General features: G+C 41.7%; 57 protein-coding genes and 1 riboswitch (2 of these 58 cut by a window edge). Of the genes, 31 read left to right on the top strand and 26 right to left on the bottom strand.

What is annotated here, in order from left to right; translation table 11 throughout:
• Positions 1-1299, bottom strand: partial view of a histidine--tRNA ligase gene (hisS, locus tag VR862_RS12125; protein ID WP_324721241.1) — the 5' portion only. Its footprint begins 72 nt before the window's first position; 1299 of the gene's 1371 nt are visible here — the first part of the coding sequence; its start codon is at positions 1297-1299; its stop codon lies beyond the left edge, outside the window.
• A gap of 127 nt (positions 1300-1426) precedes the next feature.
• Between hisS and VR862_RS12120 the strand changes: the two genes are divergently transcribed.
• Positions 1427-2665, top strand: a complete 1239-nt coding sequence (locus VR862_RS12120; protein ID WP_324721240.1) for an ABC transporter permease — start codon at positions 1427-1429, stop codon at positions 2663-2665.
• 128 nt (positions 2666-2793) lie between these two features.
• Here the strand turns inward: VR862_RS12120 and VR862_RS12115 are convergent, their stop codons facing one another.
• The 4 genes from VR862_RS12115 to rpsF form a co-directional block, all read right to left on the bottom strand.
• On the bottom strand, positions 2794-3270 hold the full coding sequence (locus VR862_RS12115; protein WP_324721239.1) for a DUF6495 family protein: 477 nt from the start codon (positions 3268-3270) through the stop codon (positions 2794-2796).
• A gap of 170 nt (positions 3271-3440) precedes the next feature.
• The gene (gene rplI, locus VR862_RS12110; protein ID WP_324721238.1) at positions 3441-3890 is read right to left on the bottom strand and encodes a 50S ribosomal protein L9; all 450 of its coding nucleotides are present in this window, start codon (positions 3888-3890) and stop codon (positions 3441-3443) included.
• Positions 3891-3902: 12 nt separating this feature from the next.
• Positions 3903-4199 carry a 30S ribosomal protein S18 gene (rpsR, locus tag VR862_RS12105; protein ID WP_037324607.1) on the bottom strand — a complete coding sequence of 99 codons (297 nt, stop codon included), beginning with the start codon at positions 4197-4199 and terminating at the stop codon, positions 3903-3905.
• Between the two features lie 3 nt (positions 4200-4202).
• The gene (rpsF, locus tag VR862_RS12100; RefSeq protein ID WP_324721237.1) at positions 4203-4541 is read right to left on the bottom strand and encodes a 30S ribosomal protein S6; all 339 of its coding nucleotides are present in this window, start codon (positions 4539-4541) and stop codon (positions 4203-4205) included.
• A 164-nt stretch (positions 4542-4705) separates the two neighbouring features.
• Here rpsF and VR862_RS12095 point away from each other — a divergent pair, with 164 nt between their 5' ends.
• Positions 4706-5416, top strand: coding sequence for a LytR/AlgR family response regulator transcription factor (locus tag VR862_RS12095; RefSeq protein ID WP_324721236.1), 711 nt, complete (start codon positions 4706-4708; stop codon positions 5414-5416).
• Here the strand turns inward: VR862_RS12095 and priA are convergent.
• The 4 genes from priA to nadC form a co-directional block, all read right to left on the bottom strand.
• Positions 5410-7857 (bottom strand): replication restart helicase PriA, encoded by a 2448-nt coding sequence (gene priA / locus VR862_RS12090; protein WP_324721235.1) that lies wholly within the window; start codon positions 7855-7857, stop codon positions 5410-5412. The two genes, VR862_RS12095 and priA, sit on opposite strands and share 7 nt — an antisense overlap.
• Before the next feature lie 96 nt (positions 7858-7953).
• The gene (locus VR862_RS12085) at positions 7954-8517 is read right to left on the bottom strand and encodes a chalcone isomerase family protein (protein ID WP_324721234.1); all 564 of its coding nucleotides are present in this window, start codon (positions 8515-8517) and stop codon (positions 7954-7956) included.
• Between the two features lie 26 nt (positions 8518-8543).
• Positions 8544-9464 carry a YihY/virulence factor BrkB family protein gene (locus tag VR862_RS12080; RefSeq protein WP_324721233.1) on the bottom strand — a complete coding sequence of 307 codons (921 nt, stop codon included), beginning with the start codon at positions 9462-9464 and terminating at the stop codon, positions 8544-8546.
• 4 nt (positions 9465-9468) lie between these two features.
• Complete coding sequence (gene nadC / locus VR862_RS12075; RefSeq protein WP_324721232.1) at positions 9469-10326, bottom strand: carboxylating nicotinate-nucleotide diphosphorylase; 858 nt, start codon at positions 10324-10326, stop codon at positions 9469-9471.
• A 50-nt stretch (positions 10327-10376) separates the two neighbouring features.
• On the opposite strand from nadC, the gene rlmH reads away from it, so the two are divergent.
• From rlmH to VR862_RS12055, 4 genes are read left to right on the top strand one after another with little or no spacing between them, the layout of a single operon-like run.
• On the top strand, positions 10377-10850 hold the full coding sequence (gene rlmH / locus VR862_RS12070; protein ID WP_324721231.1) for a 23S rRNA (pseudouridine(1915)-N(3))-methyltransferase RlmH: 474 nt from the start codon (positions 10377-10379) through the stop codon (positions 10848-10850).
• A 6-nt stretch (positions 10851-10856) separates the two neighbouring features.
• Positions 10857-11438, top strand: a complete 582-nt coding sequence (locus VR862_RS12065; protein ID WP_324721230.1) for a non-canonical purine NTP diphosphatase — start codon at positions 10857-10859, stop codon at positions 11436-11438.
• A gap of 56 nt (positions 11439-11494) precedes the next feature.
• Positions 11495-13321 carry a DEAD/DEAH box helicase gene (locus VR862_RS12060; protein WP_324721229.1) on the top strand — a complete coding sequence of 609 codons (1827 nt, stop codon included), beginning with the start codon at positions 11495-11497 and terminating at the stop codon, positions 13319-13321.
• Between the two features lie 59 nt (positions 13322-13380).
• Positions 13381-14136 carry a carboxypeptidase-like regulatory domain-containing protein gene (locus VR862_RS12055; RefSeq protein ID WP_324721228.1) on the top strand — a complete coding sequence of 252 codons (756 nt, stop codon included), beginning with the start codon at positions 13381-13383 and terminating at the stop codon, positions 14134-14136.
• 369 nt (positions 14137-14505) lie between these two features.
• Here VR862_RS12055 and VR862_RS12050 read toward each other — a convergent pair whose 3' ends face one another.
• Both VR862_RS12050 and VR862_RS12045 read right to left on the bottom strand, forming a co-directional pair.
• Positions 14506-15036, bottom strand: a complete 531-nt coding sequence (locus tag VR862_RS12050; protein WP_324721227.1) for an SRPBCC family protein — start codon at positions 15034-15036, stop codon at positions 14506-14508.
• A 35-nt stretch (positions 15037-15071) separates the two neighbouring features.
• Entirely contained in the window at positions 15072-15728 is a 657-nt protein-coding gene (locus tag VR862_RS12045) for a TrmH family RNA methyltransferase (protein WP_324721226.1), read from the bottom strand.
• Positions 15729-15847: 119 nt separating this feature from the next.
• Between VR862_RS12045 and VR862_RS12040 the strand changes: the two genes are divergently transcribed.
• Positions 15848-16540 carry an SIR2 family NAD-dependent protein deacylase gene (locus tag VR862_RS12040; protein ID WP_324721225.1) on the top strand — a complete coding sequence of 231 codons (693 nt, stop codon included), beginning with the start codon at positions 15848-15850 and terminating at the stop codon, positions 16538-16540.
• A 67-nt stretch (positions 16541-16607) separates the two neighbouring features.
• Complete coding sequence (gene purB, locus VR862_RS12035; RefSeq protein ID WP_324721224.1) at positions 16608-17945, top strand: adenylosuccinate lyase; 1338 nt, start codon at positions 16608-16610, stop codon at positions 17943-17945.
• Between the two features lie 225 nt (positions 17946-18170).
• Here the strand turns inward: purB and VR862_RS12030 are convergent, their stop codons facing one another.
• Genes VR862_RS12030 through VR862_RS12015 form a run of 4 tightly spaced genes read right to left on the bottom strand, consistent with a single transcriptional unit; the run spans position 18171 to position 20198 of the window.
• Positions 18171-18704 carry a GFO_1091 family lipoprotein gene (locus tag VR862_RS12030; protein ID WP_324721223.1) on the bottom strand — a complete coding sequence of 178 codons (534 nt, stop codon included), beginning with the start codon at positions 18702-18704 and terminating at the stop codon, positions 18171-18173.
• Between the two features lies 1 nt (position 18705).
• Positions 18706-19230 (bottom strand): GFO_1090 family protein, encoded by a 525-nt coding sequence (locus tag VR862_RS12025; protein ID WP_324721222.1) that lies wholly within the window; start codon positions 19228-19230, stop codon positions 18706-18708.
• A 19-nt stretch (positions 19231-19249) separates the two neighbouring features.
• Entirely contained in the window at positions 19250-19702 is a 453-nt protein-coding gene (locus VR862_RS12020) for a PG0215 family putative anti-sigma factor (RefSeq protein WP_324721221.1), read from the bottom strand.
• A complete protein-coding gene (locus VR862_RS12015; RefSeq protein ID WP_324721220.1) occupies positions 19683-20198 on the bottom strand; it encodes a GFO_1088 family ECF-type sigma factor in 516 nt (171 codons plus the stop codon). Before VR862_RS12015 ends, VR862_RS12020 begins: the two co-directional genes overlap by 20 nt.
• Before the next feature lie 131 nt (positions 20199-20329).
• Here VR862_RS12015 and VR862_RS12010 point away from each other — a divergent pair, with 131 nt between their 5' ends.
• Together VR862_RS12010 and VR862_RS12005 are read left to right on the top strand one after the other, a co-directional pair.
• The gene (locus tag VR862_RS12010) at positions 20330-21757 is read left to right on the top strand and encodes a GFO_1087 family putative carboxy terminal peptidase (RefSeq protein ID WP_324721219.1); all 1428 of its coding nucleotides are present in this window, start codon (positions 20330-20332) and stop codon (positions 21755-21757) included.
• A gap of 93 nt (positions 21758-21850) precedes the next feature.
• A complete protein-coding gene (locus VR862_RS12005; RefSeq protein ID WP_324721218.1) occupies positions 21851-23365 on the top strand; it encodes a GFO_1087 family putative carboxy terminal peptidase in 1515 nt (504 codons plus the stop codon).
• 72 nt (positions 23366-23437) lie between these two features.
• Here VR862_RS12005 and VR862_RS12000 read toward each other — a convergent pair whose 3' ends face one another.
• Together VR862_RS12000 and VR862_RS11995 are read right to left on the bottom strand one after the other, a co-directional pair.
• On the bottom strand, positions 23438-24505 hold the full coding sequence (locus VR862_RS12000) for a YncE family protein (protein WP_324721217.1): 1068 nt from the start codon (positions 24503-24505) through the stop codon (positions 23438-23440).
• A 3-nt stretch (positions 24506-24508) separates the two neighbouring features.
• On the bottom strand, positions 24509-26341 hold the full coding sequence (locus tag VR862_RS11995) for a TonB-dependent receptor plug domain-containing protein (RefSeq protein ID WP_324721216.1): 1833 nt from the start codon (positions 26339-26341) through the stop codon (positions 24509-24511).
• 30 nt (positions 26342-26371) lie between these two features.
• Positions 26372-26686: riboswitch (cobalamin riboswitch) on the bottom strand.
• 82 nt (positions 26687-26768) lie between these two features.
• Between VR862_RS11995 and VR862_RS11990 the strand changes: the two genes are divergently transcribed.
• From VR862_RS11990 to tnpA, 8 genes are all read left to right on the top strand, one after another.
• Positions 26769-27914: an ABC transporter substrate-binding protein gene (locus tag VR862_RS11990; protein WP_324721215.1), complete on the top strand. Its 1146-nt coding sequence runs from the start codon at positions 26769-26771 to the stop codon at positions 27912-27914.
• Positions 27915-28946: an iron chelate uptake ABC transporter family permease subunit gene (locus VR862_RS11985; RefSeq protein WP_324721214.1), complete on the top strand. Its 1032-nt coding sequence runs from the start codon at positions 27915-27917 to the stop codon at positions 28944-28946. It begins immediately after the preceding gene.
• A gap of 11 nt (positions 28947-28957) precedes the next feature.
• Complete coding sequence (locus VR862_RS11980; RefSeq protein WP_324721319.1) at positions 28958-29752, top strand: ABC transporter ATP-binding protein; 795 nt, start codon at positions 28958-28960, stop codon at positions 29750-29752.
• 30 nt (positions 29753-29782) lie between these two features.
• A complete protein-coding gene (locus VR862_RS11975) occupies positions 29783-31183 on the top strand; it encodes a DNA recombination protein RmuC (RefSeq protein WP_324721213.1) in 1401 nt (466 codons plus the stop codon).
• Positions 31184-31187: 4 nt separating this feature from the next.
• Positions 31188-32327, top strand: coding sequence for a serine hydrolase domain-containing protein (locus VR862_RS11970; protein ID WP_324721212.1), 1140 nt, complete (start codon positions 31188-31190; stop codon positions 32325-32327).
• A gap of 1 nt (position 32328) precedes the next feature.
• A complete protein-coding gene (locus VR862_RS11965; protein ID WP_324721211.1) occupies positions 32329-32874 on the top strand; it encodes an acyl-CoA thioesterase in 546 nt (181 codons plus the stop codon).
• Positions 32875-33831: a bile acid:sodium symporter family protein gene (locus tag VR862_RS11960; RefSeq protein ID WP_324721210.1), complete on the top strand. Its 957-nt coding sequence runs from the start codon at positions 32875-32877 to the stop codon at positions 33829-33831.
• Positions 33832-34117: 286 nt separating this feature from the next.
• Complete coding sequence (gene tnpA, locus VR862_RS11955) at positions 34118-34549, top strand: IS200/IS605 family transposase (protein WP_324721209.1); 432 nt, start codon at positions 34118-34120, stop codon at positions 34547-34549.
• A gap of 98 nt (positions 34550-34647) precedes the next feature.
• On the opposite strand, the gene VR862_RS11950 is transcribed toward tnpA, so the two are convergent.
• From VR862_RS11950 to rpmH, 3 genes are all read right to left on the bottom strand, one after another.
• Positions 34648-35040 carry a DUF423 domain-containing protein gene (locus tag VR862_RS11950; protein WP_324721208.1) on the bottom strand — a complete coding sequence of 131 codons (393 nt, stop codon included), beginning with the start codon at positions 35038-35040 and terminating at the stop codon, positions 34648-34650.
• Between the two features lie 64 nt (positions 35041-35104).
• The gene (carB, locus tag VR862_RS11945; protein WP_324721207.1) at positions 35105-37957 is read right to left on the bottom strand and encodes a carbamoyl-phosphate synthase large subunit; all 2853 of its coding nucleotides are present in this window, start codon (positions 37955-37957) and stop codon (positions 35105-35107) included.
• Between the two features lie 109 nt (positions 37958-38066).
• On the bottom strand, positions 38067-38225 hold the full coding sequence (rpmH, locus tag VR862_RS11940) for a 50S ribosomal protein L34 (RefSeq protein WP_083961569.1): 159 nt from the start codon (positions 38223-38225) through the stop codon (positions 38067-38069).
• Between the two features lie 164 nt (positions 38226-38389).
• On the opposite strand from rpmH, the gene VR862_RS11935 reads away from it, so the two are divergent.
• On the top strand, positions 38390-38905 hold the full coding sequence (locus tag VR862_RS11935) for a tetratricopeptide repeat protein (RefSeq protein WP_324721206.1): 516 nt from the start codon (positions 38390-38392) through the stop codon (positions 38903-38905).
• 356 nt (positions 38906-39261) lie between these two features.
• A complete protein-coding gene (locus tag VR862_RS11930; RefSeq protein WP_324721205.1) occupies positions 39262-39756 on the top strand; it encodes a TlpA family protein disulfide reductase in 495 nt (164 codons plus the stop codon).
• A 135-nt stretch (positions 39757-39891) separates the two neighbouring features.
• Here VR862_RS11930 and VR862_RS11925 read toward each other — a convergent pair whose 3' ends face one another.
• Both VR862_RS11925 and VR862_RS11920 read right to left on the bottom strand, forming a co-directional pair.
• Positions 39892-40818 carry a lytic transglycosylase domain-containing protein gene (locus tag VR862_RS11925; RefSeq protein WP_324721204.1) on the bottom strand — a complete coding sequence of 309 codons (927 nt, stop codon included), beginning with the start codon at positions 40816-40818 and terminating at the stop codon, positions 39892-39894.
• A 1-nt stretch (position 40819) separates the two neighbouring features.
• Entirely contained in the window at positions 40820-41524 is a 705-nt protein-coding gene (locus VR862_RS11920) for an alpha/beta fold hydrolase (RefSeq protein WP_324721203.1), read from the bottom strand.
• A 197-nt stretch (positions 41525-41721) separates the two neighbouring features.
• Between VR862_RS11920 and VR862_RS11915 the strand changes: the two genes are divergently transcribed.
• The gene (locus VR862_RS11915; protein ID WP_324721202.1) at positions 41722-42021 is read left to right on the top strand and encodes a GNAT family N-acetyltransferase; all 300 of its coding nucleotides are present in this window, start codon (positions 41722-41724) and stop codon (positions 42019-42021) included.
• Here the strand turns inward: VR862_RS11915 and mtaB are convergent.
• Complete coding sequence (mtaB, locus tag VR862_RS11910; RefSeq protein WP_324721201.1) at positions 42018-43352, bottom strand: tRNA (N(6)-L-threonylcarbamoyladenosine(37)-C(2))-methylthiotransferase MtaB; 1335 nt, start codon at positions 43350-43352, stop codon at positions 42018-42020. The genes VR862_RS11915 and mtaB overlap by 4 nt on opposite strands.
• 196 nt (positions 43353-43548) lie before the next feature.
• On the opposite strand from mtaB, the gene VR862_RS11905 reads away from it, so the two are divergent.
• Positions 43549-43851 (top strand): hypothetical protein, encoded by a 303-nt coding sequence (locus tag VR862_RS11905; protein ID WP_324721200.1) that lies wholly within the window; start codon positions 43549-43551, stop codon positions 43849-43851.
• Positions 43852-43998: 147 nt separating this feature from the next.
• Here the strand turns inward: VR862_RS11905 and VR862_RS11900 are convergent, their stop codons facing one another.
• Both VR862_RS11900 and VR862_RS11895 read right to left on the bottom strand, forming a co-directional pair.
• Entirely contained in the window at positions 43999-45171 is a 1173-nt protein-coding gene (locus tag VR862_RS11900) for a GlmU family protein (protein WP_324721199.1), read from the bottom strand.
• 122 nt (positions 45172-45293) lie between these two features.
• Positions 45294-45545 (bottom strand): type B 50S ribosomal protein L31, encoded by a 252-nt coding sequence (locus VR862_RS11895; protein WP_093113969.1) that lies wholly within the window; start codon positions 45543-45545, stop codon positions 45294-45296.
• Positions 45546-45718: 173 nt separating this feature from the next.
• On the opposite strand from VR862_RS11895, the gene VR862_RS11890 reads away from it, so the two are divergent.
• The 7 genes from VR862_RS11890 (at position 45719) to VR862_RS11860 (ending at position 52777) form a co-directional block, all read left to right on the top strand.
• The gene (locus VR862_RS11890; protein WP_324721198.1) at positions 45719-46249 is read left to right on the top strand and encodes a DUF4199 domain-containing protein; all 531 of its coding nucleotides are present in this window, start codon (positions 45719-45721) and stop codon (positions 46247-46249) included.
• 10 nt (positions 46250-46259) lie between these two features.
• Positions 46260-47219: a glycosyltransferase family 2 protein gene (locus VR862_RS11885; protein WP_324721197.1), complete on the top strand. Its 960-nt coding sequence runs from the start codon at positions 46260-46262 to the stop codon at positions 47217-47219.
• A 51-nt stretch (positions 47220-47270) separates the two neighbouring features.
• The gene (locus VR862_RS11880; protein WP_324721196.1) at positions 47271-49001 is read left to right on the top strand and encodes a phospho-sugar mutase; all 1731 of its coding nucleotides are present in this window, start codon (positions 47271-47273) and stop codon (positions 48999-49001) included.
• 10 nt (positions 49002-49011) lie between these two features.
• Positions 49012-50835 carry an ABC transporter ATP-binding protein gene (locus VR862_RS11875; protein WP_324721195.1) on the top strand — a complete coding sequence of 608 codons (1824 nt, stop codon included), beginning with the start codon at positions 49012-49014 and terminating at the stop codon, positions 50833-50835.
• 445 nt (positions 50836-51280) lie between these two features.
• Positions 51281-51802, top strand: coding sequence for an RNA polymerase sigma factor (locus VR862_RS11870; RefSeq protein ID WP_416384500.1), 522 nt, complete (start codon positions 51281-51283; stop codon positions 51800-51802).
• 32 nt (positions 51803-51834) lie between these two features.
• Complete coding sequence (locus tag VR862_RS11865) at positions 51835-52344, top strand: hypothetical protein (RefSeq protein ID WP_324721193.1); 510 nt, start codon at positions 51835-51837, stop codon at positions 52342-52344.
• Position 52345: 1 nt separating this feature from the next.
• The gene (locus VR862_RS11860; RefSeq protein WP_324721192.1) at positions 52346-52777 is read left to right on the top strand and encodes a hypothetical protein; all 432 of its coding nucleotides are present in this window, start codon (positions 52346-52348) and stop codon (positions 52775-52777) included.
• A 60-nt stretch (positions 52778-52837) separates the two neighbouring features.
• Here VR862_RS11860 and VR862_RS11855 read toward each other — a convergent pair whose 3' ends face one another.
• Positions 52838-53878, bottom strand: a complete 1041-nt coding sequence (locus tag VR862_RS11855) for a WD40/YVTN/BNR-like repeat-containing protein (protein WP_324721191.1) — start codon at positions 53876-53878, stop codon at positions 52838-52840.
• Between the two features lie 76 nt (positions 53879-53954).
• Between VR862_RS11855 and VR862_RS11850 the strand changes: the two genes are divergently transcribed.
• Positions 53955-55172, top strand: a complete 1218-nt coding sequence (locus VR862_RS11850) for an RsmB/NOP family class I SAM-dependent RNA methyltransferase (RefSeq protein ID WP_324721190.1) — start codon at positions 53955-53957, stop codon at positions 55170-55172.
• Between the two features lie 474 nt (positions 55173-55646).
• Positions 55647-57671, top strand: the 5' portion of a protein-coding gene (purL, locus tag VR862_RS11845; RefSeq protein WP_324721189.1) for a phosphoribosylformylglycinamidine synthase. It continues 1650 nt past the right edge of the window; 2025 of the gene's 3675 nt are visible here — the first part of the coding sequence; its start codon is at positions 55647-55649; the stop codon falls past the right edge of the window.

Genomic DNA, 57671 nt, shown 5'->3' with positions numbered 1-57671 from the left:
AAATTTACCGGCCTCCATCTCTTCACCTCCTGCAAGAACCACAAAAGGAATCTCTCTTTTGTTGGCATGGTTCATTTGTTTCTTCATTTTAGCCTCTTCAGGATAGAGTTCGGCAGCAATCCCTGCATTGCGGAGTTGTTTAATTGCTTTTAGGCAGTAGAGGCTTTCCTTCTGACCGAAGTTGATGAACAGAGCTTTGACATTCCTGGCAACGGTTTCGGGAAAAAGGTCCAGTTCCTCAAGTACCAGATAGATCCTGTCCAACCCAAAAGAAATACCTACGCCACTCACGCCGCTCATTCCGAAAATGCCGGTAAGATCATCATATCTTCCACCTCCTCCAATGGAGCCCATAGCAACACCAGCGGGAGCCGACACTTCAAATATTGCCCCCGTATAATAATTGAGTCCGCGGGCAAGGGTTACATCGAGATCGAGACTAGCTGTACCAAGCTGTAAATCATTAATCGCAGTATTAATAAACTCCAGTTCCTCTATTCCTTTTTTGCCAACTTCCGAAGTCTCTAAAATGTCTTTTAGGACCTGGATCTTTTCTGAAAAAGTCCCTTTAAGATCAAATACCCGCTGAATCTTTTGAAGAGCTTCTGAAGAAATGCCTTTCTCCTGCATTTCCTTTTTCACTCCTTCCTCACCTATCTTATCTAGCTTATCAAGAGCTACAGTGAAATCAATAAGCTTATCTGATTCTCCAATGACTTCTGCAAAACCGGAAAGCACTTTCCTGTTATTGATCTTAATGGTCACCCCATTAAGGCCAAGGCTGGTAAAAACTGCATCGTACAGCTGCACGAATTCCACCTCCTGCCACAGGCTATCACTGCCTACCACATCGGCATCACATTGAAAGAACTCTCTAAAACGCCCTTTTTGAGGCCTGTCTGCCCGCCATACCGGCTGGATCTGGTAACGTTTAAACGGAAAATCAATTTCATTTCTATGCTGCACTACATACCTGGCGAAAGGCACTGTGAGGTCATAACGCAAGGCTTTTTCACTTATAGAGGGAGTGATCTTAAGGCTGTCTTTTTCATTATAAGCTTCTTCATTCGCCTTCTTCAAAAAATCACCGGAATTAAGGATCTTAAAGATAAGCCTGTCGCCCTCTTCCCCATATTTTCCCATGAGGGTATCACTGTTCTCAAAACTTGGAGTTTCTATAGGCTGAAATCCAAACTTTTCAAATTGTTCTCTGATACTTTGTATTATAAAATTCCTTTTTGCTACTTCGGAAGGAGAAAAATCCCGTGTACCTTTGGGAATGGAAGGTTTTTGCGCCATTTTTATCTTGTTCTTTAAGAAGAGCAAATATCTGAAAAATATAAGGAATGCCCGTAAACAGATTTGAAGAGAGTTTCTGTAACAAGAGCAGTTGAAATGCGTCTAACCTCTAAACTGAGAGCTTCTAATGTTTCCACTCCTTAAAGAAAATGTTCGCATTGCGTTCTTTTCAATTAAAAGTCAGGTTCTAAGAACCGTTCTAACAGTATTGATCATTGCAATCGGGATAACTGCGCTTGTGGGTATTTTAAGTGCTGTAGCAGCGCTTGAGAACACTATTACAAGTGACTTTGCCTCTATGGGGAGCAACACATTTAACCTGCAACGCTATGATTCTCAAATTAGGGTAAACGGCGGTGACAGGGATAAAGTCAATCCTATTATTACTTACAGAGAAGTAAAAGATTTCAAAGAGAAGTTCGTCTATCCACAGACAGACGTTGCTATCTCCTTTACCGGGACCTCCGGCGCCGAAATAAAATTTGAAAATGAAAAGACAGACCCTGAAGCAAGTGTTCTTGGGGTGAATGAGAATTACGTGAACAACTCGGGACTTACTGTTGAAGAAGGTAGGGATTTCAGCATTTTTGACATCGAAAACAACAATAATGTAGCTATTATTGGTGCCGATGTCAAAAACGGACTCCTCGAGGGACTGGATCCGCTGGACAAGATCATTTCCATTCGGGGTGTAAAATTCAGAATAATCGGTGTACTGGAATCCAAAGGCTCAACCTTTGGGAACAACCAGGATCTTAGAGTATTTATCCCAATCCAGGTGGCGCGCTCCATGTTCACCAATCCAAATATTAATTACAACATAAGTGTTAGGATTGAAAATCAGGAGATGTTGGAGGGAGCTCAGGATGAGGCAATCATTACCTTCCGAAACGTAAGAGGACTGAATCCAGTGGAGGAGAACAATTTTGGAATTGCTAAAAGTGATGACCTGCTCAACCGCATCTTTTCAATCACACAATACCTCAACATCGCTGCCTGGGCGATCTCTATTATTACCATTTTTGGTTCCTCTATTGCTCTCATGAACATCATGCTGGTTTCGGTTAGCGAAAGGACCCGCGAAATTGGGGTGCGCAAGGCACTAGGAGCCAAGAAGAACACCATTGCAATGCAATTCTTCATGGAAACCCTTATCATTGGTCAAATGGGTGGAATTATAGGTATTATACTTGGAATCACTATAGGACTTATAGTCTCAACCTCTGTAGGGTTTGACTTTACAACCCCATGGGTCGCAATTCTTTGGGCAACTGCAATAACTCTCATTGTCGCAATCCTTGCTGGCAGTTATCCTGCAGCCAAGGCCGCAAAACAGGATCCAATTGAATCGTTGAGATACGAGTAGTTTTGAGTTCAGAGTTCAGAGTTTGGGGTTAGGAGTTAGGAGTTAAACTTGTTATTCTCTGCCTCCTGGCAGGCGCTCGCGGAGACATTTGAACATCCTAAATTCTCTGAACTCCCAACTCTTAACTCCTAACTTAGATTAAGATGCTTCTCAAAGAAGTTGTACAATTCCCCCTTTGTGATCACTGCTCCCTGCTGTATAAGCGCAAAAATATCCTTATTCCTGTCTTCGCTGATATTCTTTGAAGATGTATACAGAGAAACCCTGTCATCCATTAAGTTTTGCTGAAGCCAGGCATAACCGTGACGGGTAGTGACATCTATAGCCTCATTTTTTACTTCTACGGCAATAAGATTTATGGTCAACTCTGTGATCTTGAAGAGGTAGATCTGGTTGGGAGAAAAATGTTCGAGATATTCTGCCTTATTGAGAACCCCTTCCCATACAAGATCACTAAAAACATCCAGCTCCTGCTCGGCCACATCAGGTTTTTTTGACTTTATTTCCTCCCACTCATCTCCTGTTATCGATTGGGCTGCAAGGAAATTTATGAACTCCTGATGCAGTTCTTCAAATTGCTCTTTTGTTAATCGGGCGTATTTCAATGTTTAAGGTTTAAGGTTTAAGGTTTTTTTCTAAAGATTAAAAGGGTTGGAGCTCTAGATCATTTATGAATTTCTTATTAAGTACTGCTAACTAGCTACTGCGCACTGCCAACTAAAATAAAAAAGCCCACTCCGTTAGAAGCAGGCTTTACATCATATTTATTCAGCAATTAAGCTTCTGCTACAACTTCGAAGTTGAAGTTAGTAACCACTTCACGGTGAAAACGCAAGGTAGCTTCGTACTGTCCTAAACGCTTGATGTTACCACCTGCGATAGAGATATACTTCTTGTCAATCTCTACACCTTCTTTTGAAAGTGCTTCAGAAAGATCGGCATCGGTTACAGATCCATAGATCTTATCACCGGCACCTGCTTTTGCAGTAAGTTTAATTTCCAGCCCTTGAAGTTTTGCAGCCTGAGCTTTTGCCTCTTCAATTTGCTTTTTCTCTTTATAAGAACGCTGCTTAAGAGTCTCTTCCAAAACTTTTCTAGCAGAAGGGGTTGCCAACACAGCAGCACCTTGAGGAATAAGAAAGTTTCTGCCGTATCCTGGTTTTACAGTAACAACGTCATCTTTAAATCCTAAATTCTCTACGTCTTTCTTTAATATCAGTTCCATAATAGCCCCTTTTTATTTTAGTAAATCGCCAACATAAGGCATTAATGCTAAGTGACGTGCACGCTTAACGGCTACAGCCACTTTTCTCTGATATTTCAAAGAAGTCCCGGTCAAACGACGTGGCAAAAGTTTCCCCTGCTCGTTCACGAAGCTCATTAAGAAATCAGGATCTTTGTAATCAATATACTTGATCCCCGATCTTTTAAAACGACAATATTTCTTTGTCTTGCTAGTTTCAATATTAAGAGGAGTAAGATATCTTATCTCTCCGTCTTTCTTTCCTTTAGCTTGTTGTTCAATTGATGACATACCTTACGCTTTTTCTTTGTTTCTGTTTCTTCTCTTTTCAGCCCAGGCCACAGCATGCTTATCCAACTTCACAGTTAGGTAACGCATCATACGCTCATCTCTTCTGAATTCTACTTCAAGAGGGTTGATAACTTCACCTGGAGCAGTGAATTCAAATAAGTGATAAAAACCACTCTTCTTGTGCTGAATTGGATAAGCTAATTTTTTTAGCCCCCAGTTCTCTTTTGATATCATCTCGGCACCGTTAGAAACAAGAAAATCTTCGTATTTCTTAACTGTTTCCTTTATCTGGTCATCAGATAAAACGGGATTCAAGATGAAAACAGTTTCATAATGATTCATAAAAATTTTACTTTAAATTAAATTGGCTGCAAAAGTAACATTATTCTTTAATATTACAAAGCAGAAGTTAACTAGGTAAACTGCTTCTTTAATCGATGAAATCCAATTTTTACTTTTTTTTATAATTTATTTTAGCTATTATTGCTAGTGCTAACCTTTTTATCGTGGAAGAAGTAATACTTAAATGTGCTGTCGTTGATGATTCAAGTTTGCAAAGACTTTCTATTGTAAAACTCATCAAAGATCACCCTAACCTTAAGCTGGTGGCGGAATACAACAATGCCATTGAGACCAAGAACGGTTTACTGGATACAGAAGTAGACCTCATATTCCTCGATATAGAAATGCCTATCTTATCTGGTTTTGACCTGCTGGATGACCTACCTAATAAACCACAGATCATCTTTGTTACCGGAAAGACAAAATATGCTTTCAAAGCCTTCGACTACGACGCAGTAGATTACCTACATAAGCCTATTTCAAAAGAACGCTTTCTTAATGCTGTTTCTAAAGCGATCAACCTTTACAGGCTTAAACATGAAGGAGCACCGCCAGAAGATGATAACTACATCTTTGTAAAGAGCAACCTGAAGAATCGTAAGGTTTTTCTGAATAAGCTCAAGTACATCGAAGCATTGGGTGACTATGTTAAATTTGTGACCGAGAAAGATAATTTTGTAGTACTGGCGACCATGAAGTCATTTGAAAGTCAGTTACCTTCCAATAAATTCCTTAGGATCCATAAGTCTTACATTGTAAATCTCGACAAAATTGAACGCTACAACAGCCGGAATATTGAGATTGACAAGCAACAGATCCCATTGAGCAGGCACAAGAAATCAAATCTTATTGAGGCCCTTGCTGCCAATCAATAAGGATCCACATTTATTACTGTTTTTACTCCCCTGTAAGCCCCTATTGCTTTAAAGCTCTGGAGCACCCGACCTAAAAGATCTTTTGTTTTTGACAGGGACTGCCGCTGCGGAATTTTTATCAGGATGTTCTTGTAATACTCATTCCGGATCCTCGCCACCGGCGGAAATTCGGGACCCAGCACATTCTCCCTGAAGGTGTTCTTCAAAGAAGTCGCCAGCCAGTCGGCACCCTCGTTGACTCTCGAATAATCCCTTCCTTTTAAGCTGATCCTGATAAGCCTGTAGAATGGCGGATACTTATAGTTGCGGCGATCCTCCAATTGCTCTTTGTACATTTCCAGATAACTATTCGTGGAAACCTGCTGTACTATCTGGTGGTGAGGATTATAGGTCTGGATGAGCACCAGCCCTCTTTTTTGAGTCCGACCTGCCCTGCCGGCAACCTGCAACATCAACTGGAAGCTACGTTCGTGTGCTCTAAAATCGGGAAAGTTGAGAAGCGTATCCGCATTCATAATCCCTACCAGCCGTACATTCCTAAAATCCAATCCCTTTGTAACCATCTGTGTTCCTACCAGAATGTGCACTTCACCCGACTCAAATGCTTCAATGATCTTTTCATAACCATACTTTCCACGGGTAGTATCCTGGTCCATTCTCCCTATTTTATGATTGGGAAAAAGAGCTTTCAATTCCGTTTCCACCTGTTCTGTCCCAAAACCTTTAGTGGAAAGCTCATCACTACCGCAAGCCATACATTTTTGTTGCATCGCCATGTGGTAGCCGCAATAATGACAGCGCAGCTGATTGTTATGACTGTGGTAAGTTAGACTAACATCACAGTTAGGACATTGAGGGGAGTGTCCGCAGGTATTGCATTCCAGAATAGGACTAAAACCTCGCCGGTTCTGAAAAAGAATTACCTGCTCATTATTATCAAGCGTTTCCCTGATCTCCTCCAGCAACCTATCGGAAAAGTGGCCGGTCATGCGCTTTTTCCGGTGTTTTTCCTTAATGTCTACAATTTGAATTTCCGGTAACAGCACATTTCCAAAACGACGGTCCAGGTTCACCAGGGTGTATTTCGAATGATCGGCATTAAAGTAAGATTCCAAAGAAGGAGTCGCCGAGCCCAGCAGCACTTTTGCCTTCTGCATTTTCCCCAAAACAACTGCCACATCACGGGCATGATATCTTGGTGCAGGATCATATTGTTTAAAAGTGGATTCGTGCTCCTCATCTACTATGATAAGCCCCAGATCATGAAATGGAAGGAAAATACTGGAGCGTACCCCTATGACTATTCTGGCATTTTCTGAATTCCGAAGTACATTTTGATATACCTCAACCCTTTCATTAACTGAATATTTACTGTGGTAAATAAGCACCTTTTGTCCAAAGTAATTCTGAAGCCGCGCTATAAGTTGAGCGGTGAGTGCGATCTCCGGCAGCAGGTACAACACCTGTTTTCCCTTGGAAATAGCCTCCTCTATAAGCTCCACATAAATTTCAGTCTTGCCCGAAGAGGTGATCCCGTGGAGCAGGCAAACATCCTGAGTTTTAAAAGCATTATGGATCTCCTGTAAAGCAGTTCTTTGATGCTCATTAAGCTCCACCCTTCCGGTTACCTCCTCCAGGTCCCGGTTAAATCGTGACGTTTCAACTTTTAATTCCGTCAGAATTCCTTTTTCTATAAGAGCTTTAATCACAGCTGCGGAAGCACCACTTTTTTTTGCAAGTTCAGAAATCTTCACCTTTCCCTTTGCTGACATTCCAAAAAGGGTAAAAATCACCTCCCTTTGTTTTGGTGCCCGGCCGAGTTCATCCAGCAACTCATGCATTGCAGTTTCTTCTGAAAACCTTTCATGCAGCTTTACATATCTTTCTACCTTCGGCTTGTACTGCTCATAGATCTCCTGGTTTACAACCACCACCTTTTTCTCTACCAGAGAATTTATCACCGGAAGTACAGTCTTCTTATCCAGAAGCTGAACGATCTCGTTGATCTTCATAGAAGATTGCCTCTGTAAGGCTTCAAAAAGGAGAAATTCATCATCTGTCAGATCTTCATCGCGTACCTCAGCTCCTTTTAAAAGCTGAACTATTGTTTCACTCTCGAGTAGGAAAGCGCTTGGTATGGCTGCCCGCAGCACCTCTCCTTCTGTACACATATAATAGGAAGCTATCCACCGCCACAACTTCAGCTGACCTTCAGTTACAACCGGATTTTTATCCAGGATCTGCTCAATAGGCTTGGCTTCATAGATAACAGGGTCCTCCTGATGCACTTCAGCAACTATTCCCGTATAGATCTTTGATTTTCCGAAGGGAACCGCAACCCTCATTCCGGGTCTAAGGAATTGAGCCTCATCACGACTCACGCTGTACGTGAAATGTTTCTCCAGTGGAAGCGGCAGAATAACATTGATGAAAAATGGCATTTTAGAGGCTGGGTTTGAGACAAAAATAAGAGGATTTACTGCAAAAAAATAAACCATCCTAAAAAGAATGGTTTATTAAATGTTTTGATCTAGAAACTAGTTTGCGGCTAAAAGATCGTCCTTTAGACCATCATCTGCCGGCCTGTTGGAAAGCCAGATCCCAAAAAGAGCCTTTTTGAACTCCTTTCCTTTCACGACTCCTTTTTCCTTACCATTCTTGTAAGCCACAACCCCTTTTCCGGGAATATAGACCAGGTCAAAAATGTCATTTTTGGTAATATCTTCTTTAAAGAAACCAAGGATGGTGTTGATCTCATTTTGAATAGGAGCTGTATTTCCATTTGTGGATTTCTCAAAACCTTCAGTCACAGCCTCTACCATTTTATCACTACTAATAAGCTTAGAAACAATGTGCAGTTTTATAGCCATAGGTTTATCCGAATTCAGGATCTCCTGGGCATTCTTATTTTTTTGATCCAGGTAAAGTCCGGCAGCATAGAGATCGATCCACAATTTCTCCCTTACTCCGGCACCGTTAAGCTGCAGGGTATGTTCCTGGAATTTTTGAGTAGCAGGAAGCACCACGCCTCCAACCTTCTTTTGAGCTACCGCAGTTGACGATACCACAACAGCCATAAATAACATTAGCAGGTTCTTCATAATTTGTGTTTAAATTTAAGTTTAAATTATTTTCTTCTAAGCTTCATCAAGGAAGCGTTTAATTCAAAACCGAGCAGCAATATATTGGAATTTATCCAGATGTAGAACATCAATATCAACAATGCCCCAATTGAACCATATAGCTCGTTATAAGATGAAAAATTTTCAATATATAATCCAAATAAATAAGTATTCAACAAAATAAAGATCGTACAAAAAACAGATCCAATTGAAAAGAAGCGGCTAAGCCTGCTCTCCTTGGTTCCAAAATAATATAAGGTAGCGACGGCCAGATAGATCATTGCAGTAAATATCACATACCTTCCAATATTTGCCCATACTACTGCATCATTTACTACCTGCAGCATTTTGAGATCTTCGGTAAGATAGGTGAGATATACCCACACTACAACAGTTATAAGCAATAACAACGCCAGAATTAACGAAACCCCCACAGCAATTATGTATTGCCTTATTATTGAACGGTTCTTTTTGGTGTGATAGGAGAATTCAAAGCCCGTAAAGACAGCATTGACACCGTTTGCCATTAGAAAAATAGACAACAGGAACACGATTGAAAGAAGACCTCCTCGTTTTCTTGCCGCTATATCGTAGAAAATATCGTTGAAAAATTCGCTTGTCTCAGGTGGCAACAGGGAGTCAATGAATGCAAGGAACTCCAACTGAAAATCGTCGATAAAATTGATAAAAGGAATAAGGTTAAGGATGAACAGCAAGAAAGGAAATAGCGCCATGAAAAAGCTGAAAGAGATGGCGCTGGCCCTTGCTGAAAATGTTCCTTTGACGAGCCCGGCGTAAAATATAATGTACAGGTCAAAAAGAGAAAGTCCTTCCAGCCCGGGAAGAATGATCTTTTTTGCCCGGCTGGCCCACCAATAGGTGAATCCTTCTTTTTTCTTTGTACTTGTTGTTTCGCCGTTGCTCATTCAATTACACAGCCTTTAAGCTGAGATCGAGATTGTGTACCGAGTGAGTTAATGCACCGCTGGAAATAAAATCTACTCCACAATCTGCGTATTTTCTTGCAGTTTCGAGGGTAATACCACCACTGGATTCGGTTTCACATCGGCCATTGATAAGAGCGACTGCCTCCCGGGTCTCATCATAATTAAAGTTGTCCAGTAAAATCCTGTCCACTCCCCCTGCTTTTAAAATTTGCTGGATCTCGTTAATGTTTCTGGCTTCGACGATGATCTTCAGGTTCAGGTTTTTATCTGCGAGATATTTTCTGGTTTTGGCAATAGCTGTTTCTATACCTCCGGCAAAATCGATGTGATTGTCTTTGAGCATGATCATGTCGTAAAGAGCAAATCTGTGATTTTCTCCCCCGCCTATTTTAACGGCCCATTTCTCTAATGCTCTAATCCCGGGCGTTGTTTTCCGGGTGTCGAGAATTTTCGTGTCGGTACCTTCCAGTCTATCTGCAAAAGTGCGGGTTTTGGTGGCAATGGCACTCATTCTCTGCATGGCATTGAGCACGAGGCGTTCGGCTTTAAGAATGGATTGCGAAGCTCCCTCAACATAGAAAACTATATCTCTCGGCTTGATTCGGCTGCCATCCGGGATCAAAACTTCCACTTTCATTTCTGGATCCACCTTTTCAAAAACACGCTTAGCAAAATCCACACCCGCAACAATTCCGGTATCTTTCACGAGAAGTTTTGCTTTTCCCCGTGCTTCTACAGGAATACACGCCAGGGAACTATGATCTCCCTCACCTACGTCCTCCCTTAACGCATTTTCAATAATTATTTCAATTTCCTTTTCAAATTGTTCTTTTGAAATCATTGCAGTGCCTATTTTTGCTAAAGTTACAAAGTAAACACTTAAATTTCATCATGACCATAAAATTGCTGACTATAGGAAAGACCGATGATCCTGCCCTGCAAAAACTCATCGATACCTATGTCAACAGATTGGGGCACTACAACAAATTTGAATTCGAGATCATCCCCGATCTTAAAAAGACGAAAAACCTCTCTGTTGACCAGCAAAAATCTGCCGAAGGAAAATTGATCCTCGAAAAGCTCAGTGCTTCAGATTTTGTAGTTCTGCTGGATGAAAACGGAAAACAGTTCTCTTCTGAAGGCTTTTCAGAATACATTCAGAAGCGTTTGAACAGCGGCATGAAGCAGCTCATCTTCATCATTGGCGGCCCCTATGGTTTTTCAGAAGAAATCTATTCCAGAGCTGACGGAAAGTTATCCCTGTCAAAAATGACATTTTCACACCAAATGGTTCGGCTGTTCTTTGTGGAACAACTATACCGGGCTTTCACCATTCTGCGGAATGAACCTTATCATCACAAATAAAATTCAATGAAGCTAGTATTTGCTACCAACAATAAGAACAAGATCAAAGAAGTGCAGGCATTGATGCCGGAAGGGGTCCAGCTCCTTTCCCTGGAAGAAATAGGCTGCAACGAAGATATTCCTGAAACCTCACCAACTATAGAAGGAAATGCAATTCAAAAGGCTGAATATGTAAAGGAAAAGTACGGCTATGATTGCTTCGCCGATGATACCGGACTCGAAGTTGAGGCTTTAGACGGCGCTCCCGGTGTTTATTCGGCCAGGTATGCCGGGGAAGAGAAAAGCAGCGAAGCCAATATTGAAAAACTCTTAAAGGAACTTCAGGAAAAAGAAGACCGCAGCGCCCGCTTTAAAACTGTCATTGCCCTTTATCTGAATGACGAACTTCACACCTTCACCGGAATTTGTTCCGGAAAGATCATTTTTGAGAGGAAAGGATTACAGGGATTTGGCTATGATCCTGTGTTTCAACCAGAAGGAAAATCGGCGACATTTGCCGAAATGAGCCTGCAGGAAAAATCCCAAATAAGTCACCGTGCCCGCGCAACCTGCAAATTGATTGACTTTTTAGCCACTTTTGAGGGGTAAATATAAATGTAATAAGCTGCTAACTAATCCTTACCTTTGCCGCTTATTAGATATGTATGAATAAATTTGAACAATTAGGATTGAATGATGCCCTGTTACAGGCAATTAATGACATGGGATTTGAAAGCCCAAGTGAAGTACAGGAAAAAGCAATCCCAATTTTACTGCAGGAGGACACAGATATGGTGGCCCTTGCACAAACCGGAACCGGAAAGACCGCAGCATTTGGTTTTCCACTAATCCAAAAGATTGATGTAAACAGCAGAAAGACTCAGGGCCTTATTCTTTCTCCAACCCGTGAGTTGTGTTTGCAAATTACCAACGAATTAAAGAATTACTCTAAATATTTTAAAGGCCTTAACACCGTAGCTATTTACGGTGGTGCCAGTATTACAGATCAAGCTTCCCAAATCAAGAAAGGAGCACAGATCATTGTTGCCACTCCCGGCCGTATGCAGGATATGGTCAACAGAAGACTTGTAGATATTTCGGCCATTGAATATTGCATTCTTGATGAGGCAGATGAAATGTTGAACATGGGATTCTATGAGGATATTACCGAGATCCTTTCCCACACTCCTTCCGAAAAGAGCACCTGGTTGTTCTCGGCTACCATGCCTAAGGAAGTTTCAACCATTGCTAAGAAATTCATGCGTACCCCTGTGGAGATCACGGTGGGCACAAAGAACATGGGAACATCGAATGTTTCGCATGAATATTATGTAGTTAATGCCCGAGACCGTTATTCAGCCCTAAAAAGACTGGCAGATGCAAACCCCGATATTTTTTCGGTGATCTTCTGTCGTACCAAACGCGATACCCAAAAAGTTGCAGAACAGTTGATCGAGGACGGCTACAACGCTGCTGCCCTTCACGGAGACCTTAGTCAAAATCAACGTGACTTAGTAATGAAAAGCTTTAGGGCCAGACAGATCCAGATGCTGGTAGCTACAGATGTTGCTGCCCGTGGTATCGATGTTGATGATATCACGCACGTGATCAACTACCAGCTCCCAGATGAAATTGAAACTTATACGCACCGTAGTGGCCGTACCGGAAGAGCCGGAAAAAGCGGAGTTTCTATGGTAATTGTTTCCAAAAGTGAGGTGCGCAAGATCAAGAATATCGAGCGTATCATTGGACAAAGTTTCGAGAGAAAAGATATTCCTGATGGCAGGGAGATCTGTGAAGTTCAGCTTTTTCACCTAGCGAGTGAAATAAGCAAGACAGAGATCAACCACGAGATCGACAAGTATCTTCCAAGTATTTCTGAACTTTTTGAAGGTCTTTCCAAAGAAGAGCTCCTTAAAAAATTCTTTTCTGTTGAATTTACCAGATTCTTCAACTACTATAAAAATGCACAGGATCTAAATGCAAAAGGATCAAATGAAGTTTTTGAAGTTGATGGAGACAGCACCAGGTTCTTTATCAATGTAGGTGCAAAAGACGATTTCGACTGGATGAGTCTGAAGGATTTCCTGAAGGCAACTTTAGATCTGGGAAGAGACGACGTAAATCGCGTAGAAGTAAAAGACAGCTTTTCCTTCTTTAATGTTGACAGCTCAAAAGCCGAAGAGGTTCTGAGAATCTTTCAGGATTTCAAACACCAGGGACGCCATATCAATGTGGAGATTACCAAGAAAAGCGCAGGCAAGGAACGCAGCGGCGGAAGAAAAGGTGGTTTTAAAGGCAAAGATAAAGGTGGTCGAAGTTTTGACAAACCCAAAGGGGCAGATAAAGGCCGCAGAAGGTCTGCTGATGCGCCTTCAGGAGGACGAAGAAGATCATCTGATGCAGGAACCGGCGGACGCAAGGGAAAGAAGAGCGGTGGCCGCAGCAGCAGCATTGAAAGTTCAATTAAAAGAAGAAGGTCAAAAAAATAAGATTTTTTGATGTTTTTGGTATAGTTTTCCCGAAGGAAAAGAGAAGCTTAAAATATAAAATGAAAAAAGTTTTTATCCCCCTGTTCCTATTGTTGGGTTTAATGGCTTTTGGCCAGGAGGCTACTGTGGTTACAGGGAAAGTTCTTAACGCTGCTAATGATGTACCTATTGAAAATGCACATATTGTGAACCTCAATCAGGTAATTGGTGCTGTTTCGGGAGAAGTAGGAAAATTTGAAATAAAAGCCGAGGTGAATGATACGTTGTATTTTTCTTATCTCGGGTTCAAATCAATTCGGGTACGGGTTACCAATGACTGGCTTAAATATGGGGAGGTAAAAGTCAAAATGACCGAACTGGGTATAGCCCTTGAAGAAGTGGTGGTAAGCCCAATACAGCTGACCGGTTACCTGGAGATCGACGCCAAGAATATACCTATTTACGAAAATTACCGCTACAGTATTTCCGGACTTAACCAGGGATATGAAGGTGGTGAGTACAGTCCAAATGCAGTTTCAAGAGTTTTAGGTGCTGTTTTTAATCCCGCAGATGCTCTTTACAACATATTTGGTCAACAGCCAAAGCAAATGAAGAAGCTAAGGGAAATGAAACAGGATGATGAAATAAGGAATCTTTTACAAAGCAAATTTGACCGGCAAACTCTAATGGCTGTTCTGGGAATTAACAGGATGGATATTGATGAAGTGCTGCGGCGGTGCAATTATTCGACCGACTTTATAAATTCTGCCAACGATCTTCAGATCCTGGATGCCATGAGCGGCTGTTATGAGGAGTATAAAGTGCTGAACAGATAAAGAAAGTAGATAAGAATATGAGGTGCGTAAAATGACATTTTACGCACCTTTTTTTTGCTCAAGATCTTCCTCTAATTAAGCCCTATTTTCATTAAAAACAAATGCTCTTTCTTTGAGTAGTGCCAGGGCTGGTATTTGGAATTTGGTTCTTGAATTTTAGAATTTCGCACCTGAAATTTGGTGCTTAAAAATTGCTTGGAAATTGGTGCTTAGAATTTAGAATTTGGAATTTGGTGCTTGAAATTTGGTGCTTTGAATTTGGTGCTTTGAATTTGGTGCTTGAAATTTGGTGCTTTGAATTTGAAATTTGGTGCTTGGAATCTACTATTTGGTATTTGGTGCTTGGAATTTGGAAATCTTTAATTCGTTCTACTTATTTCTCTCCAAATGAGTTTTCAAATTATATAATCCGGCTTCAAAGTCTTTACCTAAAGCACGTTCCATCCCATAGAATAGCATTACCACAGAAGCAGGGAATTTATGAGAGCCTTTAACACCCCAAACCATTTTAGTACGATCCGGCTCCACTTCTTTTACCGCCATGTAATTCAATGAAAGAGATTTGTAAGGTTTGATGAACAACAATTGGGTTTCAAAGACTTTCCCTTCCTTCACCTTTACTATCTTTTGTATGCCTTCAATATTGTTACTTCCTTTCCAGTAAGACGCTGCCCCTACTTTTCCATCTTCACCTTTGAACCTTATCACCACTTTGGGATCATTTATAAACCAGGGCATCCATAACGGTTGTTTTTTGAGTTGTCTTATAAACGCATACACTTCGGCCTTTGGCCTGTTGATCACAACCGTACGGCTAAGATTGTACTCCTTCTTTGCCCAGGCGTGCAGGAACGCGATGAAGGTAATAATGCCAATAACAACATAAAAGAAAAGAGTCATGTTATTCAATTAGGGGGACCTAAATGTAAATAATTTTATCGTGATGCCTCAAAGCGGGCTATAATTTCGGCGGAATTTTTCAAATTCTTTTTTGCCCAGGCGATTCGCTTAAGGATTTGTTCTTCTGCTGAAAGTCTCCATGGCAGGTCACTTTTTCTGAGTCTTGAGGTAACATCCTGAAGAATAATTGCCGCCGAAACGGAAATATTCAGGCTCTCTGTAAATCCCACCATGGGGATCTGCAAAAATTCATCTGCCTCCTGCATCACCTCTTCAGATAATCCATCGGTCTCAGTTCCAAAGAAAAAAGCTGCTTTTTCAGAAATATCAAAATCCTGAAGCATAGTTCCCTTATGAGGTGAGGTAGCTACTATCCTATAACCTTGCTTCCGAAGTGCAGAAATCGCATCACCCGTTGATGTATAACGATTGATATCCACCCATTTCTGTGCCCCCATCGCAATCTCCCTATCAATTTTCTTAACATTCACTTCTTCTACCACATGAACATCCTGGATCCCAAAAACGTCACAACTGCGAATCACCGCACTGGTATTGTGAAGCTGATAAACATCCTGGGTAGCAACAGTAAAAAAATTAGTGCGCCGGGCGATCACCTCCTTAAAAAGTTCCTTTCTCCTGTCGCTTAAAAAAGTTTCCAGGTAATCCAGCAATTCAAGCTTCTCTTTCATGACAGCGAAATTAGGAAATCCTCTTCGATTTTGTCCTTTTTGAGACCTCAGGAAATCCACTCGTGTATTATGAATTCTGAAGAAATCTCTTTAAATTTTCAGAAGAAATTACACCTAAAATGAAAAAAGTAGTAGTACTCACGGGAGCAGGTATAAGTGCCGAAAGCGGATTAAGCACCTTTAGGGATGCCGACGGACTCTGGGAGGGTCACGATGTAATGCAGGTGGCTTCTCCTATTGGTTGGGAACAGAACCGGGAGCTGGTGCTTGATTTCTACAACCAAAGAAGACGGCAATTAAAGGAAGTTGAACCAAATCCTGCTCATAAAGCTCTGAAGGAACTTGAAAAGGAATATGAGGTACATATCATTACCCAAAATGTCGATGACCTGCATGAGCGTGCAGGGAGCAAGAACGTTCTTCATTTGCACGGAGAACTAAGAAAAGTACGCAGCACTTTCGACGAGAATCTTGTACTGGACTGGGAAGACGATCTCAATGAGGGAGATTTCTGTGAACACAATCACCAGTTGAGGCCGCATGTAGTGTGGTTTGGAGAGGGAGTTCCCATGATGGAACCGGCCATGGAGATCACACAGCAGGCAGACATTCTAATGATCGTGGGAACTTCTATGCAGGTGTATCCTGCAGCCGGTCTACTTTATTATGCACCCGAAGATATACCGGTTTATTTTATCGATCCAAAACCATCTGCCAAAGAAACCAGAAAGTTAAAGGTCTTTGCCGAAAAAGCATCTACGGGAGTCCCCAGAATTGTAAAGGAGCTGTTGGAAGATGCCCGGAAAAACTAAAGAATATTTACTTTTCAGGGTTTGGGCGTAAACTGTATCTTTAGCCTTTAATTTTTAACAGACTTTCATGAGCTCTCTTAAGGCCATATCTCCAATCGATGGCAGGTACTTTTCCAAGACGCAACAACTGGTAGATTACTTTAGTGAACAGGCACTTATAAAATATAGGGTACGTGTAGAAATAGAATATTTCATCTCTCTTGCAGAACACGGTTTACCTCAACTACAGGCTATTTCTGAATCCATCTTTACAGATCTTCGCAAGATCTACAAAAACTTTTCCCATGAAGATGCCCTGGAAATAAAAGAAATCGAAAAAACTACAAATCATGATGTAAAGGCCGTTGAATATTTTATCAAAGATAAATTTGATAAGCTTCAACTTTCGGAGCACAAGGAGTTTATTCATTTCGGCCTTACCTCCCAGGATATAAATAACACTGCAGTCCCTTTGAGTATAAAGGAAGCTTTGGAAAATGTTTATCACCCGCAACTCGATGCTCTTGTGGAAAAATTGGAGCAATTGGCTGCAGATTGGAAAGAAATTCCAATGCTGGCCAGAACTCATGGTCAGCCGGCCTCTCCTACCCGGTTGGGAAAAGAGATCAAGGTTTTCGTGGTGAGATTGAAAGAACAGATCAAGTTCCTTCAGGACATTCCTAACGCAGCTAAATTTGGCGGCGCTACGGGAAACTTCAATGCTCATAAAGTGGCCTATCCGGAGGTTAACTGGAAAAGCTTCGGAAAAGACTTTGTTGAAGGTTCCCTCGGTCTTCACCATTCCTTCCCAACAACTCAAATAGAACATTACGATCATATGGCATCACTATTTGATGCCCTTAAGAGGATAAACACAATTATTCTCGACCTTGACAGGGATATTTGGTCTTATGTTTCCATGGACTATTTCAAACAGAAGATTAAGAAGGGAGAAGTGGGATCTTCGGCCATGCCACACAAGGTAAATCCGATTGATTTTGAAAACAGTGAAGGAAACCTGGGTATTGCAAATGCCCTTTTTGAGCATTTATCAGCAAAACTTCCGGTGAGTCGTTTACAACGTGACCTTACCGACAGTACTGTGCTGCGTACCATTGGAGTTCCCTTTGGCCACACGCTCATAGGTTTCTCCTCAACGCTAAAAGGCCTTAATAAATTGCTGCTGAATGAAGCCAAACTTGATGAAGACCTTGAGAAGAACTGGGCCGTAGTAGCCGAGGCTATTCAAACGATCCTGAGAAGGGAAGGCTATCCAAATCCTTATGAAGCCCTCAAAGGTCTCACCAGAACAAACGAAAAAATCGACAGGAACAGCATTGGAGAATTCATTAAACAACTCGATGTTTCACAAGAAATTAAAAAAGAACTCCTCCAGATCACCCCTCAAAATTATACGGGAATTTGAAGGAGTGATCAGTGGTCGGTGGTCAGTGGTCAGTGGTCGGTGGTCAGTGATCAGTGGTCATGGGTCAGTGGTCAGTGATCGGTGTTCGGTGGTCAGATCAAAAATTGGATGTTACCACAGATTTTGAATCCTGAACCTTGAATTTTGAACCGTGAGCCTTGAACAAAAATAAAGGGCCTCAAAAATGTCATTTTTGAGGCCCTTTACTTTTATGGTTCTACTTTTTTAATCTAAAAAGCCGTTTAGTTGTGGCAGACCGGATACATCAAGCTCTCCTTCTTCGAAAGATCTAAGAAGTCGGATCAGGGATTCGGGATTCATGTCATTTCCGGTGAGGCGGGCAATTCCGAAGCCTTTCTCATCATCACTTCCAAAGACGATCAATTCATCTATAGCGTCATCTTCTCCCAGGTAGTAAAGTTCAGCCTTTTTTGTTCCTCCGCCGTAGCGTATAAGCTGTTTGTACTTGTCAGCTTTTAAAATGGAAGCCAGTCTTTCCTTCTCGGCCTCGTAAATATCCTTATTCTCTTCTTTCAATGGAAACCCCAGAATATTCACCTTTTTGATGGTTTCCAAGGTTGCTTTCTGTTCAGCACTAAGGCTGGCGTTATTTCCTGTTAACAAACTTGCAGGAATATCAAACGCCAAATACTGGTTGTCATTTTGGTGCTCAACGTAGAATTCCTGAAGGGTTGTTTCATTGTTGCATGAAACAACCCCCAGGCTTAGCAGCACCAGTATTAAAACTGATCTTTTCATTTTAATTGGTTTCTACTTTTTCTAATTCTTTCCCTCCGGGGATCTTAAAGTCGTTGGCAAGTTTTGATACCTGCGCCAGATTGATCTCACCGGTAATATTGAGGATCACAGACATTGGTTTATTCTTTTCCTCTCCTTCCATGAACATGAACAACTGGCTCACGTAATCATCATTTTTACCCGGCTTATAATAGAATCTTACAGTCTTTCCATCCTCGGATACCCGCATTAGCTCTTCCATACTACCTTTTTTTATGTACGACGCAACATCTGCAGCCATTTGTTTGCGAATATCATCTTTTGTGGTAGAAAGGACCTTCATCTCCTTTAGGTTCTCGATAAGATCAATATATGCCTGGGTTTCAGAATCATCTGCATTGAGGTCTATTTTAGTTAGCAGTTTGAACATCTTGCTCGTGACTACTACCGCATCTACTTCTTTCATGCTCTCATACTTGTCAAAGTTTTGAGCGTTCCCCAAAAAGGGTAATATAAGTGCCAGTAAGGCTAAGGTTAACTTTTTCATGATTTTGATTTTAGGTTCTTTATTTTACTATTTTATCTTTTGTACTATTAAATTCTTCAATATAGCCCAGGTCATCGGTACCAGAGTTCATGTACATTGCCATCATCTCAAGAGCTTCTTTAGTTTTTTTCATGGCAAGCTCGGGGTCTTCATAAGTTCCAAACTCACTAATCTGGTTTTCCTGTTGAATCACAACTCCCAGGAGAATAACTATAGACGCAGCGATAGCCACCCAGGAATAAACTTTTTTCCTTCCCTGGGAAAATGGCCCTGCTTTAGGAGTATAAGAGACTTCTTTGCTTAAGTGCTCTGTCCTCGCCTGCTCAAAGTAACAGAACATAGGAATGTACTGCTGCAGGTGGGGAGCCACCTCTCCCGAGCTAAAGTAGGCCCTAAGCCTTGCCTCCTCGGCTCCTGTGGTCTCGGCCTCAAAATATCGGTCGAGCAGTTTTTCAATTATTTGCGATTCCATAGCGGTGTCTTTTAATCATTTCTTCTTTTATTTTCTTTCGGGCTCTGCTTAAAGCTACCCGTATAGCTGTTTCTTTCATCTGGGTCATTTCAGCGATCTCCTCATATTCATATTGTTCCACTTCCCGAAGCTGCACAAGGATCTTTTGTTGCTCGGGCAATTCAGCAATGATCTTCTGAACCCAGTTTAGATCATCCTGCACCTCAACTTTACGTTGTAAAGAAGTTTCGCCGCACTCATAATTGCTGTGAACGATCCTAAGGTTATTGTTCTGTTTCAGCTTGAGCTGGTCCAAACAAAAATTTTTAGTAACCGTCATGGCAAATGCTTCCAGATTATTATAAGAACTTAACTGCTCCTTGCGGCTCCACAGTTTCATCATTACCTCCTGCGTTGCATCTTCGGCCGCCTCCTTCGAGACCAGTAATCGCAAGGCAAGTCTGTACATCTTGTCCTGTACCGGTTTCATAAGACTTATGAAAGTATGCTGCTTCATTTTGGTTTGGTTGGCAGGGCTTTTTACTGCCCCCTTTCCTTTACGACGGATACAATTCATTTTTGTTACCAAAAACTTCAAAAGTTTATTTTTTCAAGTACATTTATAGGTAACAAAAAGTTGCTAAAGCTATGAAATCTACTACAAACCTACTGCTGTTATGTTGCCTGTTGCTGCTCTCCAATTCCTGTTATGACGATCTGGATGATGTCATTAGACCTGCCAGCGAATTGGAGATTAAAAATTTTATCTGGCGGGCTATGAACGATATGTATCTGTATAAAGCAGATGTTCCCGAATTGGCCGATGATCACTTTGAAAATCAGGATGAGCTGAATGAGTTTCTTGAGAGCTTTGCTTCCCCCGAAGAACTCTTTTATAGAGGTTTGGTAGCCGATCATGATGAGTTTAGTTTTTTAGTGTCCGATTATCGCGCATTGGAAAGATCTTTCGACGGCCTTAATCTGTCAAACGGAATGCAATACGGAATAATACCATACACCACTAATTCAGAGGAAGTTGTAGGATATGTGCGATATGTCTTGCCCAATACTTCGGCTGAAGAAAAGGGAATCGAAAGAGGTGATTTATTTAATACTGTTGATGGAGTTCAATTAACCAGGGAAAATTACTTCAGGTTACTTCAACCGGCGACCTATACCATCGGGTTGGCAGAAGTTAGAGATGAACAGGTGGTTTCTACAGGGGAAACGGTAACCCTTCAGAAGGAGGAATATTCTACTAATCCGGTTTACATCGCAAAAACGTTGACAACTGAGAACGGAAAAGTGGGTTACCTCATGTATAATGGCTTTACCAGCAGTTTTGATGCCGTTCTAAATAATGCTTTCGCCATGTTTAAAGCTGAAGGGATTTCCGATCTTATTGTGGATCTAAGGTACAACAGTGGCGGCTCTGTAGAAACGGCAAATGATCTGGCAAGTATGATCACCGGACAATTTGCGGGAGAGATCTTTAGTAAGGAACAATGGAATGAAGATTACCAGACCCTTCTCGAAACCACTGCCCCTGAAAGTCTTATCAATCGATTCAACAGTAATATCGGAACCGGGGCTGCTATCAATAGTCTGGGGCTGTCAAAAGTATACTTCATCACCACACTTAGAACCGCATCTGCCAGTGAATTGTTGATCAACAGCCTTAAACCTTACATTGAAGTCATACAGGTAGGAGAAAATACAACGGGAAAATTTCAGGCATCAACCACTTTATATGATTCCCCGAACTTTAGAAGAAATGGCGCAAATCTTAGTCACACTTATGCTGTACAACCTCTTATTTACAAAACCCTCAATGCAAATAATGTGAGTGATTACGTGAATGGATTAGAACCCGATGTTGAAATAAGTGAAAATATTCAAACCCTGGGAATTTTAGGAGATCCTCAAGAACCCTTACTGGCTGCAGCTTTAGCTGTTATATCGGGAACCAACCCGCCTTTGAATTACAGTAAACAAAAAATGCAGGTGTTAGGAGAGAGTCAAATGTACGACCCACTGTACCAGAAGATGTATTCTGAAGAACCTTTATTAAAGTAACTTTAGTTCTGTTAAATTAACAATTCCTTATGTTTTTTCTTTGGTAATATCTCTGTTTAGATTAGTTTTAGCGACCATATAAATAAATTATACATGAAGAAGTTTTTTATGCCGTTGTTCCTGCTGGGAATTTTATTTACCTCCTGTTCAAAAGATGATGTTGTGGAGGAAGTTGAAGAAAAGAAAGAGGAAGTAGAACCAGTAGAACTAACTGCTGAAGAAAAGAAAGATCTCGAAATAAAAGATTTCATTTGGAAATCTATGAACAATATCTATTTGTATAAAAGCCATATTCCGGAATTAGCTGACAATTATTTCTCTACTCAGGCCGATTTAGATGAATATCTTTTAAAATGGGATACTCCAGATGACCTGTTTTACAGTGGACTGGTTGCCGATGAGGACAGGTTTAGCTGGATTGTAGAGGATTATGAAGAACTGGAGAGTTATCTTCAGGGCTCCAGTAAATCTGCTGGTTTCAGATACGGTTTAGTTTATGCTCCCAACAGCACTACTAAGGTTTTGGCTTACGTTATTTATGTTTCTCCTAACGGCCCTGCCGAAGCTGCAGGTCTTAAGCGAGCGGATTATATTTCAAAAGTGAACGGAACCGACATTACAGTTAATAACTACCAGAGCATTTTTAACCCAGATAATTTAGAATTGGGTCTCTCAACCATTGAAGATGGTTTTCTTGTCGAGGTGGAGGATCCAATCAATGTAACTAAAAGCGTATTTAAGGAAAATCCTATTGCTGTCGAGAAGATCTTCACGGTTGAAGGGGTAAAAATAGGATACCTGTATCTCTCCTCGTTTCTAGGGGAATTCGGGATTGATGACGTAAAGCTGAACGAAACTTTCGGAAGATTCAAATCCGAAAATATTGAAGAACTAATTGTGGATCTGAGATACAATGGGGGTGGATATTCCGAGTTTTCATCAGATTTAGCTAGTATGGTGACCGGGCAATTTAATGGAGAAATTTTCACTCAAGAGGTATGGAATGATGATTATCAAAGTTATTGGCAACAAAATAATCCCGAATATTTATATAGCCGCTATAATAATGAGATAAGTAATGGAGAAGCAATAAATAGCCTAAACCTTAATAGAGTACACATCATTGAAACTGGCCGGAGTTTTTCTGCCAGCGAAAGTTTCCTGATTGGTCTGGAGCCTTACATTGAAGTAATTCATGTAGGAACTCAAACCGGAGGTAAATTTCAAGGCTCGATTACCCTATATGATTCGGAAGGTCTTACAAATAAAAAGAATATCAATCCAAATCATAAATACGCCATTCAACCTTTAATTTACAAATTTGCTAATGCCAATGGTTACACCGATTTCGTAGACGGATTAATTCCTGATATTCGTATTGAGGAAGATATAAACAATCTCGGCCAGCTGGGAGAATTAGATGAACCTCTTTTAGCCAGAACAATTGAGGCAATAACAGGCGTCAGTAGCGTTTCAGCCGCTTACCAGAAGAAAGCCGATGAGCATGCACTTGATTTTCGTGAAATACCCATGGAAGACGAGAAAGGATTTTTTATAAGTTTGGATGATCCAAAAAATCAATTGCCTTTCATTTTTAATAAAAAGTAAAAATTTTAAATCAGAATAAATTAAAAAATCCCGCTTTACAGCGGGATTTTTTGTTGACGTTATTATCACTACTTATTCTGCAATGAAAATTCCATTGGGATTTATCCCTGTATCATATGTATTTTCCAGATTCCCCGAGGCCGTATTATAAATATATAACTTTCCATCTCCTGTATAATCTGCACTTGCAGAAGCAGCATAGATCCTGCCCTCGTGAAGTCTAAACCCGTAGAGGTTAGACACCTCCTCCATATTAAAAAGAGGTTCTGAAGGTAAGGTTTCCTCCCCGCTGCCAAAGCTATAAACCTCTGTTCCTAAAGTATAATAAACAAGACCATTCTCTACAGTTATATTTGAAGGGTGCCAGGTAGCAGCAGCATTACTGAAAGTTTTAACTACTTCCATGGTTGACAGATCTATCTTACTTATTTCGCCTGCAGTTTCTCCTGCGTAATCTGGCAGTCCGGCACTGGAAACCCAGAGAAATCCATTGTCTTCAGAAAGGTCATTGGGAACATCACCAACAGTTATCGTCTTTTCTACTTCATCTCCCGAGATTACACTTATAATATCATTAAAGCTCCATCCACCCTGGTGTGCTACAAACAATTTCTCTCCTATTGCCAGGATATCCTCAGGTCCTTCTTCAACTTCTATCTTGTCCAGAAAATCAAAAGTGCGCGCATCGAAAACAGCTATGAAATCATCTGAAGGATCTGATGCGTCTCCCCAATTAGTGATATAAGCCAGCCCCATTAGAAAAGCTATTTTTCGAGGGTTTTCCAGTTCAGAATCAATAGTTGCCACGCTTTCAAACGTTCTGCGGTCCACAATCTCAATGGTGTTGGACACATTCACGACAATAAAGGCAAGGTCTTCATAAAATCCTATATCTGAAGCTGTATCTCCGAGATCACTTCCATTGACTTCAGAATAAATTCCCTGTTTTACCTCTCCTGTTGCTCCATCGATAAAAGATACAGATGAATTTCCCTGACCCCAAAGACCTTCGTTGAGCACAAGAATTCCTTCAGAAAAAGCTCCGGAATTATCGGGGACAGGATTGTTATCGTCATCAACCTCACAAGAAGTCAAAAGTGAGAACATAAAAAGCAGTAAAAGATAGTTTCTAATTTGCATTGGTTAAAATTTAAAGATTAATGAAGTATAAAATGATCGCCCCGGCATAGGTTTTGAAGGCATGCTTAGATATGAAGCATTGGAAATATTGCGTACCTCCAGTTCGAGGTTCAGCTTTTGTGTAATAAGGTCATAACCCAATCCGGCGTTCGCTACGGTGTAGGACTCGAGGGAATAACGATTGTCTGAAGAAGTGAAGACCTCTCCATTATAGAGCATTTGAAAGTAACTGTTGAAATTTCCAAAACCGTAACCCGCCGAAGCTGTGGCCTTATGTTTGGGAACAAAAATAAGTTGGTTCCCGTTTTCCTGATCGAGGGCACGGGTATAAGCATAGGTACCGCTAAAATTGAAAATATGACCGTTCAGGTTCCTGTTCCAGTCGGCTGTTGCTTCGAGACCATAATTAAGTGTTTCTTCAGTATTTTCTGGTCTCCAAACTCCATCTGTAGATGGTACCCAGCGCAGAAGATCTTCGGTGTCGATAATAAATCCTACGATGCTGAGTTCAAGGGTGGAGATCTGCAACTCCTGCCCCACTTCAGCCTGTAAGGACTTTTCCGGTTGCAGGTCCAGATTTCCTCCATTGTGCCAAAAAAGATCATTAAAAGTCGGAATCCTGTAATTGCTTGAGATATTTAGCTTTAGAAGATAATTCCCTGTTATCGCATAAGAAGTCCCGGCTGAAAAGAGCAAAGGCGAATCATATCGATCTGAAAACTCAGCTCTTGCACTAATTTCATATTTCAAAGGGTACAGATTATGTGTAAAAAGCAGCCCTGCAGAACTGGTATTTCTCTCTTGTGACCCGCTTATATTAGTTCCTTCGCCCGCCGTAGTATTATACTCTACTAAGGCAAATAATTTTTTATCATAACCCAGATCGTACTCAAGATCATATTTTACAATTCCTGTCTTTGCCCTTCCATAGCTGTAGTTTTCTCTATTCCTGTTCTCGAAATACCTGTAGCGTTCCTCCAGGTATGCCAGCCGCAAAGTGGATGTAAAATCACCTAAATAACTTTTCCATTCCAGTAAATTTCTACTGTTAAGATCTTCATATTTACTCCTGGAAGGAGCAGTAAGCGTGCCCGAGAAACCTCTTTCCCCATCAAAATATGCGGTATAGAATTTTAGGCTGTTGCTGTGGTTAAGGAGATAGGCGGCTGCCGCACTTATAGCGGTATTAGAAAAGTCTCCATTCTCGTTCTTTTTTTCTGAATTGGGGTAAGGAAAATCATTCTGGCTGTCATGTCGGGCAACATTTAACTGAAGGCTCAGCTTTTCTGTAGAAAATTCAGAATCAAAATTAGCGAACCGGGTGTCAAAGCTGCCATAGCGTAATCTGATTTCATTTTGAAAACCCTTACTAAACCTGAACCGATTGTTGAGATGCACACTACCTCCAATCGCGCCGCTGCCATACAAGACACTTCCCCCACCCGACCGGATAGCAACGTTCTCATATCCGGAAGTAAGGATGGTATTAAAATCTGTTTGCCCGGTAAACTGAGAATTGATATTGATTCCATTCCAAACCACAGCTGTCTGGGAAGCCGTTGTTCCTCTAAAAGAAGCTGAAGCTACCATTGCCGGCCCATTCTCCCTGAAGTAAATCGGAGAATTGAATTTAAGTACAGAAGTGAGCGCCGGCGGATTTTGCTGCAGTACAGAATCGTTTAAAACCTGAACAGTGTTAGTCTCAGAGTTCCGAAAAAGATGTACATCACTCAGCACAACTTCCTCCAAATAATTAATTGAGTCGAGCTGACCGTATCCCGTGAAGGAACAGAGTAGCAGTGGAAATAAAATGTAGAAGACGCTTTTTTTCATCATCCGCAGGCTTTTTTCCCGAAAGCCAAAGGTTTTAATTGCTGAAAATTGGCAGGTCTCCTGGCTCGCGTCCTTTTGTTGACCTTCCCATCCCGATAGCTATGGAGACAGTGGTATGAAGCGTACAAAAGGCATTCCGACGCATCGGAACTAAGCTTACAGTTGCGGGAACAGCTCAGGCTTACTTGAAGGTAGATTTTAGAAGTTAGAGGTTAGAAGTAATTCAAACTCAAAAATCGCTTCGGAAGTTATCGACAGAATTTCGTATTTCGTCATTCGTACTTCTAACTTCCCCTGATTCCCTTTTAATCGATGTCTTTTCTTTCTGAAAAACCTCAGAAAACAATCGAACCAAAATTTCACTGCGAAAATAAACAATTCAATTCTTCCGCTCTCAATAATTTTAAATAATCTTACTTTTGAACTGCCAATGAAGAAAATTCCATACAAGATCATCCTGTTATTTTCGATCCTTATCCTGGGTTGCAAATCTGAGGAAAAGGAAGAGACTCCGCTGTTGACGCAGGAAGGAGAGGAAATTGAGATAAAATATGCATCGGGTCTAAAAATCATAAATTTTGGGGATCACATGATCCTTAAGGTGGAAAATCCATGGCCCAATGCCGATAGGACCTACCGCTATTTATTGGCTAAGGAAGGAGCAGATGTACCGCAGAATGTGAAGTTTGACGAAAGGATCCAAATCCCGGTAGAAAAAATGGTAGTCACCTCCACTACTCATATCCCATCACTTGAAATACTGGAGACCGAAGGCTCTCTGGTCGGTTTTCCGGGTTTGGATTATATTTCATCGGAAAAGACCAGAAAATTAATTACTGAAGGAAAAGTAAGAGAGCTTGGAAAAAATGAAGCTCTAAACACAGAAAACCTACTGGACCTGCAGCCCGATGTGGTGATAGGCTTTTCCATTGACGGCAGCAACAAGAGCTTCAACACCCTCCAAAAAAGCGGAATTCCGGTAGTTTTTAACGCCGACTGGACTGAAAGTTCTCCACTGGGAAAAGTGGAATGGATAAAATTCTTTGGTGCCTTCTTCCTAAAAATGGAGCAGGCAAATGCCTTTTTTGAAGAGGTAGAAAAAAACTATTTGTCTGCAAAGGAACTCGCAAAAAAAGCTGAAGAAACTCCTACAGTGGTGGCGGGCTCCATGTATAAAGATCAATGGTACCTCCCGGCAGGTAATTCGTGGCAGGCACTTTTCATCAAAGATGCCAATGCTAATTATCTTTTTGGAGATACCGAAGGTACAGGAAGTCTTTCCCTCTCTTTTGAAACCGTTCTGGCAGAAGCTGCCAATGCCGAATTTTGGGTTGGTCCGGCGCAATTCACAGCCTATGAAGAGCTAAAAAATGCCTCTCCTCATTACACCAGATTTAAAGCTTTTCAGGAGCAGAACATCTATACCTTTTCGAGCGAAAAAGGGGAAACCGGCGGCGTAATTTTTTACGAGCTCGCCCCAATGCGACCCGATCTGGTCCTGAAAGATCTGATCTCCATTTTTCATCCACAGCTGCTACCTGAATATACCACCACCTTTTATAAACCACTGGACTAGTTGGAAACCACCCGCTCTTATACCGCTGTGCTCTTGCTCCTCCTGGGAGTGACAGTGGCAGTGTGGTTTCTCAACATTAGCCTGGGGTCTGTAAACATCCCTTTTGAGGAAGTAATTGCTGTTTTGTTCTCTTCGGAAACAGCCAACGAGAGCTGGCAATATATTATTACCGAATATCGTATCCCAAAAGCAATCACAGCCGTTTTAACAGGCTCTGGTCTCGCTGTAAGCGGAATGCTGATGCAAACGATGTTCCGGAATCCACTGGCAGGTCCATATGTACTGGGACTAAGCAGCGGAGCCAGTTTGGGAGTTGCGGTAGTACTCATGGGAGCAACATTAACTGGAGGGCTTGCCGGAAGCATTCTGTTGTCAGAATGGGGCCTGGTGATAGCCTCCAGCCTTGGAAGTCTCCTCGTATTACTTGCTGTTTTACTGGCTTCGGTAAGACTAAAAGACACCATGGCCATTCTTATCATCGGGCTCATGTTTGCCAGCCTTACGTCGGCAGTTGTGAGCGTGTTGTCATATTTTAGTCCGGCGGCGCAGTTGCAGCAGTACGTGTTCTGGTCCTTCGGAAGTGTGGGTGATCTTAGCTGGAGCGAGGTGTTCGTACTCAGCATTTTTTGGCTAACCGGAATTTTAATAGCCCTCTTCAGCATAAAGAACCTAAATTCGCTTTTACTGGGGGAGCAATACGCCCGAAGCCTGGGAATGAATATTGGAAGAAACCGCTTGTTATTGATCATTTCCACAAGTCTACTGGCAGGTAGTATTACAGCCTTTGCAGGACCAATCGCATTTGTGGGACTTGCAGTTCCGCACCTTATAAGACAGGTCATTCCGGTAAATGATCACAGGATTCTGTTGCCGGCGGTGATTCTGGGCGGAGCTATTTTAATGTTGCTATGTGACATGGTAGCACAACTTCCGGGAAGTGAACACACCTTACCCATAAATGCCATTACTTCCCTCGTGGGAGCACCCGTGATCATCTGGCTTCTGGTAAGAAAAAGAAAATTCCTCTTTTAAAATTCAGCAGCATAGAAACAGGAGCGAAAAATATCATTTTAAAGACTGAAGATCTCAACATAGGTTACAGCAAGAAGCAGCAGGAGAATGTCGTTGCTTCTAATATTAATATTGCTGTGGAAGAAGGAGAACTGGTGGCTGTAGTTGGAATAAACGGAGTGGGAAAATCCACTTTTTTAAGAACTATAAGTGGAGTGCAACCAGCGCTTTCAGGAGAGATCAACATCAATGGGCAAAACAGGGAAAATCTTTCTTCAGAAAAGCTGGCGACAATGATAAGCCTTGTTCTCACAGAACAGCCATTATCCAAGAATCTTGGGGTTGCAGAACTGGTGGCCCTGGGACGGCAACCCTACACTAACTGGATAGGCAGCCTAACCGAAGAGGATCGTAAAATGGTAAAAAACGCCCTGTCTCTTGTGAGGATTGAAGACTTAAAGGCTAAAAAGTGCTATGAACTTAGTGACGGCCAGTTACAAAAGGTTCTTATTGCCCGGGCCCTGGCCCAGGATACCCCACTTATGATCCTCGATGAACCCACTTCTCATCTCGACATGTATCATAAAGCCCAGGTTCTAAAATTGCTGAAGGACCTTAGTTTATGTACGAACAAAGCTGTGATCTTTGCTACTCACGAGATTAATCTCGCTCTTCAGCTTTGTGATAAGATCATCTTGATGAAGCCCGATGGAGTGGTACAGGATAGTCCGCAACAGCTCATTCAAAAAGGGCATTTTGAGAGCATCTTTCCGCAGGATCTGATTGTTTTTGACAGGACCACCGAAACCTTCAGAATAAAAACCTGAAAATAGTATCTTTGGGCAAACCTGCTCCTCATGATTGATCCTATCCTCCTCGCAATCTCCTTCGGAATTCTCATTTTTGGAACCTTTTTGGGTTATTTGATCGCAAACTTCAGAAGCAAAAGTGTGCAGAATGTTCTGAAGGAAAGAAATGAACAGCTCAATAATCAGTTTCAGGATTATAAAGTGCAAATACAGGAACAGCTGCTTCAGTTTAAAGAGCAGGCTAAGGAAGAAAAGGAAGCTATCAATAAGCAACTTTTGGAGGCCTGTGAGGAACGGGAAAAAATAAGGGGTGAAAAAGACATTTTTAGTACTCAATTGACAGAGCGGAATTCAGAATATAAGAATCTTCAGGAAAAGCTCGCAGAACAAAAAGGAGAGTTAGAAAAACTTCAGGAGAAATTCAGCAAGGAGTTTGAGAATCTGGCGAATAAGATCCTGGAGCAGAAATCGGAAAAATTTACCAGCATCAATAAAGAAAATATTGAGCAGATCCTTCAACCGCTTCAGGAAAAGATAAAAACTTTTGAAGATAAGGTTGAAAAGAATTCGAATGACTTCATTGAGCGGCATGCACAGCTGGGAAAACAACTTCAGTATTTACATGAGCAGAACATCAAGATAAGCGAGGAAGCCAACAATCTTACTAAAGCTCTTAAAGGTGAAAATAAAACCCAGGGAAATTGGGGAGAACTGATCCTGGAGCGGGTTCTGGAAAAATCGGGCCTGGTAAAGGACCGGGAATATTTTCTTCAGAGATCGCATGAAACTGAAGATGGAAAAAAGCTGCTGCCCGATGTTGTACTGCATTTACCGGGTGACAAAAGAATGGTCATTGATTCAAAGGTTTCCCTTGTTGCCTATGAACGATATGTAAACGAGGACGACGAGGAAAAGAGAGGTAAATTTCTAAAGGAGCATTTGCGGTCGCTCAACAGCCATATTCAGGACCTGAGTTCCAAGAAATATGAGGACCTGTATAAGATGAAGTCTCCAGATTTTGTGCTCATGTTCATTCCTGTGGAACCGGCATTGTACTTAGCTCAAAATCTTGATAATTCTTTCTTTTATACCGCTTTTCAAAAGAATATTCTTCTGGTAAGCCCTACAACCTTGCTATCGGTACTCCGAACCATTGATACTTTGTGGAGCAATGAAAAACAACAACAAAATGCCTTGGAGATCGCAAACCATGCGGCTTCCCTTTACCACAAATTTAAGCTACTGCTCGATGAACTTGAGACAGTGGGAAAAAGACTGAAATCGACGACTACGGCATATGATGATGCCATGAAAAAATTGACCGGGCAACAGAATCTTATCAAGGATATCGATCAATTGGAAGCCCTTGGTATTTCCCCAAAACAAAAAATGTCTCAAAAATGGCTTTCCCGCGCGAATGGGGAGGACACACAAAATCAATTGAATTAACAGCATGAAAAAACTAAAATTCTTCTATTTTTTAGCGATCTGTAGTATCACACTTAGCCTTTCCGCGCAGGAAAATTATTTTCCTTCAGAAGATAAATGGGAAGAAAAACAGCCTTCAGATTTCAATATAGACCCTTCAGCGGCAATAGAGTTCGCCAAAAACAATGAATATTCAGAATCCAGGGACCTTCGGCAGGCAATCTTGAAAGGTTTTGAGCATGAGCCTTATCACGAAATTCTTGGGCCCACGAAAAGACGCGGAGGTCCTGCAGGAATGATCCTTAAGAACGGCTATATCATTGGAAAATGGGGAGATATTGACCGGGTGGATATGACCTTTAGCGTTACCAAAAGTTTTCTGGCGACCACTGCCCTGCTCGCAGAGCAACAAGGACTTATTGACAGTTTTGACGATAAGGTAAAAGAATATGTTTGGGATGACATTTTTGAAGGTCCACACAACAGTAAGATCTCCTGGGAACATTTGCTTCATCAAACCTCTGACTGGAGCGGACAACTTTGGGGTGGCTTTGACTGGGCCGACAGACCTTCTTCTTCTCAAAACATTGATCAATGGCGCGGGAGAGAACTAAAGGAGCCGGGTACTTCTTACAAGTACAATGATGTAAGGGTAAATGTCCTGGCCTATTCCCTGCTCAATGTCTTTAGAGAACCCTTGCCCCGCGTTCTTAAGAATGAGATCATGGATCCAATTGGTGCCTCCACTACCTGGCGCTGGTATGGCTATGACAATTCATGGGTAACTATCGACGGACTAAAGATGCAATCGGTAAGTGGGGGCGGTCATTCGGGCGGCGGAATGTTCATCAACACTAAAGACATGGCCAGGTTTGGACTTCTCTACATGAACGATGGCAGCTGGAATGGAAAGCAGCTTTTAACTCCTCAAAATATTTCCAAAGCCATGCAAGGTTCAAATGTCAATGAAAAATATGGTTACATGTGGTGGCTCAACCGCGGAGAAGGCAACTGGAAGAATGTACCTGAACATGTTTTTTACGCAGCCGGCTTCGGAGGGAATTTCATAGTCGTAGATAAAGAAAATGATATAGTTGTCGTCACCCGCTGGTTAGACCCTTCCAAAATGGGAGAATTTATGAACCTGCTTTACCAAAATCTATAGAATGATACCAGAATACAAGACAGTTGCCGAATCTCATGTTACCATTTCGGAACTTATGCTTCCCTCCCATTCCAACTTCAATGGCAAGATCCACGGGGGATATGTGCTTTCCCTGCTTGACCAGATCGCTTTTGCCTGTGCTTCTAAACACTCGGGCGTCTATTGCGTTACGGCAAGTGTTGATACGGTGGATTTTCTAAATCCAATTGAAATCGGGGAATTGGTAACGATGAAAGCCTCTGTAAATTTCGTTGGTAACAGTTCGATGCAAATTGGAATTCGGGTAGAAGCCGAGAATATTCAAACCGGAGAAGTTAAACACTGCAACTCTTCCTATTTTACTATGGTCGCTAAAGACAGCGAAGGGAAATCGGTCAAGGTTCCTGGATTGATTCTAAAGTCCAGAGATGATATTCGAAGGTTTGCCAAAAGTATCAAGCGGTACGATAACAAGAGGGTTCGTCTCAAAGAATTTACAGAAACAGATTTTGTTTCGGAAGAACACCTGCACATAGTAGAGACCTATAATGTAAAGATCGAGCAGTAAGTGAAGTTCAACGGGTTCATAGCTGCACTGCTCTTTGCCATTCTCCTCGCCTGGTTCTTACCAAACGGGCCGGAGGTATTGCCGCTTAAGACCATTACCGATATTGGAATAGGATTTATATTCTTTTTCTATGGGCTAAAGCTATCCCCGACGGAATTTAAAGCAGGTTTTAGTAATTACAAAGTCCATATTATTATCCAGCTTACCACTTTTCTCATTTTCCCCATGCTGGTGCTGGGCTTCACACCTTTCTTTGAAGGAGGCACTTCCTCCCAACTCTGGCTGGCTCTTTTTTTTCTTGGAGCTTTGCCGTCTACCGTGAGTTCTTCCATAGTGATGGTTTCCCTTGCAAAAGGAGACATTCCAACCGCAATATTTAATGCCAGTCTTTCAGGTTTGATAGGAATTATAGCTACCCCTGTCTGGATGAGTCTTTTCATGGCTTCCTCTTCAGACTTTGAGTTTGGCGCTGTAATTCAAAAGCTGTTGATCCAAATCATTTTACCGTTGGCTATTGGGCTATTTCTCCAGAAATACCTGGGGACACTGGCCAGAAAGAATTCGACGAAGATCAGTTTTTTTGACAAGTCGGTTATTGTCCTGATCGTTTACGCCAGTTTTAGCAGCGCCTTTTCCTCGGAATTATTCACTAAAGTTGGGTTGGCAGATCTTCTGAAGCTTTCGGTTTTAGTCACAGTTCTATTCTTTACGATCTATTTTGGCCTCGGGCTCGTCTCAAGATGGATCAATTTTTCTACTGAAGATGAGATCACAGCCAAATTCTGTGGCACGAAAAAATCGTTGGTACATGGATCTGTAATGGTTAAGGTCATCTTTGGGAACAGCGCAGCAAACGCCTTGTACCTTCTACCTATAATGCTTTACCATATCCTGCAGTTGCTGGTGATCGCTATTTTTGCTGAAGGTTACAGGAAAAGGGAAATGGAAAATGGTTAAAACCATTCCTGTTTACCCAGCCTACTGTATATCCCCCCCGGATTAAAATCCGGGGCTATTTTTATATTTCCTCCAAAACCTGGATTATTGCGAGTTAGGCTATGGAAAATCCTTGTTACAGGAATTACATCCGTTGATCCCAATTATCAAGTTCTGAAAAATAAGTTTTAAAACGTTTATTTTCAATTAATTAAAACATAGTTTTATAGCCCCGGGTTTAAACCCGGGGTTTTGAAGAGATCAATAACAACAAAACCGTTTTAACAGTTTTCAACTTTATGATTCTATGCCTCATTCCTATAATAAAATTTGGATCCATGCCATTTGGTCAACTAAAGATCGGCGGCCGTTCATTATAAAACCGATTGAGACCCAGATCTATGACTTTATTAATAAGGAATTTAAAGAGATGGGGTGCCAGGAAAAAATTATTAATGGAATGCCAGATCATATTCATTGCCTATTTCTGTTAAATCCTCAAAAATCCATTGCCGAAGTAATAAAGCAAATTAAAGGCAGTAGTTCCCATTACATTAATAGTAACAACTTAACTTATGAAAAGTTTGCATGGCAAACCGGCTATGGAGCATTCTCTGTGTCAGAATCGGCCGTAGAAAAGGTTTTCCGATATATCCTCAACCAAAAAGAACATCACAGAACAAAGACATTTCAGAAAGAATATGAAGAGTTTTTAAAACTGTATAGGTTTGAAAACTAATGATGTATTATTTTGTTCAAAAAAACTTAGTAGTCTTTTTTGTCTGCAAGAAGTTCCTTCACCTATGGTCAAGTGAAGATTAAAATCTTCTTTCTTCATCAAAAAATTGCAGCAGTTTTTACAACATTTATGATAAAAAGAATCCACCCCATCACGAGCAATAATCCCCCTAATGGGGTAACAGGTCCCAAAAATGACATTTTTCGTCCGTTAGCTCCAGACAGTACCAAGCCATAAATACTAAAGGAGAAAAAGAAAACCCCGAGGATTAAAATCCAGCCCATAAGGTTTTGAGAAAAACCGGTAAAGGGGAAAATGGTTCCGCAGAGAATAAGCAGCAGGGCGTGATACATTTGATATTTCACACCGGTTTCAAAGCTTTTTAATTGTTCCTCATTAAGGTACTTCTTTAACCCGTGCGCTCCAAACGCACCAACTATTACTGCCAGGGCACCATAAAGTCCGCCCATTACAAGAACCAGTTCTTTCATATCCTTTGAATAAAGAAAAATGCCACCTTAAAAAGATGGCATTCAAAAATAGCATTTTCTAATCTTATTTGCTTAAGTACATCTTTCTCCTGGAATACAACTCGTAGAAGGTATCATCTCTTAAACTGTCAATGAACAGGATACTTTCTCCTGTACTCTTCATCTCCGGTCCCAGCTGCTTGTTCACATGCGGGAATTTGTTGAAGGAGAATACAGGTTGCTTGATTGCATATCCATCAAGCTTGGTGCTGTATTCAAAATCGGTCACCTTTTTCTCTCCCAACATTACCTTAGTAGCAAAGTTCACATAAGGCTGCCCGTAAGCTTTAGCAATAAACGGCACTGTTCTGGAAGCTCTTGGATTGGCTTCTATAATGAACACCTTGTCATCTTTAATGGCAAACTGAATATTAATAAGACCAACTGTATTCAATGCCAGCGCGATCTTCTTAGTATGATCTTTTATTTGTTGTAAAACAAGGTCACCCAAATTGAAAGGAGGAAGTAGGGCGTTTGAATCCCCGGAATGTATTCCACAAGGTTCAATGTGCTCCATAATTCCAATGATCTGGACGTTTTCCCCGTCACAAATAGCATCGGCTTCGGCTTCTATGGCTCCGTCCAAATAGTGATCCAACAATAACTTATTATTTGGGATCTTACGAAGAAGATCTACAACATGAGCCTCCAGGTCCTTTTTGTTGATGACGATCTTCATTCCCTGGCCACCAAGTACATAAGAAGGACGCACAAGGATTGGAAAATCAAGTTCATCTGCCAGCTCAAGCGCCTCATCGGCAGTCTCGGCTACTCCAAAATCCGGATAAGGAATATCGTTCTGCTGCAATAGTTTAGAGAACGACCCTCTGTCTTCAGCAAGATCCAGGGATTGGTAGCTGGTTCCTATGATCTTGATTCCGTAGCGATCAAGTTTTTCAGCTAACTTAAGGGCAGTCTGCCCTCCAAGTTGGACAATAACTCCTTCAGGGTTTTCGTGACGAATGATGTCATATATATGTTCCCAGAATACCGGTTCAAAGTAAAGTTTATCTGCAACATCAAAGTCGGTCGAAACTGTTTCAGGATTACAGTTGATCATAATGGTTTCATAGCCACATTCTTTGGCTGCCAAAACCCCGTGAACACAACAATAGTCAAATTCAATTCCCTGACCGATCCTGTTGGGCCCGGAACCAAGAACAACAATTTTGCGTCGGTCTGATACCTTGCTGTCGTTCTCAACATACCTGAAGCCATCCTTTGTTTCGATTTCAGCTTCAAAAGTTGAATAGTAATAAGGCGTTTCAGCTTTAAATTCGGCAGCACAGGTATCTACGAGTTTGTAGACCCTATTAATACCAACCTCTTCACGTTTCTTGTAAACCTGACTTTCGAGGCAGTCCACCATGTAAGCGATCTGCCTGTCGGCAAAACCTTTCTGCTTAGCTTCGAGTAGGAGATCCTTTGGCAGGGAATCTATATTATATTTTGATATTTCTACCTCAAGAGCATGAAGTTCTTCATATTGTTTAAGGAACCACATGTCGATCTTGGTAATCTCGTGTATGCGGGCAAGCGGAATCCCCAGCTGAATCGCGTCATAAATAACGAACACCCTGTCCCAACTCGCATTTTGGAGTTTCTCAAGAATTACATCATAGTTTGTGTATCCTTTTCCATCTGCTCCCAAACCATTTCTCTTGATCTCAAGGGATTGCGTGGCTTTGTGAAGCGCTTCCTGGAAGGAGCGTCCTATTCCCATTACCTCACCAACAGATTTCATTTGCAGACCGAGCGTTCTGTTACTGCCTTCAAATTTATCGAAGTTCCAACGCGGGATCTTCACGATCACGTAATCCAGAGTGGGTTCGAATAATGCGGAAGTTGATTTGGTGATCTGGTTATCCAGCTCATCGAGCGTATAGCCTATGGCCAGTTTTGCAGCGATCTTCGCAATTGGATATCCTGTAGCTTTGGAGGCCAAAGCGGAAGAGCGGGAAACCCGTGGGTTGATCTCTACTGCAATAATATCTTCATTTTCATCGGGACTCACTGCAAATTGAACATTACATCCCCCGGCAAAGTCTCCAATACTCCTCATCATTTTTATAGCCATGTCCCTCATCCTTTGATAGGTGACATCACTAAGCGTCATGGCCGGTGCAACAGTAATTGAATCCCCGGTATGGATTCCCATTGGATCCATATTCTCAATAGAACAAATGATCACGACGTTGTCGTTCTTGTCCCGAAGTAATTCCAGTTCATATTCTTTCCAGCCTAGAAGGGCTTTATCGATCAATACCTCGTGAATTGGAGATGCTTCAAGACCGGCCTCCAGCAATTCGTCAAATTGATCCTCGGTATGTACAAAAGAAGCTCCGGTTCCACCAAGAGTGAAGGAGGCTCTAATTACCAGCGGAAAACCGAATTCCTGCGCTATCTCTTTACCTTCAAGGTATGAAGTGGCAATTTGTGCCGGGGCAACCGGGACCCCGATGCGTCCCATAAGCTGTTTGAATTTTTCCCTGTCTTCAGTAATATTGATCGCATCGATATCTACCCCGATCAATTTAACATCAAAATCTTTCCAGATGCCCTTTTCATCTGCTTCTATACAAAGGTTGAGTGCAGTTTGCCCTCCCATGGTTGGAAGAACCGCATCGATCTGCGGGTGTTCCTTAAGAACTTCAATTATAGATTTTGTGGTGAGAGGCTTTAAATAAACATGATCGGCCATCGAAGGATCGGTCATGATAGTTGCAGGATTGGAATTTATGAGGATAGTTTCTATCCCGTCCTCTCTTAAGGATCGCAAAGCTTGTGTACCGGAATAATCAAACTCACAAGCCTGCCCTATAATAATAGGACCGGAACCAATTATTAAAATACTTTTAAGGTCTTTATTCTTGGGCATTAGGAAATATTTTGAGTGGGTGTGTTTTGTAAAAATAGGAACCTAAAGGGTATAAAAAAAGGCGTTACTTAAAAAAGTAACACCTTTAATATTTCGGGTCGATAATCATCTAGTGTTTATGCCTTTGCTCAGAGGAAACAGATAATTTCTTTCTTCCTTTTGCTCTTCTGCGAGCAAGCACTTTTCTTCCGTTAACACTTGCCATACGCTCTCTAAAACCGTGCTTGTTTTTTCTTTTCCTCTTTGATGGTTGAAACGTTCTTTTCATGATAATTATCTTTAATCTTCTTTGAAATCGCTTTGAAAAAAGCTTTAAGACCTCCTCTTAAAACTGCGGGCAAATATACAAAGAGTTTTTACTTGCACAAACCCTAATTTGAAATAATTTCCAATTGTTTTTCTTACCTTTGCAGCCTTTAAATTTTACTGCAAATGTTCAATAAAGTCTACAAATTGATCATCACCGGAATCCTGGTGATCCTCGCCATCTGGCAATTTTTCGAAGGTAATATAGGTAACGGAATATTCCTTTTACTTCTTTCGGGGATTTTTGTCTTCCTCTATTATAAGAATGAGATGATCTTAATGGCCTTTTTGAGACTTAGGAAACAAGATTTTGCAAGAGCCAAGAAATGGCTTGACAAGATCAAGGATCCCGAAAAAGCTCTTACCCAAAAACAACAGGGCTACTATTGGTACCTACACGGATTGATGGTTTCCCAAACCAATATAACTCAGGCTGAAAAATTCTTCAAGAGAGCGATCAAACTCGGTCTTTCCATGAAACAGGACCTGGCTATGGCAAAACTTAATCTTGCGGGAATAGCCATGACCAAACGCCGAAAAAGAGAAGCCCAAATGCTGCTGCAGGAAGCAAAGAAACTTGATAAGCACAACATGCTTGATGAACAGATCAAGATGATGAAGCAGCAAATGAAAAAGATCTAGAAATTGACCCTTCCGGAATTTTTCTTTAAGATTTCTTTTGTAGGATTTTCAGGGCTGTATTTCAACAAATATTTAGGTATTTAATCGAGTAATTTCCCCGCTAAGGTTCTTATAGCGTACTTTTGTACAAAATTTGGACCCCTAGCTAAATGCGCAAATTTTTTCTTTTGATTCTTACATGCTCCTGTCTTTTGACAAGCTACGGTCAGCAGGAACAAATAAGTTTTTCTCAAGCACTTAGCCTCCACCTTCCCAAGTATAAAAAACACGCAGATAAAGCTTATCGCACTCAAAATGTGGAAAGAGCTACTTTTCTGTTCGACTCACTCGTGAATCATTGTTTAAAGGGAAGTCGAATGGATAACTTTAAGGTAAAAGACCTCAGAAAGAAATCCGTTCTTCTGGATGAATTCCACAAGCCGGTATATCTTACTACTTATGCTTCCTGGATAGCTCCTACCGCCGGAGAAATCCCTGCACTAAACAAGCTAGCCGATAAATACCATGAACAGGTAGACTTCGTGATGTTGTTTTGGGATGATCGTGAAACTGCGAAGCAACTTGCTCAAAAATACAGCGATAACATCTCCATTCTTTATGTTGATGAGATGCAGAATACCAGTCCGCACGTAATTAAAATGATGAAGCACTCCCTTGGCTTCCCAACTTCCTTTTTAATGGATAAGGATAAAAAGATACTGGATATAAGGAGAAAGATCTCCCATCCATTTGGGATTGAGTTTGAGAAATCCTTCAACCTCAACTATGATGCGTTCTCTAATGCGCTTTCCCTACTCCTTATAAAAGACAGCAGCCAGTACTCTACAGCTGAAGAAACTTTTACCCCGTAAGAGGGTACAAAAAAGCAACCTGAACTTTACAGGAACCTAACTAATTACCATTACGAGCACGTCAAAAACTGAAGCTATTTCAGCTAATGAAGGCCTATTTCTCAAGAGCCTTCTCTTTTTTCAGGATTTCCATTATCAGGGAGCCGGAGAATAATAACCTTCTTCAGGGAGTTCTATAAGATATTCCTTTCGGGACCTGTTGTTAAGATGGGCCTCGCGCAGCCATGGATTGTGGATCTTAAGGATTTTATAGTTGATCCCGAAGTCCTGAGCGAACTTCGCAAAATCGGTCACTGCGGTGTCCACTTTAACTTTATAGGAAGGAATAGGTTGGTAAAGGTCCTTTTGCCTGAAGTTAAACCCATAGCTCTTGGCGTTTTCCATGATCTCCTTTAATGCCAGGATCCTGAAGACGTAGCGACCGGTTTCTTCCCCCAGAAGCAAGTCGTAATAATCTACTACGTCCTGCCTCTCTCTCTGTCTGTCCACTCCATAATTCCCGGCGTTGTATGCAGCAGCAGCGAGGGTCCAGGTTCCAAACCGCTCTTTTGACTTCTTCAGATATTCAGCAGCTACGCGGGTCGATTTTTCAAGATTATAACGCTCATCCACATTATCATTTATTTCCAGCCCGTATTCCTTTCCGGTACTTTCCATGATCTGCCAGAAGCCCCTTGCTCCCGCAGGAGAAACTGCATTGGTGAGTCCGCTTTCGATCACAGCTATATATTTGAGATCATCGGGAACCCCGTACTCCTCTAAAATGGGTTCTATGACAGGAAAATACTTATTTGCCCGCTTCAGCAGCAATAGCGTATTTGATTGCCAATAGGTATTCACTAACAGCTCTCTATCCATCCTTTCAAAAACATCGGGGTCTTCTAAAGGTACAGTTTCGCCCGCAAACTCGAGATCATCTGGCATAGGAAGTGCATAGACGTTATAGCCATTTGAAATTTGCTTTTCCTGATTTTCATCTGTAGGGGCATCCTGGACCGCATTTATACCCAGTCCACAAACCACCAGCAAACTCCCTCCAATAAGTATGTTCTTCAGTTTCATATTAATTGATTATTTCTTTTTCTTTCTTTTTTTTAAGTTTTCCGGTAAGGATAATTTCTTCCAAATGATCATTGAACCATCTAAATCTATTGATGATCATCACGTGAGTTCCTCCTTTCACAGTTATACATCCGTCAATATATTTGTAAGGAAAGATCTCGTCCTTATCACCATGTATATGCACTACGCCCTTATAAGGTTCGGGTCTCTCCCAGCACACCATCTTTTCTATCGCCCAGTCCAGATAGCGCGTATCGGTAATTGACAGGTATTTCTTGTAGAGTTTTGCTCTCTTTGTAGCAAAATCTCCTACTGCAATCTTTTCCAGAGCATCTACATGCCGGGCCAAAGAAGTGGGCAGGATCTTAAATGCTTTAGTACAACGGGCGAAGCGCATTCTTCGGGGCAACTCCTTTTCACTCTTTACACTGGAGATGATAATCACCCTTTGCACCTCAATGATCTGGGCCATTTCCTGAACAATAACCCCGCCAAAGGAGACTCCAATTAGAACAGGATCCTCATGTTCAATCTTTTTACACAATCTTGCAGAATAATCGATAAGTTTTTCCCCAGGTTTTGGCAATAACCAATCCAGCCAGTGGATCTTAAACTTATCTTCCGGCAAACTTATCATTTCAAAAATGCTTGGATTTGCAGCCAAACCCGGCATACAGTATACGTGAATTAGAGAGTCTTTCGCCATATTTCAAGAGCTTCTACAGCCCAGATGTGCCCAAAAATCATTAACTTTACTTCCAAATTTAAGGGAAATTGACTGCCTCAAATAATTTTTAATATAAAATTTCCTGCCGGTTATTCCGGAACAGCCAATTTTCATCTATTATACAATACTTCTAAAAGTGGCTGATTTTTTGATACTTAGTTAGAAAAACAAAAACTATGGACCCTCAACTAACTGTTAATGACAATGAATTCCTGCGTCAATTTGAGCTTCAGGTTGATGGAGATTTAGCCAAGATCGAATATGCGAGTCAGGACCGTAAGATCTTCCTTACCAAACTGGAAATGAGCGAAGACCTCAAGGAAAAAGGCTATCTTGAACCATTTATTGAAAAGGTGCTGGATATTATCAAAGAGCGTGAGATTCGGGTGATGCCTACCAGTCCTACCATTGCAAAGTTCATGCGAAAGAATCGACGCAGATACAAAGATATGCTCCCGGTTGGCATAAATATCTAAAGCAAGATTTTATCCTCTACATAGGAGAAACGGACCAACCCGTCTTCTCCTATTTCTTTTAATTCTACCTGATGTAGTGTATTTACCAGTGCCGGGTCCCAGGGAGTTTTCACTTTGACATAGTTCTCAGTAAAGCCGTGGATGTATCCTTCTTTATTCTCCCCTTCAAAAAGAACAGTTTTAGTCTTGCCTAACTGAGACTCATAAAATGCCCTGCGCTTTTTTGCTGAAAGGCCACGTAGCATCTTACTCCTTTTCTTTCTCACCTTAAGTGGCACTACCTCATCCATTTCAGCAGCCAGAGTATTATCTCTTTCTGAATAAGTAAAAACATGCAGATAAGAAATGTCGAGCTCGTTTAGGAAATTATAGGTTTCCAGGAAATGCTCATCTGTCTCTCCCGGAAATCCAACGATCACATCCACACCAATGCACGCATCGGGCATTACCTCCTTGATCTTTTGTACCCTATCAACATAAAGTTCCTTTAGATAACGACGGCGCATTGCTTTGAGCACATCGTTGCTTCCACTTTGCAGGGGAATATGAAAGTGAGGAACAAATGAGTTACTCCCGGAAACAAAATCTATGGTTTCGTTCTTTAACAGATTGGGTTCTATAGAGGAAATTCGCAGCCTTTCAATTCCTTCTACTTGATCCAAAGCCTTTACAAGATCAAGAAAAGTGTGCTCGTGCTTCTTATTGCCGAATTCACCTTTCCCGTAATCTCCAATATTTACACCTGTCAGAACGATTTCCTTGATCCCCTTATCACTGATCTTCTTTGCATTTTCAAGGACATTCTCCAAAGTATCGCTTCTGGAAATCCCGCGCGCCAGCGGAATGGTACAATAGGTACATTTATAATCACAACCATCCTGCACCTTCAAAAAAGCTCGCGTGCGATCCCCAAAGGAATAAGATCCAACATAGAAATCTGCCTCCCCTATTTCACAGGAATGCACCTCTCCCATGTCATTTTTGGTGAGATCATTAAGGTAGTTTGTTATCTTGAATTTTTCAGTAGCTCCTAAGACCAGATCCACTCCGTCTACTGCGGCGAGTTCTTCAGGTTTTAGCTGAGCGTAACAACCAACTGCAATCACAAAAGCATTCTCATTGACCTTTTGGGCCTGTTTTACAATGGTTTTGAAGCGTTTATCAGCATTATCGGTCACCGAGCAGGTATTGATCACGTAAATATCGGCTGCTTCGCTAAAATCAACCCTCTGAAAACCCTCATCTTTAAAAGAACGGGCAATAGTAGAGGTCTCAGAAAAATTAAGCTTACAACCCAGGGTATAAAAGGCTACTTTTTTTGTGTCTTGCATTTCTTCTCAATCACGATCCCGACGGATAACCTTCAGGAATTCAGTTAAATAAAACAGCCTCTAAAAAAGTCATTTTAGAGGCTGCAAAGATACCAACTTTAAATCAATGAACAATTATCAGGGACCAATGATCATAGATCAATAATTCATACCCTCTAATAATATTATTCACTGCAACTTACCACTTCTTCAAAAAATGTTCATATTTCCCTATCTTGTCGAAAAATCTGAAGAACCCATGAGTTTTGGAAGCGCTTTCGGAGCCATTGTTAGCCTTAAGAACAACAGGAGATTAAAATCCGGGCGAGCAGAAAAACACTTTGCTGGAAAAGAACAGATAAGCGGCATACAAAGCCACCGCACACCCACAAAAAAGGAGCTTCAGGAGACAAGAAAACGTTTAAAGGCGGAATACAAGGCAAGGCAACTGAAAATCTATGGAATATCGGCGATTGTCCTTGTGCTGCTCCTCAGCGTATTTCTTTATTTCATGTTTTAAAAATAATACCTCTCTAAAAGTGCCAAATTAGAGATCAATTAGCACTAACCAGTAGACTATTAGCAATAATTAACCAGAGGCAAATTTTAAGCACCAATTTTTAAACTTCATTTGAGAACTGCAAACTGATCACTGATCACTGGATCACTAATCCCTCCTGTACTTCCTAGTATCTTCAAAGACCTGGTCAAGAATAGCCTTATCTTCTTCTGAAAACTCAATACCCCGGCGCTCCATAACTTTTTCAGCAACCTCATAAGCTTTTTCAGTCTTAAAAGTAGTGGTTCCGCCGCTGCCGCCCCAGCTGAAGCTCGGTATAAAGTTCCGCGGAAAACCGGCTCCGAAGATATTGGCGCTTACTCCTACCACAGTTCCGGTATTGAACATGGTATTGATTCCGCATTTGCTGTGATCTCCCATCATGAGTCCGCAGAATTGTAGTCCGGTGGGGGCAAACCTTTCTGAAGCATAATCCCAGAGGCGCACTTCGGCATAATTGTTTTTTAGGTTGGAGGTATTTGTGTCGGCTCCCAGGTTGCACCATTCCCCGAGCACAGAATTTCCGAGAAAGCCATCATGGCCTTTATTAGAGTATCCAAAAATGACAGAATTATTGACCTCTCCTCCAACCTTAGAATGAGGCCCCACCGTAGTTGAACCATAGATCTTTGCTCCCATTTTAAGGGTAGCGTGATCACAAAGAGCAAACGGTCCTCTTACGATACTACCTTCCATGACTTCGGCGTCGGCTCCAATATAAATAGGTCCTTCAGAAGCATTAAGGATAGCACATTCCACTTTTGCTCCCTCCTCTAAAAAGACATTTTCGGGGCCTATTACCTGGTTGGTTGAAGATATTTTCTGGCTCTTCCTGTCCTGAGTGAGTAATTCAAAATCGGCAGCAATTGCTTCTCCATTGAGCCTAAAGATATCCCAGGTATGCTCTACCAGCAATGCTTTTCCTTCCAATTCTATATTCACACAGTCTGCAAAATCCACTTCCTGCTCTTCAAATGCATGAAATGCAACAACATCTTCTTCGTGAAAAATACCTTCCCCGGGCTGCAGGTTCTTTATCTGCTCCACAAGCTCAGCAGTAGGTAAAAAAGCCGCATTGATCATTACATTTTCCTCCATCTCCACCATAGGCCATTTTTCGGAAAGATAATCCTCGGTGATCGTAGAGGTAGTGGTATTGAGAAATTTTTCCCATTTCTCACGAATAGTGAGAATCCCCACCCGAATGTCGGCTACAGGCCTGGTAAAGGTAAATGGCAAAAGCTGTGTTCGAACAGCCCCGTCAAATAATATATAGTTCATTTGAAAATTCTTTTAGGTAAAGGTACAAGAAATTTGATCTGAAAGAAGTAAACCGGCGTTAACCCCTTTAAAACAAAAAAGCCTCCTTAACAGGAGGCTGGTATTATATCGTGACGCAGAAATTACTTCTTGAACTTCGCGTATTTGTTCTTGAACTTGTCAATACGACCGGCAGTATCCAACAACTTGGCTTTCCCGGTGTAGAAAGGGTGAGAAGTTCTGGAGATCTCCAACTTCACTAAAGGATATTCCTCACCATCAACTTCAATAGTTTCTTTTGTGTTTGCGGTAGATTTGGTGATAAAAACTTCGTCATTAGACATGTCTTTAAAAGCTACCAATCTATAATTTTCCGGATGGATTCCCTGCTTCATCTCTTTATTCTTTAAAATCTTGTAATTTTTTCGAGGTGCAAATTTAATTAATTTTTCTAAATCAACAACTATTCTTCCCTAATTTTTAAGTAGCAAATAAAGCAACTCCACCTGTGTAACGTTTTGTTATATTTGCTTACTAACCTGTAATTAAACTAACAAACCTAACCAAAATGGAATTACAAAAAGCTAAAACAGGTAAATTTGTTCTTAATTATGGTCTTTTACTTGGGATCATACTTGTAGTTGTTGGGGTGATCATGTACGTCACCAATAACCATTTGGAGCCTCACTGGTCTTTCATGCTCCTTACTTTTGCTATTTTTGTCGCGGTGGTCATCTATGGCATTAAAGCTTTTAAAACAGAGAACGGTGGCTTCCTCAGTCTTGGCGAAGCTATTAAGGTCGCAGTGGGAATAGGGCTTATTGCCGCTATAATTGGTGGCTTATGGACAATCTTACTTTCCACTGTCATTGAACCCGATTATATGGTGCAAGTGGAAGACATTCAAAGAGAGCAAATGATCGAACGCTTTCCCGAAATGACAGATGCCCAAATTGACGACGCCCTGGGAATGAGTGCTGCTTTTAGGTCTCCCTGGGTTAACTTTGCACTTGGATTGGTCATGTACATGTTCTTTGGACTTATTATTGGTCTCATTGGCGGACTCATAATGAGGGAAAAGAGACCTTATGATGTATAAAAAAAATTAAATGCAGCTATCTATTGTCATCCCTCTTCTTAATGAAGAAGAATCATTGAATGAATTATATAATTCGATCGTATCGGTGATGCGGTCCAATTCTTTTTCCTATGAAATAATCTTTATAGATGACGGTAGTACCGATGGTTCCTGGAAAACGATTAAGAAGATCTCTGCGGAAGATCCTTCGGTCAAAGGAATTAAATTCAACCGCAACTACGGAAAATCCCAGGCGTTGCACGTAGGTTTTGAAAAAGCTGAAGGTGATGTTGTCATCACCATGGATGCCGATCTACAGGACAATCCGGAAGAAATTCCCGGATTATATAGGCTTGTAACCGAAGAAGGTTTCGATCTTATTTCGGGCTGGAAGAAGAAGCGCTACGATTCTGTTCTTTCCAAAAATCTTCCTTCAAAGCTCTTTAATGCAGCTGCCCGCAAGACTTCAGGTTTAAAACTGCACGACTTCAACTGCGGACTTAAAGCATACCGTAAGGCTGTGATCAAAAATATCGACGTTTACGGGGAAATGCACCGTTACATTCCGGTTTTGGCAAAGAATGCCGGCTACTCCCGTATTGATGAAAAGGTCGTTCAACACCAGGCAAGAAAATACGGAAAGACAAAATTTGGAGCAGAGCGGTTTATAAATGGCTTTCTGGACCTAATTACCATCTGGTTCCTTTCCACCTTTGCCCGCAGGCCAATGCATCTTTTTGGGGCACTGGGAGTGCTCATGTTCTTCTTCGGTTTTCTATTTGCAGTCTGGATAGGTGCTTCAAAACTCTATAAGCTGTATCACGGTCTTCCTAATATTCTTGTGACCGATAATCCATGGTTCTATATCTCACTCACCACCATGGTCCTTGGGACACTGCTCTTTATTGCAGGTTTCTTAGGAGAGCTTATTCTGCGCAGCAGCAGGGACAAAGAACGCTACCGCATTAGCGAAACTACAGGAGAGTTTTAACAGCTTTACCACATAAATCCTTATTTTTGTTGCTGAATAAAAATTTCGGAAATGAGCTACTACGATATAAAATCCAGGGCAGAATCCTGGTTAAATGCTCCTTTTGACAAAGAAACTCAGAAGGAAGTACAGGATTTGTTGCAGAATGACTCACAAGAACTTAAGGAAAGTTTTTACACAGATCTCGAGTTTGGAACCGGTGGAATGCGTGGTATTATGGGCGTGGGAACCAACAAGATCAACAAATATACCCTTGGAAAAAACACTCAGGGACTTTCGAACTACCTGAAAAGACAATTCCCGGGGGAGGAATTAAAAGTGGCGATCGCTTATGATTGCCGGAACAACAGTAAAGAACTGGCCCGCGTAGTGGCCAATGTGTTTTCGGCAAACGGAATTAAGGTTTTCCTTTTTTCTAAATTAAGACCAACACCCGAACTGTCCTTCTCCGTAAAATATCTTGACTGCCACTGCGGAATTGTCCTTACCGCCAGCCACAATCCGCCGGAATATAACGGATATAAGGTGTACTGGCAGGACGGCGGCCAGTTAGTACCGCCTCAGGACAAGGAGATCGTGGATGAGATCAACGGATTAGAATACAGCGAGATCAAATTTGAGGCTAACGACAACTTGATCGAGTTGATCGATAAAAAAGTGGATGCAGCCTTTGCAGAAGCATCTGTCAAAAATGGAACTTTTGAGACCTCTCCTGAAGCGCGAAAGGATCTTAAAGTGGTTTTTACTCCCCTTCACGGAACGTCGATTACCATGGTTCCCGATGTTTTGGAAAGAGCCGGATTTTCCCAGGTAAGTATCGTTGAAGAACAACGTGAACCCAACGGAAACTTTCCCACTGTCAAATCTCCAAACCCCGAAGAACCTGCAGCCCTAAAAATGGCTTTGGAAAAAGCTGAAAAAGAAAATGCCGACATAGTGATCGGAACCGATCCCGATTGTGACCGGCTTGGTGTAGCTGTAAGAGATTCAGAAGGAAAAATGGTCCTTTTGAACGGTAACCAAACCATGTTGATCATGACCTGGTTCCTGCTGGAGCAATGGAAGAAAGAAGGCAGATTGAAAGGAAAAGAGTTTGTTGGATCCACAATCGTGTCCACACCTATGCTACGCATCATGGTTGAGGATTATGGCGTGGAATATAAGGAAGGTCTTACCGGCTTCAAATGGATAGCAAAAATGATCAAAGATTTTCCAAACCTTGATTTTATAGGCGGCGGGGAAGAAAGCTTTGGGTTTATGGTAGGTGATTTCGTTAGAGATAAGGATGCAGTGACCTCTACCCTCCTGGCATGCGAGATCGCTGCACAAATGAAGGCTGAAGGAAAGACTCTGTACACCAGGATCGTTGAGCTATATGTCAAATATGGTTTTTATAAGGAAGATCTGGTTTCTCTTGTCAAAAAAGGAATTGACGGGGCAGAGCAGATCAAGAAAATGATGATCGATCTAAGAGAGCATCCCCTTTCTGAAATTGCCGGCGAAAAAGTAGTATTGGTGGAAGACTACCAAAGCTCCCAATCCTTTAATTACAGCTCAATGGAAACTGAGATCAACACGCTACAGGTTCCAAAGTCAAACGTATTGATCTATTATACCGAAGACGGAACAAAGGTAGCTGCAAGACCCAGTGGAACTGAACCCAAAATAAAATTTTATATCAGTGTAAATGCTCCACTTGATGCAGTTGAAAATTTCGGAAAGGTCGAAGATGAACTTTCAGAAAAGATTGCCTCAATAAAATCTGAGCTAAAACTGGCCTAGGCCAACCCTAATGAATTACTTCAAGAAGATCATGAGGTTCGCGATCCCTTACAAAAGGTTCGCGATCCTCAATATTATTTGTAATATTTTTTACGCGCTCTTCAGCACCCTGTCATTTTTGGCGCTCATCCCGGTGATCCAGATCCTGTTTGACAAAACCAAACGAGTGGCAGTAGAACCTGAATGGGCGGGCCTGGCAAGTATTAAAGATTACGTCGTGGATTCCTTCAATTATGAAGTTACCCGCCGCGTAAATGAAGATGAAGTTACCGCGCTGCTATTCGTCTGCGGCATTGTGGTTATTTTATTCTTCTTAAAAAACCTTTTTGGCTACCTGGCTGCATTCTTTATCACTTTCCTTCGGAATGGAGTACTGCGCGATGTGAGAAATGCCATTTATGATAAGATCCTGGTTTTACCTGTCTCCTACTTTTCCGAAAAACGGAAAGGCGACACCATCTCCAGAATAACTGCCGATGTTAATGAAGTACAGACTTCTTTTCTTTCCATCCTGGAACTAATTGTGCGTGAACCGCTCACGATAATTTTCACAATTACGGCCATGCTCATCATGAGTCCGACCCTGACAGTTTTCGTCTTTGTTTTTCTTCCGATTTCCGGATTCATTATTTCTGCAATCGGTAAAAAACTAAAGAGCAAGTCAAATCAGGCGCAGGAGGAAAATGGTTATTTCCTGTCTCTTGTTGAAGAAACCCTTTCCAGTTTAAAGATTGTAAAAGGATTTAATGCCGAAGATAAATTCAGGGATAAATTTCATACTTCAACAAATAGACTCAAGCGAATTCTGGACAGTCTTCTCAACAGGCAGAACCTCGCCTCCCCTACCAGTGAATTCCTGGGGATCTTTGTGATAGTGATCATTCTTTGGTTTGGAGGAAATATGGTGCTGGTGGAAGGAACCCTTGACGGTGCGACTTTCATAGCCTTTATGGGCCTTGCCTACAATATACTTACTCCCGCCAAACAAATAAGTAAAGCGACCTACAGCGTTAAGAAAGGCGACGCTGCCGCGGAAAGGATCTTTCAGGTGCTCGATACTAAAAGTAATATTTTAGATGCGCCCGATGCTCTCGAAAAAACTAATTTCGAGAAGGAGATCGAGATCAAGAACATCTCCTTTAGATATGAAGATGAGAATGTCCTGAAGAATTTCAGCATCACAGTTCCTAAAGGTTCGACTGTTGCTCTGGTAGGCCAGTCGGGTAGCGGAAAATCTACCATTGCCAACCTCGTCACACGATTTTATGATGTCAATGAAGGCGCAATTAAAATAGATGGAATTGATATAAAAGACATGACCAAAAGATCTCTTCGGAATCTAATGGGATTGGTAACACAGGATTCCATCCTGTTTAATGACACGATTAGAAATAATGTGAGCCTCGGAAAAGAAGGGGCAACAGACGAAGAGATCATTGATGCTCTCAAGATCGCCAATGCCTGGGAATTCGTAAAAGACCAGCCGCAGGGTCTCGATACCAACATTGGCGACAGCGGAAATAAATTGAGTGGCGGACAAAAGCAGCGGCTATCCATAGCAAGGGCCGTCCTTAAAAATCCGCCGATCATGATCCTGGATGAAGCGACTTCGGCTTTGGATACCGAAAGTGAAAGACTGGTACAAAAAGCCCTAGAAAAAATGATGAAGAACAGAACTTCTATTGTTATCGCCCACCGGCTTTCGACCATTCAAAATGCAGATCAAATTGTAGTGATGCAAAAAGGACAGATCGTGGAGCAGGGAAAACATGATGAACTATTGGCTAAAAAGTCTGTCTACCAGAAACTCGTGGAAATGCAGTCGTTTGATTAAGAGGTTCGAAGTACGAAATTAGAAGTACGATTTTAGAAGTGTGTACTCCGGGGAAGGAGGAATCTTAACGCAAGTCACCTATAAAAAATAAGGTTCCAAAAATGATATTTTTGGAACCTATTCTTTTCAAGTAGGTAATGGTAGAAGAAAAAAATGGATGAAGTAGGTCCATCCATTTTTCGTAAATCTAGTCACCACTTTGGGGCAGGTAGTGAAAAGATCTCCATCATTTGGAGCAAAAAAGATTAACTTTTTCACAGTGTGAAGATACTACAAAAAACCAAACAAAAAAATTTTTTGTGTATTTTATCTATATTTTGTGTATTTCATCGATGTTTTACCCTTGAAATGACCGTTTCCAGAACTTGTACTTTCTAAAGAAATCCTCCTATCTTTAACCACTTTTAAACTCCGGTACCTTTTGAATCCTTCCGAAGAAAATTTAGTGCTACGCCTTCAGGACCCAAAGTCGAGGAATGAGGCCTTTAGGGAGTTGCTCGAACTGTACCAGGAAAGGCTCTACTGGCAATGCCGAAACATTGTAAAGAATCACGAAGACGCCGATGATGTTCTCCAAAACACTTTTGTAAAGATCTTTCGGAATATTGATAAGTTTAAAGGAGAAAGTCAGTTATTTTCCTGGATGTACAGGATAGCCACCAATGAGTCCATTACTTTTCTTAACAACAGAGCTAAGAAACACCACATCAGCTCAGAGGAACTTCAGCAGCAAATCATAGATAATCTCGAGAACGACGTCTATTTCGAAGGTGATGAAATTCAGCTGAAATTACAGAAGGCTATTGCCACCCTTCCGGAGAAACAACAACAGGTATTTAACATGAAATACTTTCAGGAATTGAAGTATAAGGAAATTTCTGATATTTTAGGTACTTCAGAAGGCGCACTTAAGGCTTCGTACCATCATGCGACCAAAAAAATAGAGGAATTTTTAAAACAGACTTAAACCTTAAGACGAAATTTCAGTCAAATAAATAAATGAAAAAGAACAGGTTACCATATAGCAACAAATCAGGATTTAAGGTTCCGGAAGGTTACTTCAAGGACTTTGAATCCCGTATGATGGAGCGGATAACCGATGATGACAAGGAGTTTGGAGCAAATCCATTTAAAGTTCCCGAAAATTACTTTGACCAGCTTGGGGACCGGGTATTTGATAAGTTGGACAATTCTCCCAAAAAGGGCAAGGTTGTTCCGCTTTTCCGCAAAAAAACATGGTCCTATATTGCAGGAGTTGCAGCTGTGGCCGCTGTTTTATTTAGCTCTGTGATCTTTAATGAAAATGGTGAAATTGGTTTTGAAGACCTTGATATCACCGCTGTTGAAAATTATCTGTTAGAGTCCCTTGATATGGACAATCCTAATGAGAGTCCTTATGTTGATTACGAATTAACTGCTTCGGCAAACCCCAATATTGATAAAGAAGCCCTTTTTGAATATTTGAATGAAAATATTGAAGAACCGGCACTCCTACTTAATGAAGATTAAAATGAAAAAGTTTTTATTTATGGTCCTTTTCCTGGCAATAGGTTTTCAAGCCTCTGCACAAGACAGGGATGAGCATCGCGAAAAGATCAGGGCTTTAAAAACGGCCTATATTACCGAAGGTTTGAATCTCACAGCCCAGGAAGCACAACAGTTCTGGCCTATTTATAACGAGTTCGAAAGAAAGCGCCGTGAGCTGTATAGACAGGAAAGAGCTGAAGTAAATGTGGAATGCCTGAGTGAAGAAAAAGCAGAATCAAAGCTGCAGGAATATGTTGAACTTGAGCGTAAGGATTACCTCTTAAAAAAGGAATATTACAAGGATCTTAGAAAGATCTTTAGCGCCCGCAGAATTATGGAGCTAAACAAGGTTGAAGACGATTTTAACAGAAAGATGATGCGGGAATATCGCGCCCGACAAGCATCAAAGAAATAATTTGGTTTTTGGTTGGTTAGTTGGAATGGTCCGGTTGCTTAAGCGCCGGATCATTCATTTTTACCTGAACTTCAATTTTGCCAGCCTGTTCTTTCCTGCAGCATAAGCAACAGAATCATTGAGGAACCTGATGGTATAAAACCCTTCCGGAGAAAGTTCCTTCCAGTTCTCCCCTGCATCTGATGAGTAAGAAATTCCCGTAAATCCTACAGCTACTATTTCCTGACCTTTTCCGCCGGGAACATAACGCACACTGCTTTTATAGCCGGGATCCTTAGCATCGGCAATGAGGCGCCAGGTCTTGCCACCGTCGTTTGTCACAGCTTTGTTTGCCGTATTTTCTTCGGGAGCTGTGTAATCTCCGCCAATAACTATTCCGTGCTGCTCATCATAAAAATCCATTGAATAACCGCCCTGGGTACTTTTCCCCTGGACCAGCGGCGTTTCGAAAACTTCCCATGTTTTACCTTTGTCGGGCGTAAAAAATACCCTTGACCGGGCACCTCCCGAAAGGATCCACGCCTTCTTTCCTTGCACAGCAATATTGGAATTACTCGCTGCAAATGCGGCTTCACCTTCGGCTGCTTCAGGTAATTGATCGCAAGAAAGTTTCTGCCAGTTTTTTCCTCCGTCGCGGGTGATTATTATTGAAAGGCAGTTTCCCACAGGATCACCCATGGCAATTCCTTCTTTGTCATTCCAGAACGTCATGGCATCATAGAACACTTTTTCACCCTCTTCCTTATAAACCAGCTCCATTTTCCCGTCGTCACCTGTTTTATAAAGTAGTGCGGGATTCGCCACACTTAGCATAAAGAAATCTTCGGAAGTTCCCGCGACAGCCCTGAATTCGGGATAAATGGAATCGTACTGCTGCCTGCTCACCCGCACCTGGTCCTGCCCCGAATTATAAATGCCATAAGCGCCGTTGGAACCCGCAAAAGCAAGATCTTCCCCCATGATTTCAATGGCTCTAATGCTTAAGGAATCTTCGAGAAGAACATCTATGTTTACTTGAGAAAAAGGATTTCTTTGCTGTTGTTCAGGTTCAGATTTATATGCTGAAAATGCTATGAAAACTATTAAAAGTAGACGCTTCATTTCTAGGAATTTGCCCGTAAAGATAGATTTTTCCGAAGGTTTAAAAAGCTTACCTTTGCAGCTTTAAACAATTTTTATGCGCTTATACAGAAACCTGGTCTTTGCAACAGTAGATGCCCTGGGAGAAATATTTAATGAAGGAGAATACGCCGATAAGGTCATTGCAAAAACCCTTAAACGCGACAAACGCTGGGGCTCCCGTGACCGCAGTTTCATTGCCGAGACTACTTACGATATTGTTCGCTGGAAGCGCCTGTATTCTGAAATTGCCGAAGTAAAAGCTCCTTATTCAAGGGAAAATCTTTTCCGCCTTTTTGCAGTCTGGGCTACCTTGAGAGGAATTGAAATCCCGTCTGACTGGAAGCAGATCGAACCCGTGCCTACCCGACGAATCAAAGGAAAATTTGATGAGTTGAGTAAGATCAGGAAATACCGTGAATCTGTGCCCGACTGGCTGGATGAGATGGGAGTGAAAGAGCTGGGAGAGGAAGTCTGGGAAAAGGAGATACACGCGTTGAACCAGCAGGCGCCGGTAATTCTTCGGGTAAACACCTTAAAGATCAACAAAGAGAAGCTACAACAGGAGCTTCAAAAAGAAGGAATTGAAACCGAATTTTTGAAAGACTATCCAGATGCGCTTCAGCTAAAAGAAAGAGCGAATGTCTTTAAGACTGAAGCTTTCAAAAACGGCTTTTTCGAGGTGCAGGATGCTTCATCACAGTTGGTAGCCGGTTTTCTTGAAGTGGAACCGGGAATGCGCGTTGTCGATACTTGTGCCGGTGCCGGAGGTAAATCACTGCACCTGGCAGCATTAATGGAAAATAAGGGCCAGTTAATTGCTACAGATATCTACGCCAATAAACTGAAGGAACTTAAACGCCGTGCCCGCCGTGCCGGAGCTCACAATATTGAACCGCGCGTAATTGACTCTTCAAAAGTGGTAAAAAAGCTCTACGGTAGTGCAGATCGCGTCCTCATCGATGCTCCCTGTAGCGGGCTCGGAGTGTTAAGCCGAAATCCTGATGCAAAATGGAAGCTGCAGCCCGAGTTCATTGAAACCATTAAAATGACTCAGGAGAAGATCCTGAAGCAGTATTCGAAAATGTTGAAAAACGGAGGAAAAATGGTCTATGCTACCTGTTCTGTTTTGCCATCAGAAAATGAAGAGCAGGTGAAGAAATTCCTCTCTTCCGAAGAAGGAAAGGATTTTAGCCTGGCAAAGGAACAGAAGATCCTGTCCAGTGAAACCGGCTTTGACGGATTTTACATGGCCCTGCTGGAAAAGAAAAAATAGGGTTGGGCTAAAGCCCTTTTAAGGAATTACATTCATTGCCCCCGGATAAATCCGGGGGCAATTCATTTTATAGCTGATCCATATCTTCGAATTGAATGGGCATTGAAAAGAGAATCTTAGAAAAACCAATTGAATTGCCTCCGCCTTCAGGCGGAGGATATAAAATGAATTGCCAAAGGCTTTAGCCCAATTTTCAGCCTACAAAACAAGAGGTTCCAAAAATGGTATTATCGAGGAAGATCTTTTAATATCAATTGTAAAAGACAAGATTGATCAATTGCCTCATCCCTCAGGCGGAGGATCAAAATGCTTTGCCCAGGACTTTAGCCCAACTAGAAACTTGAAAAATAACAGGTCTCAAAAATCCCATTTTTGAGTCGTAATATTTTTCTATCCTTTTTGATTTGAGGCCAAAGGAGTTCTGGCAAAAAATGTAAATTTGCCTACTTACAACAACACACTAAACCACAAGGAATGATCCTATTCTTCGGAAACAAGCCTAATAAGGTCTATGCGGTTCAAACCCATAAGGCCCTTTCGGCTGAAAGCATAGTCAAATTGAACTGGCTATTTGGAAACTCACAATATTTAGACAAATCTGCCCTGGCAGATTTTTTTGTTGGTCCCCGTGCCGCTATGATCACTCCCTGGAGTACAAATGCCGTTGAGATCACCCAAAACATGGGAATTGAAGGCATCCTTAGAATTGAGGAGTTCATTGAAGTTGATGACAACTACCACGACTTCGACCCTATGCTTTCACAGTTATACAAGGGTCTTGACCAGGATATTTTCACCATCAATATTGAACCCGAACCCATTAAAGAAGTCGAGAATATTGGTGCCTACAATAATAAAGAAGGGCTGGCATTAAATGATGAGGAGGTTCAATATCTGGAGGACCTTTCGAAAAGAATCGGCCGCAAGCTCACAGATTCTGAAGTCTTCGGATTTTCCCAGGTGAACTCTGAACACTGCCGACATAAAATTTTCAACGGTACCTTCGAGATCGACGGAAAAGCCAAACCGGTTTCCCTTTTTAAGCTGATACGAAAAACTTCCGAAGAAAATCCGAACGATATAGTCTCTGCATATAAAGACAACGTGGCTTTTGTCAAAGGACCGAGAGTGGAGCAGTTCGCACCACAGTCGGCAGATAAACCCGATTTTTACAGAAAGAAAGATTTTGATTCGGTAATTTCATTAAAGGCCGAAACGCACAATTTCCCAACTACAGTGGAGCCTTTCAATGGGGCGGCAACCGGAAGTGGCGGAGAAATACGTGACAGGCTTGCAGGTGGTAAAGGTTCGTTGCCACTTGCCGGGACGGCCGTATATATGACCTCTTATTCCCGACTTGAAGAAAACAGGCCGTGGGAAAATGCATTTCCTGCAAGACCGTGGCTTTACCAAACCCCGATGGATATCCTTATCAAGGCATCAAACGGAGCTTCAGACTTTGGAAATAAATTCGGGCAGCCGCTTATCGCAGGATCAGTGTTGACATTTGAACATTCAGAAGATCGCAGGGCTTTGGGTTATGACAAAGTTATCATGCTTGCCGGCGGAATTGGTTTTGGAAAAGCAGAGCAGGCGATCAAAGGAGCTCCAAAAAAGGGAGATCAGATCGTTGTTTTAGGCGGTGAGAACTACAGGATAGGAATGGGCGGTGCCGCAGTATCTTCAGCAGATACAGGAGAATTCAGCAGCGGCATCGAACTAAATGCAATCCAGCGGTCCAACCCCGAAATGCAAAAACGTGCTGCGAATACCATCCGCGCAATGGTGGAAGCAGATGAAAACCCAATAGTTTCCATTCACGATCACGGCGCCGGTGGACACCTCAACTGTCTTAGTGAGCTGGTAGAAGATACCGGTGGAAATATTGATCTGGACGAATTACCTGTTGGCGATCCAACCCTTTCGGCTAAAGAGATCATAGGAAACGAATCCCAGGAACGTATGGGGCTTATCATTTCTGAAGAGGACCTAAAGCAAATGAAGAGAATTGCAGAGAGGGAAAGAACTCCCCTCTACCCCGTTGGTGAAGTCACAGAGGATAGAAAGTTTATTTTTGAAAGCAGGAAAACCGGTGCAAAACCAATGGATCTTGCCCTTGGAGATATGTTTGGCAGCTCGCCGAAAATGATCATGAAAGACAAGACGATCGACAGGAAGTATGCTGAAGTTGAATACAACCAGGACGATCTTCACAAATATCTTGAAAGGTTACTGCTTTTAGAGGCTGTAGGTTCAAAAGACTGGCTTACGAATAAAGTCGACCGTTGCGTTACCGGAAGGGTCGCAAAGCAGCAAACCGCAGGCCCCTTGCAGTTACCGCTTAACAACTGCGGAGTGATGGCTCTGGATTATAAAGGGAAAGAAGGAGTTGCAACTTCCATTGGCCACTCCCCTGTTTCGGCTTTGATCGATCCTATTGCGGGTTCTAAAAATTCAATTGCCGAAGCTTTGACAAATATTGTCTGGGCACCTCTTGAA

Origin of the sequence: Salinimicrobium aquimaris (assembly GCF_035607535.1) — a bacterium.
Classification (GTDB): Bacteria; Bacteroidota; Bacteroidia; order Flavobacteriales; family Flavobacteriaceae; genus Salinimicrobium.
Note: the sequence above shows the minus strand (reverse complement) of the source record. Positions and strands in the feature narration are given on the sequence as shown.

Coding starts and splice junctions, on each gene's coding strand:
- VR862_RS12120 (WP_324721240.1), top strand. CDS start 1,427: ATGTTTCCACTCCTTAAAGAAAATGTTCGCATTGCGTTCTTTTCAATT.
- rplI (WP_324721238.1), bottom strand. CDS start 3,890: ATGGAACTGATATTAAAGAAAGACGTAGAGAATTTAGGATTTAAAGAT.
- rpsR (WP_037324607.1), bottom strand. CDS start 4,199: ATGTCATCAATTGAACAACAAGCTAAAGGAAAGAAAGACGGAGAGATA.
- rpsF (WP_324721237.1), bottom strand. CDS start 4,541: ATGAATCATTATGAAACTGTTTTCATCTTGAATCCCGTTTTATCTGAT.
- priA (WP_324721235.1), bottom strand. CDS start 7,857: ATGCCATTTTTCATCAATGTTATTCTGCCGCTTCCACTGGAGAAACAT.
- VR862_RS12085 (WP_324721234.1), bottom strand. CDS start 8,517: ATGAAGAACCTGCTAATGTTATTTATGGCTGTTGTGGTATCGTCAACT.
- VR862_RS12080 (WP_324721233.1), bottom strand. CDS start 9,464: ATGAGCAACGGCGAAACAACAAGTACAAAGAAAAAAGAAGGATTCACC.
- nadC (WP_324721232.1), bottom strand. CDS start 10,326: ATGATTTCAAAAGAACAATTTGAAAAGGAAATTGAAATAATTATTGAA.
- rlmH (WP_324721231.1), top strand. CDS start 10,377: ATGACCATAAAATTGCTGACTATAGGAAAGACCGATGATCCTGCCCTG.
- VR862_RS12065 (WP_324721230.1), top strand. CDS start 10,857: ATGAAGCTAGTATTTGCTACCAACAATAAGAACAAGATCAAAGAAGTG.
- VR862_RS12060 (WP_324721229.1), top strand. CDS start 11,495: ATGAATAAATTTGAACAATTAGGATTGAATGATGCCCTGTTACAGGCA.
- VR862_RS12055 (WP_324721228.1), top strand. CDS start 13,381: ATGAAAAAAGTTTTTATCCCCCTGTTCCTATTGTTGGGTTTAATGGCT.
- VR862_RS12050 (WP_324721227.1), bottom strand. CDS start 15,036: ATGACTCTTTTCTTTTATGTTGTTATTGGCATTATTACCTTCATCGCG.
- VR862_RS12045 (WP_324721226.1), bottom strand. CDS start 15,728: ATGAAAGAGAAGCTTGAATTGCTGGATTACCTGGAAACTTTTTTAAGC.
- VR862_RS12040 (WP_324721225.1), top strand. CDS start 15,848: ATGAAAAAAGTAGTAGTACTCACGGGAGCAGGTATAAGTGCCGAAAGC.
- purB (WP_324721224.1), top strand. CDS start 16,608: ATGAGCTCTCTTAAGGCCATATCTCCAATCGATGGCAGGTACTTTTCC.
- VR862_RS12030 (WP_324721223.1), bottom strand. CDS start 18,704: ATGAAAAGATCAGTTTTAATACTGGTGCTGCTAAGCCTGGGGGTTGTT.
- VR862_RS12025 (WP_324721222.1), bottom strand. CDS start 19,230: ATGAAAAAGTTAACCTTAGCCTTACTGGCACTTATATTACCCTTTTTG.
- VR862_RS12020 (WP_324721221.1), bottom strand. CDS start 19,702: ATGGAATCGCAAATAATTGAAAAACTGCTCGACCGATATTTTGAGGCC.
- VR862_RS12015 (WP_324721220.1), bottom strand. CDS start 20,198: ATGAAGCAGCATACTTTCATAAGTCTTATGAAACCGGTACAGGACAAG.
- VR862_RS12010 (WP_324721219.1), top strand. CDS start 20,330: ATGAAATCTACTACAAACCTACTGCTGTTATGTTGCCTGTTGCTGCTC.
- VR862_RS12005 (WP_324721218.1), top strand. CDS start 21,851: ATGAAGAAGTTTTTTATGCCGTTGTTCCTGCTGGGAATTTTATTTACC.
- VR862_RS12000 (WP_324721217.1), bottom strand. CDS start 24,505: ATGCAAATTAGAAACTATCTTTTACTGCTTTTTATGTTCTCACTTTTG.
- VR862_RS11995 (WP_324721216.1), bottom strand. CDS start 26,341: ATGATGAAAAAAAGCGTCTTCTACATTTTATTTCCACTGCTACTCTGT.
- VR862_RS11990 (WP_324721215.1), top strand. CDS start 26,769: ATGAAGAAAATTCCATACAAGATCATCCTGTTATTTTCGATCCTTATC.
- VR862_RS11975 (WP_324721213.1), top strand. CDS start 29,783: ATGATTGATCCTATCCTCCTCGCAATCTCCTTCGGAATTCTCATTTTT.
- VR862_RS11970 (WP_324721212.1), top strand. CDS start 31,188: ATGAAAAAACTAAAATTCTTCTATTTTTTAGCGATCTGTAGTATCACA.
- VR862_RS11965 (WP_324721211.1), top strand. CDS start 32,329: ATGATACCAGAATACAAGACAGTTGCCGAATCTCATGTTACCATTTCG.
- tnpA (WP_324721209.1), top strand. CDS start 34,118: ATGCCTCATTCCTATAATAAAATTTGGATCCATGCCATTTGGTCAACT.
- VR862_RS11950 (WP_324721208.1), bottom strand. CDS start 35,040: ATGAAAGAACTGGTTCTTGTAATGGGCGGACTTTATGGTGCCCTGGCA.
- carB (WP_324721207.1), bottom strand. CDS start 37,957: ATGCCCAAGAATAAAGACCTTAAAAGTATTTTAATAATTGGTTCCGGT.
- rpmH (WP_083961569.1), bottom strand. CDS start 38,225: ATGAAAAGAACGTTTCAACCATCAAAGAGGAAAAGAAAAAACAAGCAC.
- VR862_RS11935 (WP_324721206.1), top strand. CDS start 38,390: ATGTTCAATAAAGTCTACAAATTGATCATCACCGGAATCCTGGTGATC.
- VR862_RS11930 (WP_324721205.1), top strand. CDS start 39,262: ATGGATAACTTTAAGGTAAAAGACCTCAGAAAGAAATCCGTTCTTCTG.
- VR862_RS11925 (WP_324721204.1), bottom strand. CDS start 40,818: ATGAAACTGAAGAACATACTTATTGGAGGGAGTTTGCTGGTGGTTTGT.
- VR862_RS11920 (WP_324721203.1), bottom strand. CDS start 41,524: ATGGCGAAAGACTCTCTAATTCACGTATACTGTATGCCGGGTTTGGCT.
- VR862_RS11915 (WP_324721202.1), top strand. CDS start 41,722: ATGGACCCTCAACTAACTGTTAATGACAATGAATTCCTGCGTCAATTT.
- mtaB (WP_324721201.1), bottom strand. CDS start 43,352: ATGCAAGACACAAAAAAAGTAGCCTTTTATACCCTGGGTTGTAAGCTT.
- VR862_RS11905 (WP_324721200.1), top strand. CDS start 43,549: ATGTTCATATTTCCCTATCTTGTCGAAAAATCTGAAGAACCCATGAGT.
- VR862_RS11900 (WP_324721199.1), bottom strand. CDS start 45,171: ATGAACTATATATTATTTGACGGGGCTGTTCGAACACAGCTTTTGCCA.
- VR862_RS11895 (WP_093113969.1), bottom strand. CDS start 45,545: ATGAAGCAGGGAATCCATCCGGAAAATTATAGATTGGTAGCTTTTAAA.
- VR862_RS11890 (WP_324721198.1), top strand. CDS start 45,719: ATGGAATTACAAAAAGCTAAAACAGGTAAATTTGTTCTTAATTATGGT.
- VR862_RS11885 (WP_324721197.1), top strand. CDS start 46,260: ATGCAGCTATCTATTGTCATCCCTCTTCTTAATGAAGAAGAATCATTG.
- VR862_RS11880 (WP_324721196.1), top strand. CDS start 47,271: ATGAGCTACTACGATATAAAATCCAGGGCAGAATCCTGGTTAAATGCT.
- VR862_RS11875 (WP_324721195.1), top strand. CDS start 49,012: ATGAATTACTTCAAGAAGATCATGAGGTTCGCGATCCCTTACAAAAGG.
- VR862_RS11865 (WP_324721193.1), top strand. CDS start 51,835: ATGAAAAAGAACAGGTTACCATATAGCAACAAATCAGGATTTAAGGTT.
- VR862_RS11860 (WP_324721192.1), top strand. CDS start 52,346: ATGAAAAAGTTTTTATTTATGGTCCTTTTCCTGGCAATAGGTTTTCAA.
- VR862_RS11855 (WP_324721191.1), bottom strand. CDS start 53,878: ATGAAGCGTCTACTTTTAATAGTTTTCATAGCATTTTCAGCATATAAA.
- VR862_RS11850 (WP_324721190.1), top strand. CDS start 53,955: ATGCGCTTATACAGAAACCTGGTCTTTGCAACAGTAGATGCCCTGGGA.